This is a genomic window from Pseudomonas sp. R25(2017) (assembly GCF_002112565.1).
Lineage (GTDB): Bacteria > Pseudomonadota > Gammaproteobacteria > Pseudomonadales > Pseudomonadaceae > Aquipseudomonas > Aquipseudomonas ekonensis.
Genome location: NZ_NEHZ01000016.1, coordinates 55,128 through 109,502, shown reverse-complemented (window position 1 = coordinate 109,502; position 54,375 = coordinate 55,128). Strand labels below are relative to the sequence as shown.

The following is a 54,375-nucleotide window of genomic DNA, read 5'->3' as shown; positions in this document are numbered from 1 at the left end:
TCCAAGCAAGTCGCCTCGCGCACCGGCTATTACGCCCGCAACCGCGTCGACGTGTTCTTCGGCACCGGCAGCTTCGCCGACGAGCAGACCATCGAAGTGGTCTGCGCCAACGGCGTGGTCGAGAAGCTGGTGGCCAAGCACATCATCATCGCCACCGGTTCGCGTCCGTACCGTCCGGCGGATATCGACTTCCACCACCCGCGCATCTACGACAGCGACACCATCCTCAGCCTCGGCCACACCCCGCGCAAACTGATCGTCTACGGCGCCGGCGTGATCGGCTGCGAATACGCCTCGATCTTCAGCGGCCTGGGCGTGCTGGTGGAGCTGGTGGACAACCGCGGCCAACTGCTGAGCTTCCTCGACTCGGAAATCTCCCAGGCGCTGAGCTACCACTTCAGCAACAACAACATCACCGTGCGCCACAACGAAGACTACGACCGGGTCGAAGGCGTGGACAACGGCGTGATCCTGCACCTGAAGTCCGGCAAGAAGATCAAGGCCGACGCCTTGCTCTGGTGCAACGGACGCACCGGCAACACCGACCAGTTGGGTCTGGAGAACATCGGGATCAAGGTCAACAGCCGCGGCCAGATCGAAGTCGACGAAAACTACCGCACCTGCGTGCAGAACATCTATGGCGCCGGTGACGTGATCGGCTGGCCGAGCCTGGCCAGTGCCGCCCACGACCAGGGCCGTTCGGCCGCCGGCAGCATCGTCGACAACGGCAGCTGGCGTTTCGTGAATGACGTGCCGACCGGCATCTACACCATTCCGGAGATCAGTTCGATCGGCAAGAACGAGCAGGAGCTGACCCAGGCCAAGGTGCCGTACGAAGTGGGCAAGGCGTTCTTCAAGAGCATGGCGCGGGCGCAGATCGCCGGCGAGCCGCAAGGCATGCTGAAGATCCTGTTCCACCGCGAGACGCTGGAAGTGCTGGGCGTTCACTGCTTCGGCTATCAGGCCTCGGAGATCGTGCACATCGGCCAGGCGATCATGAACCAGCCGGGCGAGCTCAACACCCTGAAGTACTTCGTCAACACCACGTTCAACTACCCGACCATGGCCGAAGCCTATCGGGTAGCGGCGTACGACGGCCTCAACCGGCTTTTTTGAGCGGCTCCGGCCGGTGGCCTGAGCCGGCCGGGGAGACCGATTTCAGCAATTCTCGAGGGTGGCAGTGGCCAAACCGGGAAAGTCTGTAATCAGGCTGTCAACGCCGAAGTCGGCGAGCCTGCGCATCAGCGCGGGCTCGTTGACGGTCCACACCGAGACGTGCAGTCCTTGGCGCTGCGCCTTCTGCAGGCGCTCCGGCGTGCACAGCGTCCAGTTCAGGGCCAGGATCTCGCAACCGTAGTTCTGCGCGACCTTCAGCGGGTCCAGCCAGGCGTACTCGGCCACCAGGCCGCGGGACACGTCCGGCACCAGGTCCTGCGCTGCCTTCAACACTTCCCGTGAGCTCGAGGTGATCGTCACCTTGTCGAGCAGGCCATGCCTGACCGCCATTTCGCGGATCGCCAGCACCGTGGTCGCGGCGCGGGTGCGCGAGGCGCTCTTGACCTCCAGTTGCCAGTGCTCGAAGTCGCATTTCTCGAACAGCTCTTCCAGCGTCGGGATCGGGCAGGGCTTGATCCAGCCCGGGCCGCCCTTGCGCGCATCGTAGGTCACCAGTTCGGCGGCCGTGTGCTCGACGACCTTTCCGCGCCGCTCGGTGGTGCGCTTGAGGGTCGGGTCGTGGATGACCATCAGTTCGCCGTCCTTGGACAGGTGCAGGTCCAGTTCGCAGCGGCGCACGCCGTGCTTGAGGCATTCCTGAAAGCTGGTCAGGGTGTTTTCCGGTGCTTCGCCCTTGGCGCCGCGGTGGCCGTAGATGAGGGTCACGGTTCTTCCTTAATTCAAATGCCTGATTCGTTCTGTTCGCGGGCCAGGCGTCGTTCCTGGGCCTGCTTCTGCAGGATGTAGCGGGCGAGCAATTGGCGCTGGGCATCGGTCAGGTGCTCGAACTCGGTGCCGACGTCATAGCCGTCGCCCTTGCGGTCGCAATGGGTCACGCGGGCGCGCAGCAGCAGGCCGAGGGCCTGGGGCATCAGCACCAGCTTGACCGACAGCCGCGCGCCGACGGTCACGGGCGTCGGGTGCTGGAAGTCGATGCCGCCTTCGGAGATGATCACCGGCTGCGGCTCGCCGATGTGGCCGAGCACGGTCAGGGCGACCACCTGGCTGAGCAGGTCGATGCGTTTGTTCTGGGTCTTCAGGAACGCGGCGATGGCGCGGTCGCGCTCGCTGATCTGGCGCAGCAGGTGCTGCGACTCGAATTCGCTCAGGTGCAGTTCGCTGAGCAGGTTGAAGAGGGGGGAAGCATCCTGCAACACTTCCTCGCCCGCCGCTTCGGGAGCGGACAGGGGCCTAATTTCCAGTGCGATCATGTCCTCGATACGGTAGTATTCGCGGCGATCTTCTTCATCTAATGTCGACATGGCGAACCCATGGTAGCGGCGGTGGTCTGAGTGTAAAGCTGGTTATCGACCCCCGCCACAAGGACGTTCCTTTTCCCTCCGAACAAGCCCCGACATGTTCAGACCTCTCTTCGTATTCATCGGCACGCGTTACACCCGTGCAAAGCGTCGCAATCATTTTGTCTCCTTCATTTCCCTGACTTCGATGATCGGGCTCGCCCTTGGCGTGGTCGTGATGATCGTGGTGCTGTCGGTGATGAACGGCTTCGACCATGAGATGCGCACCCGCGTGCTGGGCATGGTGCCCCACGCCACCGTCGAGTCCGGCGAAGCCATCAGCGACTGGCAGGGCCTGGCCGACAAGGTCAGGCAGAACCCTCAGGTGACGGCCGTCGCGCCGTTCACCCAGATGCAGGGGCTGCTGACCAACAACGGTCAGGTGTCCAAGGTGCTGCTCAACGCCATCGACCCGGCGCTGGAGCGCAACGTGTCGATCATCGACAACTTCATGCGGCAGGGCAAACTCGACGACCTGACCCCGGGCAGCTTCGGCATCGTCATCGGCGACAAGGCCGCGGCCAAGCTCGGCGTGGGCCTGGGCGACAAGATCACGTTCGTGGCGCCGGAGGTCAGCGTGACCCCGGCCGGCATGTTCCCGCGCATGAAACGCTTCACGGTGGTCGGCATCTTCCACGTCGGCGCCGGCGAGATCGACGGCTACCTGGGCGTCACCAACCTGCAGGACCTGGCGAAGCTGCACCGCTGGAAGCCGGATCAGGTGCAGGGTTTGCGCCTGAAGTTCGACGACCTGTTCCAGGCCCCGCGCGAGGCGTGGAACATCGCCCGGCAGCTGGGCGAAGACCGTTACTACGCCCGCGACTGGACCCGCACCCACGGCAACCTGTACCAGGCGATCCGCATGGAGAAAGCCATGATCGGCCTGCTGTTGCTGCTGATCGTCGCCGTGGCGGCCTTCAACATCATTTCCACGCTGGTGATGGTGGTCAACGACAAGAAGGGCGACATCGCGATCCTGCGCACCCTGGGCGCCACGCCCGGGACGATCATGCGCATCTTCATGGTGCAGGGCACTGTGATCGGCGTGGTCGGCACCGCCATCGGCGCGGTGGTCGGGATCTTCGCCGCGCTCAACGTCAGCGCCGCGATCTCGGCCCTCGAAGGCCTGATCGGTCACAAGTTCCTCAACGCGGACGTGTACTTCATCGATTACCTGCCGTCGCAGGTGCAGAGCCAGGATGTGGTGATGGTCTGCTCCGCCGCGTTGGTCCTGAGTTTCCTCGCCACCCTGTATCCCGCCTGGCGTGCCGCACGCACCCAGCCGGCGGAGGCGCTACGTTATGAGTGAGTCGGGCATGAGTCAAAAAGCGATCTTGAGCTGCCGCAGCCTGGGCAAATCCTACGAGGAAGGCCCGGAGTCGGTGGAAGTGTTGGCCAATCTGCAGCTGGAGTTGTTCCCCGGCGAGCGGGTGGCCATCGTCGGTACGTCGGGTTCGGGCAAGAGTACCTTGCTCAACCTGCTGGGCGGCCTCGACACGCCGACCAAGGGCAGCGTCTGGCTCGCCGGCGAAGAGCTCTCGGCACTGAGCGAGAAGGGCCGCGGCCAGCTGCGCAACCGCGCGCTGGGTTTCGTGTACCAGTTCCACCACCTGCTGCCGGAGTTCACCGCGCTGGAGAACGTCTGCATGCCGCTGCTGATCGGCAAGACGCCGATCCCGGAAGCCCGTCAGCGTGCGACGGCGCTGCTGGAGCGGGTCGGCCTGGCCCATCGTCTGGAGCACAAGCCGGCCGAGCTGTCCGGCGGTGAGCGTCAGCGTGTGGCGATCGCCCGCGCGCTGGTGAACAAGCCAGGGCTGGTGATGCTCGACGAGCCGACCGGCAACCTCGACTCCCACACCGCCCAGGGCATTCAGGACCTGATGCTCGAACTCAGCACTTCGATGCGCACGGCGTTCCTGGTGGTGACCCACGACATGAACCTGGCCCGCCAGATGGATCGCGTCCTGCACCTGCAGGAAGGTTGCCTGACCCCCATCTGACGCCCGCAGCCCGATGCCGGTGAAGGCGTCGGGCCTTTTATTCCCAAACGGTGCCCCAGCGAATGTTCAGACCGTTATCGATCTTCATCGGCGCGCGCTACACCCGCGCCAAGCGCCGCAACCGCTTTGTTTCGTTCATCTCGATGACTTCGATGATCGGGCTCGCCCTCGGCGTGCTGGCGATGATCGTGGTGCTGTCGGTGATGAACGGCTTCCAGCGCGAAATGAGCTCGCGCATCCTCGGCATGGTGCCCCATGCGACCATCGTCGGCGTCAACCCCATCGATGACTGGCAACCGGTGGCCGCCGCCGCGCTGAAGAACCCTGAAGTCACCGCCGCCGTGCCGTTCACCGAAATGGAAGGCATGCTCTCCTACAAGGGGATGATGCAGCCGATCCAGATCAGCGGCGTCGACCCGGCCCAGGAAGGCAAGGTGTCGATCGTCGCGCAGCACATCGTGCAGGGCCGGCTCGATGCCTTGAAGCCGGGCGAGTACGGCGTGGTGCTCGGCGAGATCACCGCGCGGCGCTTCCGCCTGAACGTGGGCGACAAGATCACCCTGATCGTGCCGGAGGTCAGCACCGCGCCCGGCGGCATCACCCCAAGGATGCAGCGCCTGAACGTGGTGGGCGTGTTCAAGGTCGGCGCCGAGCTCGACGGCTCCATGGGCCTGATCCATGTGGCCGACGCCGCGCAGATGCAGCACTGGGAACCGAACCAGGTGCAGAGCGTGCGCCTGGCGGTGAAGGACCTGTACGCCGCGCCGAAGGTCTCGTCCGACATCGCGACGGGCCTGGGCGCCGGCTACAAGGCCGACGACTGGACCCACACCCAAGGCAGCCTGTTCAGCGCGATGAAAATGGAAAAGACCATGATTGGCCTGCTGTTGCTGATGATCGTCGCGGTGGCGGCGTTCAACATCATCGCGACCCTGATCATGGTGGTGAACGACAAGGGTGCGGACATCGCGATCCTGCGCACCATCGGCGCCACGCCCCGGCAGATCATGGCGATCTTCATGGTGCAGGGCACGGTGATCGGGATCGTCGGCACGCTGATCGGCGGCGTGCTCGGCGTGATCGCCGCGCTGAACGTCAGCGAGATGGTGGGCTGGATCGAACGGGTCACCGGGCAGCACATCTTCAGTTCGGACGTGTACTTCGTCAGCAACCTGCCGTCGGAGCTGCAAGGCGGCGACGTGCTGCTGATCTGCTCGGCGGGCTTCATCATGAGCTTCCTGGCCACCGTGTACCCGGCGTGGCGGGCGGCGAAGGTCGAGCCGGCGCAGGCCTTGAGATACTCCTGAGCCTCAGGATCGCCATCACCAGCAGGCTGGCTGGTTCCCACAGGGATGGATGACACAGATCCCATGTGGGAGCCAGCCTGCTGGCGATGAGGCCGCAACGGCCGGCCTCAATCCCCCTTCGGCAACTCGATCACAAACCGCGTCCACCCCTGGGCCGATTCGCAATGAATCTGCCCGCCATGGGCGCGGACGATGGATTGGGTGATCGCCAACCCCAGCCCGGCGTGTTCCTGGCTGCCTTCCTGGCGGGCCGGATCGGCCCGGTAGAAACGGTCGAACAGGCGCGGCAGCAGCTGCGCCGAAATCCCCTCGCCGGTGTTTTCCACGCTCACCCTCAATGACGTTGGCTGCTCGGCGATCAGCAAGCGCACCTGGCCCTCGGCCGGGGTGAAGCGCAACGCGTTGTCCAGCAGGTTCGACAAGGCCCGGCGCAGCATGCCGCGGTCGCCGTCCAGGCGCCCGTGGCCTTCGCGGCTGAGCGTCACGCCGGCGTCTTCGGCCAGCGGCGCGAAGAATTCCAGCAGCGTGTCGGTCTCGTCGGCCAGTTCCAGCGGCTCGCGCGTGGGCATCAGCAAACCGTGGTCGGCCTTGGCCAGGTACAGCATGTCGTTGACCAGTTGCGCCATCCATTGCAGCTCTTCGAGGTTGCTGTGCAGGGCTTCGCGGTAGTCCTCCATGGAGCGCGGGCGGGTGAGGGTGACCTGGGTGTGGGTCAGCAGGTTCGACAGCGGCGTGCGCAGTTCATGGGCGATGTCGGCGGAGAACGCCGAGAGCCGCTGAAAGGCGTCGTCCAGGCGGCCGAGCATGGCGTTGAAGCTTTGCGCCAGTTCCGAAAGTTCCGGCGGCATCTGCTCCTGGGGCAGCCGTGCGTTGAGCGATTGCGCCGAGACGCCGCGCGCCACCGCGCTCATGCGCCGCAGCGGACGCAGGCCGCTGCGCGCGGCCCAGGCGCCGAGCAGCGCGGTGGCCAGCGCCGACAGACCGACGGTCAGCCAGATCAGGTGCTGCATGCGTTGCAGGAAGTGTTGGTGATGGGTGATGTCCAGCAGCAAGGTCAGCTGTGGTGAGTCGGCCTTGTCCGGATAGAGTGCCGCGTTCAGCACCCGGTAATCGGTGCCGTCGTCGCTGACCGTGGCCAGGCCGCTCGCCCGGGGCAGCGTTTCGGGCAACCGGTCCGAACTGTCGTACCAACGCTGGCCATCGCTGCCGCTGATGCGCAGCGACAGGTCGGCCTGTCGGCTCAGTTCGTCGGCCAGCCGCGCCTGGCGCTGATGGTCCGGCACGTCCTGCAGGGCCCGGCGCAGGCCGATGAGCTTGCTGTCGAGCAACTGCTGATCCAGTTCAATGAAATGCGCCTCGCTGGCGCGGCTGAACAGCACCCCGGCCACCAGCGACACAGCGGCGGTGCAGGCGGCGAACAGCAAGGCCAGGCGCCCGCTCAAGGAAAGCCTGCGCATCAGTCGGCCCGCTCTTCGAGGACGTAACCCATGCCGCGCACGGTGTGGATCAGCTTGTTGGGGAAATCGTCGTCGATCTTCAGGCGCAGCCGCCGGATCGCCACTTCGATCACGTTGGTGTCGCTGTCGAAGTTCATGTCCCAGACCTGCGAGGCGATCAGGGATTTGGGCAGCACTTCGCCCTGGCGGCGCAGGAGCATTTCCAGCAGGGCGAATTCCTTGGCCGTGAGGTCGATGCGCTGGCCGCTGCGCTCGACCCGGCGGCGGATCAGATCCAGGCGCAGGTCCGCCAGTTGCAGGCTGGTCTCCTGGGGCGTGGCGCTGCCGCGCCGCAGCAGGCTGCGCACCCGGGCCAGCAGTTCGGAGAAGGCGAACGGCTTGACCAGGTAGTCGTCGGCGCCCAGCTCCAGGCCGTGCACCCGGTCTTCCACCGCATCCTTGGCGGTCAGGAACAGCACCGGCGTATCCAGGCCGGCGCCGCGCACGGCCTGCAGGATCTGCCAGCCGTCCCGGCCGGGCAGCATCACGTCGAGGATCAGCAAGGCATAGTCGCCGCTCAGCGCCAGTTGCTGGCCGCTGTTGCCGTCGGCCACAAGTTCGGTGTTGAACCCCGCTTCGGTCAGGCCCTGGCGCAGGTAATGACCGGTTTTCGGTTGGTCTTCGACGATCAGCAGTTTCATGGGCGGCTCGGGTGAGGTTTCGGGGCGTTATACCGTGGACGGTCGCCACGCAGGCCAACCTGACAAAGTTGTAATCTGCCTGTCAGGTTCGCGCCAGCGCAGACGGGCTAGAGTTTCCCACAGGCTGAACCTTTCTTTGTTGGAGTACGACCATGTTTTTGCGCAACCGTCTGACCGTCGCCGCCTGCCTGCTGGCGCTGAGTTCGCCTGTGTGGGCGGCCGGGGCGCACACCTACGATTTCGGCCAGCCGGCCCCGGCGGCCAAGGCCAGCCGCAGCATCGAAGTGGTGATGGGCGACATGTCGTTCGATCCCAAGGCCATCGAGGTCAAGGCCGGTGAGACCGTTCGTTTCGTGCTGGTGAACAAGGGGCAACTGCTGCACGAATTCAACCTGGGCGATGCGGCGATGCATGCCAGCCATCAGCAGGAAATGCTCAAGATGCAGCAAAGCGGCATGCTCACGCCTACGGGCATGAAAGAAATGTCCCACGACATGGCCGGCATGGACCACAGCGCGATGGGCCACGACGCCATGGCGATGGGCGCGATGAAGCAGGGCATGAAGCACGACGACCCCAACAGCGTGCTGGTGGAGCCCGGCAAAACCGCCGAGTTGACCTGGACGTTCAGCAAGGCCGTCAATCTTGAGTTTGCCTGCAACATCCCCGGCCATTATCAGGCCGGCATGGTCGGCAAACTGACGGTCAGTCAGTAAGCACTCAAAGGCGGGGGCAAAGGCTGGTAGAATCCGCTGATTATTCAGTCAGGTTTCCGCCATGCATCCCGCAGCCGAACATTCGCCGCTGGGCAAATCCAGCGAATACATCGCCACCTACACGCCGTCCCTGCTGTTTCCGATCCCGCGTACCGCCAAATGGGCGGAGCTGGGGCTGACCGCAGACACCCTGCCGTACAAGGGCGTGGATTTCTGGAACTGCTTCGAGCTGTCGTGGCTGCTGCCGTCGGGCAAGCCGGTGGTGGCGATCGGCGAGTTCAGCATCCCGGCGGATTCGCCGAACATCATCGAGTCCAAGTCGTTCAAGCTGTACCTGAACTCGCTGAACCAGACGCCGTTCGCCGACACCGCCAGCCTGGAGGCGACGCTGGTCAAGGATCTGTCCTCCGCCGCCGGCAAGCCGGTGGGCGTGCGGATCCGCAGCCTGAAGGACGTCGAGGCCGAAGGCGTCACCGCGCTGCCGGGCGTGTGCATCGACGACCTGGACATCCGTGTCAGCAACTATGAGCATCCGCGCCCCGAACTGCTGCGTTGCGACGATTCGCGAGTGGTGGAGGAGAGCGTGCACAGCCACCTGCTCAAGTCCAACTGCCCGGTGACCAGCCAGCCGGACTGGGGCAGCGTGGTGGTGGAGTACCGCGGCGCGGCGCTGGACCATGCCAGCCTGCTGGAGTACATCGTCAGCTTCCGCCAGCATTCGGACTTCCACGAGCAGTGCGTGGAGCGGATCTTCCTCGACCTGCAACGGTTGCTCAAGCCAGAGAAACTGACCGTCTATGCCCGCTACGTGCGCCGCGGCGGCCTGGACATCAACCCGTACCGCAGCACCGAAAGCGCGCAGTGGCCGAACCTGCGTCTGGTTCGCCAGTAAAGACTTTCGCCACAGGCGGTGTTCGCGCCGGCCTCATCGCCAGCAGGCTGGCTCCCACAGGGTTCTGCGGTGAATCCAGAATCTGTGTTCACCGCCAAACAGGGTGGGAGCCAGCCTGCTGACGAAGGCGCCCGTGAAGGCACCGCACATGAAAAAGCCCTGCCGGCGACGGCAGGGCTTTTTTTGTGCTGGGGCTCAGATGCCCATGCTGACCAGTGAGTTCATGATGTTGCGCAAGGTGCCGGCGATGGCAGGGTGTTCGACCTCGAAGCGTTCGACCGCCAGGTTCACGCCATCGGCAATGTTGGTGTCCTGAGTGGATTTCTCCAGATCGAGCTTGGATTTGATCTGCTCCATGAGCTGGTGCAGATGTTCGCGCTCGGCATCGGACAGCGGCGGATTCTGTTCCAGTTGCTCGCGCAGGGTGTTGAGCTGTTCTTGCAGTTCGCGGGCGGGCATGGCGGTTTCCTTTTGTCGAGAGGCACTGGCATAGACAGCAGCCGGGCGCCAAAGGTCTATGGCTCCCCTTAAGACTAATCCACTCTCGAGGCGCGTGCATGATCCCGGTCAGGGCTTCTCGCCTTTGAGCCTGCGCAGGCTGATGTCGGCCAGGCACGTGTCGAGCTCGCCCAGATGGTCGATCACCGAGTGCACGCCCAAGCCGTACAGCTGCAGCGTCGCCTTGCCGCGCAACTGTTCGCGTTCCTTCTGCTCCAGGGCGTGCCATTGCTCCGGCGACAGGCCGCAGAGCGGGCCGCAGGAGGCCAGCCCGATGGTCCACAGCCCGGCGTTCAGGCCCGATTGCAGCAGGCGCGGTTCGCCGCTGACCAGCACGCAGCCGTCGAGCCGTTCGACGTTCAGGGACATCAGCGCTTGCCAGCAAGCGCCCGGGGCCGGCCATGGATTGATTGTTGCCGAATATTGCGACGGCTGGATCCATGACGGCAACGCGGCGGTCAGGGGGTGGGCGAGGGCGGGCGGCAGTTCGTCGAGCCAGGCGCAGGGAATCCGCTGGCGCTGCAGGCTGTCGAGGCTGTCCAGGGCGCCGGGGGTGGCCTGGGTGTGTTCCTGCAGGACTTCGCCGTGGCGGGCGCGGGCGCCGAAATCCACCAGGCAGCCGCTGAGCCCGAACAGCACGGCGGTCAGGTTGGAGGCGCAGTGGGGCAAGGTTTCGGCGTGCGGCATGAAAACGTCCCTGAAATAGCCAAAGGCTAGGGGAGGCCGGTGACAGTTGGATGACACATTGGTGAAAGCGGCCGTAGGAGATGTCGCACGTTGTCAGCGCGACGGCCTGCCCAAAGCGGCTTTTGCGCTTATACTAGCGCCCATATCGCCGGGGCGGATTCGTCCTGCGCCATCCCCATCCAAGGAGTTTCCTTTTATGCGCTGGAGCAATCCTCTCGCTCAGATCTGTGTATGTGCCGGTGTGTTGCTGGCCCCGTTCGCCGCCCAGGCCGCGACGGAAGAAGACCCTTGGGAAAGCGTCAACCGTCCGATCTTCCAGTTCAACGATTTCGTCGACACCTACGCGCTGAAGCCGCTGGCGCAGGGCTATGAATATGTGACGCCGCAATTCCTCGAAGACGGCATCCACAACATGTTCCGCAACGTCGGCGACGTCACCAACTTCGCCAACAACGTCCTGCAGGCCAAGCCGGCCGCCGCCGGCGTCGATGCGGCGCGCCTGATCTTCAACACCACCTTCGGCCTGCTCGGTTTCTTCGACGTCGGCACCAAGATGGGCCTGCAGCGCAGCGACGAAGACTTCGGCCAGACCCTCGGCTACTGGGGCGTGGGCAGCGGCCCCTACGTGATGCTGCCGCTGCTGGGCCCGAGCACCCTGCGCGATGCGCCGTCGAAGTACGTCGACAGCTACACCGGCCCTTACCGCTACATCAACGACGTGCCGGTGCGTAACTCGATCTTCGGCCTGAACATCGTCGACACCCGCGCCAGCCTGCTCTCCAGCGAGAAGCTGATCAGCGGCGACAAGTACACCTTCATCCGCAACGCCTACCTGCAGAACCGCGAGTTCAAGGTCAAGGACGGCCAGGTCGAAGACGATTTCTGATCGTCTGCGTCGATCGCCGGACATCGAAGGCGGCCGTCAGGCCGCCTTTTTTCATGGCGACGACCTTCCAACGGGTTACGGATGGATGGGTTCTTATAACTCTCTGTGATTTGACAAACAAAGTCGTCAGGTGGCGATCGGCGCATGCTTGAAACGCCCCGCGGATGGGAGTACCGTCTGCGCCTTAGAAGGGCACCTCTGGTGTGATCGCGTTCGGGACCGTTGTCCGAAAGCGCTGCAACAGAGAGGCTAGAAAGCGAATCCAGTAGTCTGCGCCGGGCCTGTCGCCCCGCCTGCTACGCCAACCCCATTCTGGCGCCGTTTGCCCACATGCCAAAAACCAGTGCCACGCTGCTGATAATCGATGATGACGAAGTAGTGCGCGCGAGCCTCGCGGCCTATTTGGAAGACAGTGGTTTCAGCGTCCTGCAGGCCGGCAACGGTCAGCAGGGACTTCAGGTATTCGAGCAAGACAAGCCCGATCTGGTCATCTGCGATCTGCGCATGCCGCAGATGGGCGGTCTCGAACTCATCCGTCAAGTCACCGAACGCTCGCCGCAGACGCCGGTGATCGTGGTATCGGGTGCCGGCGTGATGAACGATGCGGTGGAGGCCCTGCGCCTGGGCGCCGCCGATTACCTGATCAAGCCCCTCGAAGACCTGGCCGTGCTCGAGCACTCCGTGCGCCGGGCCTTGGACCGTGCGCGGCTGCTGCTGGAGAACCAGCGCTACCGCGAGAAGCTCGAAAAGGCCAACCGCGAGCTCGAAGCCAGCCTGAACCTGCTGCAGGAAGACCAGAACGCCGGGCGCCAGGTGCAGATGAACATGCTCCCGGTCAGTCCCTGGAGCGTCGACGAACTGCGCTTCGAACACCAGATCATCCCGTCCCTGTACCTGTCCGGCGATTTCGTCGACTATTTCCGGGTCGATGACCATCGGGTGGCGTTCTACCTGGCGGACGTCTCGGGCCACGGCGCGTCCTCCGCGTTCGTGACCGTGCTGCTGAAGTTCATGACCACGCGGCTGCTGTTCGAGTCCAAGCGCAACGGCACGCTGCCGGAGTTCAAACCGTCGGAAGTCCTTGGCCATATCAACCGGGGACTGATCAGCTGTAAGCTGGGCAAGCATGTCACGATGGTCGGTGGCGTCATCGACGAGGAGACCGGTTTGTTGACCTATAGCATCGGCGGCCATCTGCCGTTGCCTGTGCTGTACACGCCTGACGGCGTGCGCTACCTCGAGGGCCGCGGGCTGCCCGTGGGGCTCTTCAACGAGGCCACCTACGAGGATCACGTGCTGGAGCTGCCGCCGACGTTCAGCCTGACGCTGATGTCTGATGGCATTCTGGATCTTTTGCCAGAGCCCACACTCAAAGAAAAAGAAGCCGCCTTGCCCCAACGGGTCAAGACGGCGGGCGGCAGCCTGGATGGTCTGCGCCAGGTGTTTGGATTGGCCACACTCGGGGAGATGCCGGATGATATCGCCCTGTTGGTGTTGAGCAGGAACCTTCAATGAGTACCGGTAGAATCCAGTTCGCCGAGCAGGACGGCACCTTTGTCCTGAAGTTCGTCGGTGAAGTACGCCTGACCCTGTGTTCGGCGTTGGATGCGACTATTGAGAAAATCTTCACCGCGTTGAACTTCAACGCGATCGTGATCGATTTGACCGAAACCCGCAGTATCGACAGCACCACCCTGGGCCTGTTGGCCAAGCTGTCCATTCTGTCGCGGCAGAAGGTCGGCCTGTTGCCGACCGTCGTCACCACCCACGATGACATCACCCGTCTGCTGCAGTCGATGGGCTTCGAGCAGGTGTTCAACATCGTCAACCACCCTGTGCCGTGTCCGGAGTGTCTCGACGACCTGCCGGATCAGGACCAGTCGGAGGAGGTGGTGCGGATCAAGGTGCTAGAGGCGCACAAGATCCTCATGGGGCTGAACGAGTCCAACCGTGAGGCGTTCCATGACCTGGTGAACGCGCTCGAGCGGCATTGACCGTCCCGGCGGCGGGAGCAAGCTTCCTCGCCACACGAATGAAAAAGGGCGAACCCGTGAGGGTTCGCCCTTTTTGCGTTGGCCGTCAGCCGGTCACAGCTTGGCTTTGAGCAGCGCTTCGAGCTTTTCCTGGTCGCGGGCGAACTGGCGGATGCCTTCGGCCAGTTTCTCGGTGGCCATCGCGTCTTCGTTGGACAGCCAGCGGAACTGCGCTTCGTTCAGCGGCAGACGGGCTTCGCCGGTGTGGCCCGGCGCCAGTTTGCGCTCCAGCTTGCCGGTGTCTGCGGCCAGCTTGTCGATCAGGTCGGGGCTGATGGTCAGGCGGTCGCAGCCGGCCAGCTGTTCGATCTGGCTCAGGTTGCGGAAGCTGGCGCCCATGACCACGGTCTTGTAGCCGTTGGCCTTGTAGTAGTTGTAGATGCGGGTCACCGACTGCACGCCCGGATCGTCGGCACCGGTGTACTCGTTGCCGTTGGCCTTCTTGTACCAGTCGTAGATGCGGCCCACGAACGGCGAGATCAGGAACACGCCGGCATCGGCGCAGGCGGCGGCCTGGGCGAAGGAGAACAGCAGGGTCAGGTTGGTCTGGATGCCTTCTTTCTCCAGGATCTCGGCGGCGCGGATGCCTTCCCAGGTAGAGGCGATCTTGATCAGCACGCGGTCGCGGCCGATGCCGGCCTTGTCGTACAGCTCGATCAGGCGGTGCGCACGCTTGAGCATGGCGTCCTGGTCGAACGACAGGCGCGCATCCACTTCGGTGGAGATGCGCCCGGGGATCACTTTCAGGATTTCCTGGCCCACCGCGACGCCGAAGCGGTCGCTGGCCAGGCCCACGTCGCCCTTGCAGTCGCTGACGCTGGCGTTCAGCAGCTCGGCGTAGGCCGGAATGGCGGCCGCCTTGAGCAGCAGGGAAGGGTTGGTGGTCGCATCGACCGGCTTGACCCGGGCGATGGCTTCGAAGTCGCCGGTGTCGGCAACGACGGTGGTGAATTGTTTCAGTTGTTCCAGCTTGGAAGTCATGAGCGTGCTCTGTCCTAGGGGTCTGATGACATTACCCGAGCGCTGACAGCCGCTCAAGGGCATGAACGCGGATCGGCGGCCCCCGGGGCAACAACCTGAAAACGGCTGTTTGAAAGGCGGGGGCGCGGTGTCGATGGATTCGATGGCGAAACCGCCCGCAGGTTCAAAGCGACAGATGGGTGGAGGGCGGCTATTGCGCGTTCAGTTGCGTGCGGGCCGTCAGTTGCGCCGGTTTCGGCTGGCCGTCGGAGGTCAGCAGGCCGAAGTTGCGTTCCCGGTCGTTGCTGCCCGAATCGCTGTTTTTCCATTCATAGATCGAGGTCAACGGGATGTTGAGCCGTTTAACGTCGCCGATGAACGCCCCGATCTTGCTGGCCTGGCCTTCGGGGCCGCCGTTGGAGCCGAGCGCCGAGATGCCCCATTCGCTGATGACCCCCGGCAGGTGGAAGTTCTGCTGGATGAACGCCTGGGCATTGCCGATCTGCGCGGCGGTCATGCCGTAGGGGTGATAGGACACCGCGTCCAGGCAGTCGGGGTAGGCGCTGACGATGCTGTTCAGCGCAACGGTCGAGGCCGACCCTGCGCTCGGCGGTCGGGCGAAGCCGAAGCCGATCACGGGTGTGGATGTGATTTTGCCTTGCAGCGACTGGCACATGGCTTTCATGAACGGCGCGAACGTCGTGTCGAAGTTGCCGGTCGGCCAGTACGTGGCCAGATCCGGTTCGTTCCAGATCTCGATCGCCACCAATTGCGTGCGGTAGGACGCTTCCAGGCTCGTCACCGCGCCGGCGAACGCGCCGCCCGCCGCTGCGGGCTCTGCGCTCAGGGGGCGGGTGGCGCGCACGGTCATCAGCACTGGCAACCCGGCTGCCCGGGCGACGGCGAAGGCGTCGCCGATCTGCCGCTGATAGGCCGGATCACCCAGGCTGTCGCTCCAGACGCCCAAGCGCACGAAGCTGAAGCCCGCCGCCTTGATCTGGGCGGCGTCGGCGGAAGAGAAGTTCTGGATCTTGACCTGAACGCCGATGGTGCGGGTGCCGGTCAGGGCCGGAAACAGTTCGCTGGCGTGGGCCTGGGCGCTGGCGCCGAGCAGCAAGAAGGCGAGGGCGCCGAGCCGTTTGAGATGTGCTGAATACATGTCTGCTCTCCTGATGAGAAATGACACTAGCAATCGTTGTTTGCGTTATCTGATTCGATAGGCGCAAGTGCGCGAAGTGCACGAATGTTATTTTTTGTCAGGAATCAACTTGTGAAAATCACAGTTATTTTTGGTCCGGCAATTCTGGTTGGGGGACTTTCCGGCGGCATGGTACTTAATGCACTCAATTAACAGGGCGAATCTATTTCTGAACGCAGAAATGTCTCGTGGGTTCATTAAGACCGCGAGCGGTATTGGCAGAATGATATTACACAGGAAAGTAAACCTTGTTCAAAAAGATCCTTGTCGTCTGCGTGGGCAACATCTGCCGAAGTCCGACAGCCGAACTGTTGTTGCGTGATGCACTGGCGCCGGCCGGCGTCACGGTCGCGTCCGCCGGGCTGTCCGCCCGGGTCGGCGAAGCCATGGAAGCGTCCGCGCGCCAGGTGGTGGAAGAACACGGCCACAGCGCCGAAGGTTTCCGGGCGCGGCAGATCACGTCGGACATCGTCAATGACGCCGACTTGGTCCTGGTCATGGAAAAAGAACATGTAAAACAAGTATTGAAGATCGCGTCCCACGCCAGGGGCAAAGTGTTTCTGCTCGGCAAGTGGCAAAGCGAGCGGGAAATACCGGATCCGTACCGTCAGGGAAAGGCCGCTTTTATTCATGCGCATGCATTGATTGAAGATGCTGTTTGCTCTTGGGCGCAACGCCTCGGGCGTTGATGAATATTCTTCAGTTCAGTGAATGGTAAGAACAGACTTATGCAGTTACCGTCAGTAGTCGGCACCCGGGACAATGATCAAGACAGCATTGATATCCTCGGCATCTTTGGTTCGTTGATCGACCGCAAATGGTTGATCGGCGCCTTCACGGGCGCCTTCATGATGACCGGCGTGGCCTACGCCGTGCTGTCGACGCCGGTGTACCTGGCGAACGCGCTGGTCCAGGTCGAACCGAAAAAGAACGACATGCTCGGGTTCTCCGACCTGAGCAGCATGCTGGGCGGGCAGTCGCCGTCGGTGACCGAGATCGGCATCATCAAGTCCCGGGCAGTGATCGGCCGCACCGTCGACGACCTGCGCCTGGACATCGACGTCACGCCCAACACCTTCCCGGTGATCGGCGGCTTCCTGGCCCGGCGCTATCGGGGCGACAGCGAAGACAGCGTCTCGCGCCCGCGCTTCGGCCTCAACAGCTACGCCTGGGGCGGCGAGCGCCTGGACATCGAGCGCCTTGACCTGCCCAAGGAACTGCTGGGCAAGAAACTCACCCTGATCGCGGGCGAGCAGCACCGCTTCCAGCTGTTGGACGACAACGACAACCTGCTGGCCGAAGGCGTGGCCGGCAGCGCCTTCGACCAGGACGGCGTCGCCGGGCTGATCGGACGGCTGCAAGCCAACCCCGGCACCCGTTTCGAGGTGGTGCGCAACCCACGCATCGTCACGATCCAGAGCTACCAGGACGCCTTGGACATCGCCGAGCAAGGCAAGGAATCGGGGATCATCCGCCTGGCCCTGGCCAGCAGCGATGCGCCCGAGGCGGTGCGGATCCTCAACAAGATCTCGGCGCTGTACGTGCAGCAGAACGTGCAGCGCACCTCGGCCGAAGCGGCGCAGAGCCTGAACTTCCTCCAGGGCCAACTGCCCCAGGTCAAGCGCGACCTGGCCAAGGCCAGCGAAGCGCTCAACGCCTACCAGACCCGCGGCAAGACCGTGAACATCTCCCTGGAGACCCAGTCGGTGCTGGGCCAGGCCGTCGGCCTGGACACCAAGCTCTCCGAGCTGAAGATGCAGCAGGCGGAGATGGACCGCAAGTTCACCAAGCAGCACCCGGCCTACCGCGCCCTGATGACCCAGATCGGTGAGCTGACCCAGCAGCAGCGCTCGCTGGAGAGCAAGGTGCAGGACCTGCCGGCCACCCAGCAGGAACTGCTGAACCTGACCCGCGACGTGGAAGTGGCCTCGCAGATCTACACCCAATTGCTGAACAAGGCCCAGGAGCTGGACATCGTCCGCGCCGGTGCCGTGGGCAACGTGCGGCTGGTGGATCCGGCGGATGTGGACATGACCAACCCGATCAAGCCGCGCAAGGCCCTGATCGTGCTGATCGCGACGTTCTTCGGTGCCTTCGTCGGCGTGGCGCTGGTGCTGGTGCGCAAGTCCATGAGCCGGGGGCTGGAAGGCCCGGAGGCCATTGAACAGCTCGGCCTGCCGGTGTACGCGTCGATTCCCTACAGCGCCCTGCAGAAGGAAGAAGACAGCAAGAAAGTCCGGGCCAAGCAGGCCGAGACCCAGCCCGCTTACCTGCTGGCCCTGCGCAACCCGACGGACCTGTCCATCGAGTCGATCCGCAGCCTGCGCACCTGCCTGCACTTCGCCGGGCTGGACTCGACCAACAACCGGATCATGATCTCCGGCCCCAGCCCGCAGGTCGGCAAGACGTTCGTGTCTTCGAACCTGGCGGCGGTCATGGCGCAAAGCGGCCAGCGGGTGGTGCTGATCGACGCGGACATGCGCAAGGGGCATCTGCACAAGACGCTCAACACGCCCATCGCCAACGGCCTGTCGGACCTGCTGGTCAAGCGCTGCAGCCTTGAGCAGGCGATCCACAAGGTCGAGGTCGACAACCTGCACTTCATCAGCCGCGGGCAGGTGCCGCCCAATCCGTCGGAACTGCTGATGCACGCCAACTTCCGCGATCTTCTGGCCGAGCTCAGCGAGCGCTACGACGTGGTGATCATCGATACGCCGCCGCTGCTGGCCGTGACGGACGCGGCCATCGTCGGCCGCGAAGCGGGGATCAGCCTGATCGTCACCCGGTTCGCGGTGAACCCCGCCAAGGAAATCGAACTGACGATCCGCCGGTTCGCCCAGAACGGCATCGAACTCAAAGGCGCGGTGTTCAACGGCGTCGAGAAGCGCGCGGCCAGTTACTACGGCAACGGCGGCTACGGTTACTACAGCTACGAATACGCGTCCGACAAGTCCTGAGTCGGGCGACGGTTCCATTTGGCAAGGAAGTGGGTGGGTTGTGAAAAAAATTCTGCACGTGGCTGAAACGATAAAAGGCGGCGTCGCGACGGTGATCCGCACGATATCGGCGTCGCCCGACGACGAAACCTCGAACTACGAACTGATCTATCTGGTGCCCAAGGATCAGAAACAGGAGCTGCATGGCATCGACGGAGGGCAGATCCGCACCTTCGAAAGGAGCGGGCGCAATGCGCTGTCGATGCTGCGCTTCGCCTGGCGGCTGATGCAGGTGATGCTCAAGGAAAAGCCCGATGTGGTGCACCTGCACAGTACTTTTTCCGGGGTGATCGGTCGTTGCGTGTGCCTGCTTCTGCGGCCCTGGCGGTCGCCGAAGATCGTCTATTGCCCCCATGCCTTTTCGTTCCTGATGGAAGGCTCGCCGGCCAAGCGCAAGCTCTATTCGCTGATCGAGCGGCTGCTGCAGAACGTCACCGACAAAATCATCTGCGTCAGCCGCTACGAGCTGGACAAGGCCGCCGCGTTCGGCATCGACCGCAAACGCATGACCCTGATCTACAACGGCATACCGCCCAAGGACGAGGTGCCCAAGGCCGCCGGCGCGGAGCCGATCCGCCTGTTGTTCGTGGGCCGTCTCGACTACCAGAAGGGCTTCGATGTGCTGCTCAAGGCCTTTGCCGAAGTGCGCCGCACCGACCTCAAGCTCACGGTGGTGGGCAGCGCGGTTAACGAAGACGCGGTCGCGCCCCCGCCGATGGACGGGGTCGAGTACCTGCCGTGGGTGACCCCGGCCGAAGTCCACGCCTTGTACCGCCAGGCCGATGCGCTGATCGTGCCCAGCCGCTGGGAAGGGTTCGCGATGGTGCCGCTGGAGGGCATGTCCATGGGCGTGCCGGTGATCGCCAGCGACTGCACGTCCCTGCCGGAACTGGTCACCCACGGGGTGTCCGGCTACATCTTCCCCGCCGGCGACCACCAGGCGCTGGCCGACCGCCTGATGCGGATCCACAAGCCGGGGCTGACCGCCCTGGGCCTTGAAAGCCGCCGGATCGTGCGCGAGCGCTTCAGCGCCGAGCTGATGATCCGCCAGACCTATGACGTGTATTGCGCCCCCACTTGTTAAGTAGAAATCAGCTTATGAACGTAACGATCTTGCATGGCTACAGTGCGTCCAACTCCGGTGACGGCCTCTTGGTGGACCTGGCCATCGCCCTGGTGCAGCGAAACTTCGGCGCCGACACGTCGATCAACGTTGTGGCGTCCGACCCGCAGTCCTTCAGCTACCTGCCGCACAAACGCTTCGATGCGCCGGTGATGGCGGCCAAGGGCCTGGGGCGGGTCAAGGAGGCGGTGTTCCTCAACCGCTCCTACGCCGCGCTGGCGGACCTTTTGAAGAACACGGACCTGATCGTCGGCGTCGGCGGCGGCTACATGCGCTCCAAGAGCGCCTTCGAACACATCAAGCTGAAGCTGGGGCACGCCAAGCAACTGGAAACGGCGATCCTCAGCAAGGTGCCGTCGGTGTACCTGCCGCAGAGCATCGGGCCGTTCCACGGCGAAAGCAGCAAGATCGTCGAGCACTACGCCAGCGCCGATGCGGTGTTCGTGCGCGACAACCGCTCTTCGGCGATGTTCGAAGCCTGCGAGAACGTCTACCGGGCACCGGACCTGGCGGTGCAGGCCCTGGCCGGCAAGATCCTCATGCAGCCCAAGTTCACCCGCTGCGCGTCGACGCCGGCCACGGTGTGCGTGGTGCTGCGCAAGCCGCCGGCGTGGAGCCCAGAAAAGAAGGCCGCCTACGTCGCCAACCTCAAGGTGCTGCTGCAACGCCTGAAGGACAAGAGCAAGGTGGTGTGCGCGGTGCAGAGCGCCGTGCGCGGCAACGACGACGGTGCGTTCTACCGCGATCTGGGCATCACCGAAGACCTGCTGCCGCTGAAGGCGACCCTGGCCAAGCACCAGCCGGACCTGGTGATCTCCGTGCGTTTGCACGGCGCCATCGAGTCGCTGCTGTCGGGCGTTCCGGCCTACCACATCAGCTACGAGCGCAAGGGCTTCGGCGCCTACCAGGACATGGGCGTGGAGGACTGGGTGATCAACGGCGGCGACATCGACGTCGACACCATCATCGACACGGTCTACGCGCCGGACGCCCTGAGCCGCTTCGGCAAGCGCCTGACCGACACCTGCCGCGAGATCGAAGCCAAGACGGTGATGATGGACGAGATCATCAAAGGCGTCGTTCGATGATCTTCAGGCTCCTGCTGCGGGGCGGATCGCTGGGCGCCAAGTTCCTGCTGGTGCTGGCCGTCACCCATTACCTGGGCTATGAAGCCTTGGGCTTCTACGGGGTGGTGGTCGCGGCGTCGCTGATTGCGTCGAAGTTCTACAGCGCGGGCTTCAGCTCCGAGATCAACCGGCTGATCAGCGTCGGCGGCAGTTCGCGCCGGGTCATCGACAAGGTGCTGTGGCTGTACCTGGCCGTGGGCCTGGTGCTGTCGCTGGCGACGGTGGCGGTCTACTCGCTGTTCCAGTCGATGCCGGCGACGCCCGCGCTGATCGCCTGCGTGACCCTGGTGCTGCTCACCGAACACCTGTCCTTCGAGATCAACTCTTTTGTGTTTTCCGCCCAGAAGGCCACGTTGGGGGCGCTGCTGTTCTTCATCAAGACTGGCCTCTGGGCGCTGCTGGCGGTGGCCGGTCTGATGCTCGGCCAGGTCGCGGACATCACGAGCGTCCTGTGGCTGTGGGTGGTGGCCAACGTCGTGGTGATCGTCGCCGGGTACGCCATCGTGGCCAAGGTGCACCGGGGGCGGACGGAAGGGACGCTGGCGGCCGCGACCGTGTGGAAGGCCGGTTTGCCGTTCTATCTGGGCACCGGGCTGATCGCGTTGAGTCAGTACGCCGAGCGCTTTCTGATCGCCGACCTTGAGCCCTACGCCAACCTGGGCGTTTACGTGTACGCCTGGTCGGCGGCCAACACCTTGCAGGCGCTGTCCTACGCGGTGGTGGCGGTGGTGGGCATTCCGGTGCTGGCCAAGCGGTTTCAGGCCGACGGGCAGCCGTTCACGGTCGGGCAACTGTTCGTGAACAAATGGGTGATGCGTTCGCTGGCGGTGTCGGCCGTGGTGGCGGTGCTGATCTACCTGTTCTTCAACGTCGTGCTCGACTATGTCGGCGCGCCGGTGCCGCGTCCGGACAACGGGATCCTCGGCGTGCTGATCGTGTCCTTTGCCTTGCGCGGAGTCGGCGACATCGTCTGGGGCGGGTTGATCGCCTCGAAAAACAGTCGGGCGTCGCTCGCCGGAGCGGCCATCTGCCTGCTGGTGTCGGTGCCGGTCAGCTACGGCCTGATCAAGCACTATTCGATCGAGGGCGCCGCCTGGGGCAACGTCTTCGCCATTGTCGTGCAGTTGGGCGCGATTGCGCTGCTGACCCGCGCGGGTCAGGCGAAAAGGGCGCTGGCATGGGGCTGAAGTTGCCATGCATCGAGTTTCGCGGGGTGAAGCTCGATTCGTCGATGTCGTTCCTGATCCTGTTCAGCGGCCTGTTCCTGTCGGTGGCCATGCCGCTGCTGGTGCCCCGGGCGCCGGGGCCGGACGCCATGACCCTGTGGATGTCCTACGCCCGGGCCGACAACTGCAACTTCTGGAACCCGTTCTCGCCGGACCGCTCTTCCTACGAGTGCTCGGCATTCCTGCTGCGGCCCACCGGCATCAACCTGACCAATGCCTGGGCCTACGGCATGTTCTGCAATTTCTTCCTGACGGCGATCCCGGTGGTCGTCTTCCGGCGCATGCCGCTGGCGATCTTCGGCACCCTGTGCCTGTGGGGCATCGTCCGTTCGTTTTTCCTGGAGAACCTGACCAAGGAAATCATCGTGTCGGTGGCGGTGCTGAGCATTCTCCTGAGCTCGCTGACGCGCAAGTACCGCGGCGGATTCTTCCTGTCGGCGGTGATCTACGGCGTGCTGATCCGGCCCTACTGGATTCTGTTTTCGCTGTCGTGGGTCGGCGTCTGCGTGATGAAGAAGTATGTGTCGCGCGTCACGTTCTTCCTGATGCTGTTCCTGTTCTACCTGGCGGTCGCCATGGCGATCCAGGTGGCGCTCGGTTTTCCGGTGTCGTCGATCCGCGCCAGCAACAACGAGCTGCGCACGGCGGGCGAGGAGGGCTCCAAGTCGCTGATCGTGTCGTGGCTCAGCGGCAGCGACTTCGTCTCCCAGGCGCTGGACTCGATGATCATCTTCTTCCGGCTGTCGTTTCCCGCCGAGCTGATCCTGCTGTCCGGGCCGGGGCAGGTGATCTTCGTGGCGTTGATGATCATGACCGCGCTGCTGCTGTTCAAGGTCATCACGTCCAAGGACTACAAGGGCATCCCCATTCAGACCAAGGCTAAGGAACTGATCGCGATCCCCCTCGCGTTCCTGCTGGTCCAGGGGCTGTTCGAGCCGGACTTCGGCTCCTTCGCCCGGCACTTCTCCATGGTGGTGCCGGTGCTGTTCGTCGGGCTGGGGCTGATGCTGCAAGGCAAGAAGCCCGTGCGGGCCGAATCAACCAATCGCGAGATGAGGCGGGTGCCGTAATGTCGAGCAAGAGAAAGTCGCTGGAGATCGAGACCCTGCGCGGTCTGGCCTGCCTGCTGTTGGTGCTGTATCACGTCATCGGCCCGCTGGGCGGCGGCCTGAAGATCGACCTGGGCTCGCCGTTCCGGGTCATCGCCGATTCCATGGTGTACGTGCGCATGCCGCTGTTCACCTTCATTTCGGGCTACATCTATTCGCTCTACAAGATCCGCGGCAACGACTTCGGGGCGTTCTTTCGCGGCAAGGTGCGGCGGCTGATCGTGCCGCTGTTCTGCGTCGGCGTGCCGTTCTCCGTGCTGCAGGCGGTGGGGCCCGGGGTGAACAAGGACGTGGGCGTGCTTGATGCGCTGCTGTCGTTCTACATTCCGGTGAACCACTTCTGGTTCCTGCAGGCGGTGTTCATCATTTTCATGTTCGTCGGCCTGCTGGAATGGCGCGGCCTGCTGCGCACGGCGACGCGCCTGTACCTGCTGCTGGCGTTCGCGGCGGCGGTGTTCCTGCTGCCGACCTTCAAGGTCGATGCGTTCGGCATCAACGGCGCGACCTACCTGCTGCCGTTCTTCGTGGCGGGGATGATCGGCCAGGAAAAGGTCGACACCTTCCGGCATTTCTTCAAGGTCATCGGGCCTTGGGTGTTCGTGATGATTTCGCTGGCGCTGCTGTATGTGGCCGCGACGGACCGAGAGCTGATCGTCGACCGTCGCAGCCTGATCGGGCTGACGGTGGGCTGCGTGTCGTGCTTCGCGCTGCTGTCGAGCGAGATGCGCTCGAAGTGGCTGACCTGGCTGGGCGGCTATTCCTACGCGATCTTCCTGTTCCATGTGCTGTTCGCCGCCACGTCGCGGGCGTTGCTGGGGCGTCTGGGCGTGAAGGACGAAAGCGTGCTGGTGGTCTGCGGCCTGACCCTCGGCCTGTTCGGGCCGGTGCTGCTGTCGACGGTGTTCAGCCGCTTCAACTTCACCTCCGTGCTGTTCCTGGGGGAGCGGGCCACGGTCAAGAAGCCTGTCGCGCAGGCGGCCTCGGTGCCGCAAACCTGATGGTTGCGCACAAGGAAAAGCGCCATGTTCGCAGTCGATGACGTCAGCCCGGTCGCGGCCTCGGTGGTTCAGGTCGGCGACGCCCGTGAGCGATTCGGCCAGTGGCGCGAAGGGAAGGCGGGGCCGGTGCTGTCTATCTCGGTGATCGGCGACAGCTACAGCGCCGGGCAGGATTTCTATCTGAACCGCTTGGTGCAGCGGCTGGCGTCGGAAGCGGGGTTCGCAGGCCCCGGCTACATTGGCTTCAACCACGGCGCGGCCTTCGGCGGCACGCATTTCAAGTACACCCGCAGCAGCGAAAAACACTTCGGTGGCGGTTGGCAGGTGTCCGGCCTCGGCCAGGCCAGCCCCGACAGCCGCACCGTCACCGGGCGCCCGGGCGCATGGCTGCAGATCGATGCCCATCCTTCGGCGACCATCGACACGACGGTCACGGAGGCGAAACTGCTTTACCTCGGCACCGGCGAACCCAGCGACGTGCGTTACCGCTGGGCGCCTTCTCAGGCCTGGCGCCCGTTGAGGCTTGACGGCGAAGGCGTCCGCGAAGCGCCGTTGGCGGATCCGCCGCCGGTGCCGGACTGGGCGTTGCGGCTGGAGGTGGCGAGCGGTACGCCGACGCTGTTCGGCGTGTGGATGAGCAATGGCCAACGTGGCGTGCGGGTGTCGAAGCTGGCGGCGTCCGGCGCGGCCTCGGCGGACTTCTACCATGACGATGCCGGTTGGCAGGCGCAGTGGAAAGCGGCGGTGGCGAAGATTCCGGCGGACATTTACCTGATCATGCTCGGCGGCAACGATCAGGGCTTCGGGGTCAAGCCCGCGCAGTACCTGAAGAACATCCAAGGCCTGGTGGCGATGCTGCGCGAGATCCAGCCGACGGCGAGCATCAACCTGATCCTGCGCCAGGACACCTCGCGCTCCAGCGCCTACCCGATGTCGGCGTATGCGCAGGTGCTGCAGCCCTGGGCCCGAGAGGCCCACCTGGGCTACGCCGACATGCAGTGCGCATTCGGCGCCGACGTCAGGCGCTATGCGGCCGGCGGGCCGATGCCGATGATCGGGCCGGACAGGATTCATCCGGATCCGGCCACGGGAGGGAAGGTGATCGCCGGGTTTTTCCATCGTCTGATGGTCGGCGGCCGTGAAGCGGTGTCGCCCCAGGATCGCTGCGGCGACGTCCAGCGCTAGGCGTTCAGCCTGGGGCGCGTTCGAAGGCGTCCAGATGACCGAGCAGCTCGGCGGTCCGGCGCGGCATCCCGTGCGTGTCGCAGCGGGTTTCCACCGTGACGATGACCGCCGGCTCGTTGCAGCACAGGCGCACCCGGAACCGCCAGTCGCTGAAGATCACCTTCAGGCCGTCGCGGTCGTCGATTTCCAGTGCCTGTTCGGCATACAGCCGTTTCAGGTGGGCCAGCAGGGGATAGGGATCGGCCAGCGGCCGGCGGATGTCGCCGGACGAAGGAAACATGCCGATGCGCTCCACCAGCAAGATTGTGCCCAGCCAAGACTCGTTGGCGCTGGGCAGCGGCTGATGGCGGGACAACCAACTCATTACGCCGAGATTGTCCACCGACCGTTCAAGGTCCGCCGCGTGATGTGCAATGTTCATAGGGGTTTGCCTGAATGAGGGGTGGACGTTACGGGTGCGTCGGTGCGGGGCTCAGCGCCCCTTCAGGTAGACGTTCTCGTAGCAGAAGTTGGTCGCCTGGAGGTAGCCCTCGGCGTCGCCGCAGTCGAAGCGCAGGCCCTTGAACTTGTAGGCCAGCACGCAGCCGTTCTGCGCCTGTTTCATCAGCGCGTCGGTGATCTGGATTTCCCCGCCCTTGCCCGGTTGGGTGTCGGCGATCAGGTCGAAGATGTCCGGGGTCAGGATGTAGCGGCCGATGATCGCCAGGTTGGACGGGGCGTCCTGCGGGGCGGGTTTCTCCACCATGTTGTCGACCCGGTAGAGGCCGTCGCTGATCGGCTCGCCGGCGATCACGCCGTACTTGTGGGTCTGGTCGCGGGGCACTTCCTGGATGGCCACGATGGAGCAGCGGAAGCGCTTGTACAGCTGGATCATCTGGGCGAGTACGCCGTCGCCTTCCAGGTTCAGGCACAGGTCGTCGGCCAGCACCACGGCGAAGGGTTCGTCGCCGATCAGCGGACGGCCGCTGAGGATCGCGTGGCCCAGGCCCTTCATCTCCACCTGACGGGTGTAGGAGAAGGTGCAGGTGTCGATCAGCTCGCGGGTGCCGGCCAGGAACTTCTCCTTGTCGGTGCCGCGGATCTGGTGTTCGAGCTCGTAGCTGATGTCGAAGTGGTCTTCCAGCGCGCGCTTGCCCCGTCCGGTGACGATCGCCATGTGTTGCAGGCCGGCGTCCCGGGCTTCTTCGACGGCGTATTCGATCAACGGTTTGTTGACGATCGGCAGCATTTCCTTGGGCATGGCTTTGGTGGCCGGCAAGAAACGCGTGCCATAGCCGGCCGCGGGGAACAAGCATTTACGAATCATAGAAATATCCTGGACATTCATGGCGCACAGCCAATGGCGTGCAATAACGAAAGGTTGCAAGTTTCAATGTTGATTGAACGCTTACTTTAATACCCGAGTCAGGTAATTGATGGCAAATGGCAATGTGCGCGGAAGGCGACAATGTTATTAGATGTCGGCCTTATTGTTGTTGGTTATTTTTAGTCGGTATCTGCCGATAGTGGCAAGAGTGCGGTGATGTTAATAAGTAGCAGGCAATACAGTTTGGGCTGGAAAAATATTTTTCGCCAGTCGTTGAACTTGTTTTGTTTAAGGTTGTTGTCGGCCTAGTTTGTGTGAATTGCGACACATATTCAACAGGCCAGGCTTGACGCGCTACTGGGAAGTTTCCCGACTAAGGACCGCGCTATGAAGATTCTGGTAACCGGTGGCGCCGGCTATATCGGCTCGCACACCACACTTGCGCTGCTTGAGGCAGGCTATGAAGTTGTTGTCCTGGACAATCTCTGCAACAGCAGCGATGCGGCCCTGCACGCGGTGGAGGCCATCTGCGGCAGAAGTGCGCAGATGATCCGCGGCGATGTCTGCGACAGGGCGCTGCTGGACCGGATCTTCCGGGAACACGCGATCGACGCGGTGCTGCACTTCGCCGGGCTCAAGGCCGTGGGCGAGAGCGTGCGCAAGCCGCTGGAATACTACGAGAACAACGTCGGCGGCAGCGTGACGCTGTGCCAGGCGATGGCGGCGGCCGGGGTGTTCCGCCTGGTGTTCAGCTCCTCGGCCACGGTGTACGGCGCGCCGGAGCGGATGCCGATCCGCGAGGACTTCCCCACCGGCCAGCCCACCAGCCCCTACGGCCAGTCCAAGCTGATCGTGGAGAACGTGCTGCGTGACCTGTGCCAAGCCGAGCCGCGCTGGAGCATCGCCCTGCTGCGCTACTTCAACCCCATCGGCGCGCACCACAGCGGCCGGATGGGCGAAGACCCCAACGGCATCCCCAACAACCTGGTGCCGTACATCAGCCAGGTGGCCGTCGGCAGCCTTCAGGAATTGTCTATCTTCGGCAACGACTACCCCACGGCCGACGGCACTGGCGTGCGCGACTACATCCACGTCGTGGATCTGGCCGACGGGCACCTGAAGGCCCTGGAAACCATCGCCGGCCGCACCGGCATCCACACCTGGAACCTGGGCACCGGCGACGGCTACAGCGTGTTGCAGGTGCTCCAGGCCTTCGAGCAGGCCTGCGGCCAGCCGGTGCCGTACAAGGTCATGCCGCGCCGCTCCGGAGACGTGGCCGAGAGCTGGGCCGACCCCTCCAAGGCCGCGGCGGAACTGGGCTGGAAAGCCACACGCAGCCTGCAGGACATGGTGACCGACACCTGGCGCTGGCAATCGAGCCACCCGCAGGGCTACCGCGGATGATGTCAATTTGGACCGATGTTAGTTTCGGTCAGGCTGTTAGATAACGTCGGGAAATTACGCTGGAATTGCCCGGTTCAAGTCCGTAGATATAAACGTGCCGTTCGACATTTATAAGTCGGGATTGATTGTGAATGAACGACGGCTCATGTTCGCGCAGTTTGCGACGTGATCCCTAACATCCAGCGGACGGCCTGATGTTATTAAAGTCGAATGCCGGAAAGGAGTGGGTATGAAAAAAGTGATGGCGATCGCCTTGTTGTCGTTGTTCGGCAACTTGGCCATTGCAGCCGAAGCGCCGCTCACGGCGGTGACCAATGTGTCGGGCAACGTGGCGGCTTCCCAAGCGCCCGCCGCCAGTACCGCAATGGTTGCCAGTGCCGTAGCGGCATCCAACAGCGGAGGAAGTGCGAACGGCGGTACAACCGGTACCACAGGTACGACGGGTACAACCGGCACGCACAACTAACGGTAACAACTGTTGGTGCAGTACAAGGTCGCCCGACGCAAGTCGGGTGACTTTGTTTTTGGATTCGCCCTTGAATAGCGTAGTGCCATTATGACTCGTAGTGTTTATCTTTTAATGTTGGCAAGTCTCGCTCTGCAAGGTTGCATGTTTTCCCCCGGCCAGCACCTGAACACCTTCGGCATCACCCGCCAGGGCGCCAGCGAAAGCAGCCGGGTCGAACTGATCCCGATCACCCCCAAGCTGATCTCCATGAACCGGGCCACCCAGAAGCGCGAAACGCTGCCGCCCGAGTTGCTGGAGGCGCCGGCCGAGTACCGCATCGGCCGCAACGACGTGCTCTACATCACCGTCTGGGATCACCCCGAACTGACGGCCCCGTCCGGCGCGCAGCAACAGATCGACGCCAACGGCCGACTGGTGCGCTCCGACGGCACGCTCTATTACCCGTTCATCAAGGAAGTGCAGGCGGCCGGCCGCACCATCCAGCAACTGCGCTCGGACATCGAGCAGCGCCTGTCGGCCTTCATCGCCGAGCCCCAGGTGGATGTCGCCGTGCTGCGTTTCGCCAGCCAAAAGGTCGTGGTGTCCGGCGCCGTCGCCAAGGCCGGTCCGCAAGCCATTTCCACCAACCCGCTGAGCGTGGTCGAAGCCCTGGGCTCGGCCGGCATCGACACCAACAACGCGGACTTGTCCGGCCTGCTGCTGACGCGCAACGGGCGGGTGTACCCGCTGAATCTCGACAGCCTCAACCAGCAGGACTCCGAGCTGCAGAACGTTTACCTGCGGGGCGGCGATCAGCTGTACCTGCCGTACAACGACAACAAGCGCATCTACGTCATGGGCGAGGTCAACCAGCCCCGTGCGCTGAGCTTCAAGACCGCCACCATGAACCTCTCCGACGTGCTCGGCTCGGTCGGCGGACTGAGCCAGACCACCGCCAACGGCAACGCCGTGTACGTCATCCGCGGGGTCGAGAACCTCGATGTCGAGCCGGCGAAGATCTACCAGCTCGAAGCCGAATCGCCCACCGCCATGGTGCTGGCCACGCACTTCGAGGTGCGTCCCCAGGATGTCGTCTATGTCGGGCCTGCCAACGTGACTCGCTGGAACCGTCTCATCAGTCAATTGGTGCCATCGGCGTCGATTGTCGGTACGGGCGCTTCCGCTGCGAAGAACTGGAGCGAATACAGCAACAACAGCAAATAAGGCCGGGCCCGACAGTGAATACGTTGAAAGCAGGCATTGGCCTGAGCGCGGTCCTGTGGCTGTGCGGCTGCAACCCGTTGATGGTCGCTTCGTTGACCAACCTCAAGTCGGCGGCCATCGGCCCGGATGAGCTGGACGTGACGGCGGCCCAGGTGGCCGAGGTGCGCTATCCGCAACTCAAGCTGACCACGCCTTCCGGCTCCGGTGTGCTGGCGCTGGTGCGTGAGCGCGGCGACCTGCAGTTCTGGGTCGCTTCCGGCAAGCAGGTGCTGCTGATGCGCGACGGCCTGGCGGTGCGCAGCATCGGCCTGGGCCTGGAAGGCGATCTGGACGGCACGCGGCTGTCAGACGCCGCGCCTTTTAAACAAGGCCTTCAGCACGTCGCCGACGGCTACACCAGCCAACGCTGGATCGACCTCTACAAGGGCCAGGAAGTCGGGCTGCAGGTCAACAGCCGCTTCGCACGCAAATCCATGGAAACCCTCGACATCCTCGACAAGGCATACGCCGTGCTGCGCATCGACGAGCGGATCGACGTCCCGGCCATCGGCCTGCGCGCGACCAACCGCTATTGGGTCGATCCGAAGGACGGCTTCATCGTGCAGAGCGAGCAGCAACTGACCTCTCAGTTGCGGGTGAAGATCGTGCACCTGACCCCTGACCGCAGGCATGTGCCATGAAGCGGCTGAGGATGTTGTCCGCCGGCCTGCTGCTGGCGGCCGGGGCAGGGCAGGCGGCGGTGCTGGTATCCGGCGATGTGGCCAACCCGGGGCCGGTGGAGTTGCCGGCGGGCGGGCGTTTGACCGACGTGATCAGCGTCGCGGTGCCCAACGCCGAAGGCTACTGGCTGGCGGGGGTGCTGCTGCGTCAGTCCTTGCTGGAGCAACAGACCCGACTCAAGGCCGGGGTGCTGTTCGACCTGGACGTGCTGCGGCGCATGGCCGTGCTGTTCGACCGCCCGAGCCGCGAAGCCTTGGCGCTGCGCACGGCCGAAGAAGTGCGGCAGATGCCGGTCACCGGGCGTCAGGTCGCGAACCTGGATCCGGTGGCGCTGGAAGTCGGCTTCGCCCTCAACCTGCGGCTGGACGACGGCGACCGGCTGATCTACCCGGCGCGGGTCGATGAGGTCGAGGTGCTGGGCGCCGTCGCCGAGCCGTGCCGCTTGCCCTATCAGCCGTTGCAGGAGGCCAGTGACTACCTGCAAGGCTGCGCGCTGCTCGAAGACGACGCGGACGCCGATTACCTGTGGCTGATCCAGCCGGACGGCGCGGTGCGGCGGATCGGCATCGCGCACTGGAACCGCGAGAGCGGGCACTTGCCGGTGGCGGGCAGCCGGATCCTGGTGCCGTTGAAGAATGACGACCTGGATCCGCCCATTCCTGAACTGAATCAGCAGTTGGCCGAGTTCATTGCCACGCAGTTGGCTGAGGTGGTTCGTTGAAGTTACGTTTTGCAGCCGTGTTGCTATTGCCGTGCGGGTTGGCCCAGGCCGAGCCGCGCATCACCCAGAACGATTTCGGCGGCGCGGGCCTGTTGCAGACCCCGACCGCTCGCATGTCGCCCGCCGGCGAATTGAGCGTGAACGCCAACCGCACCAGCCCCTACAGCCGCTACAGCGTGTCGCTGCAGCCGCTGGACTGGCTGGAAGGCTCGTTCCGCTACACCGCCATCACCAACCGGCCCTACGGCCCGTCGTCGATGAGCGGTGACCAGAGTTACAAGGACAAGGCGGTCGACGTGAAGGCCCGCCTGTGGGAGGAAACCCACTGGGCGCCCGAAGTGGCCCTGGGCTTCCGGGACGTCGGCGGTACGGGCCTGTTCGCCAGTGAATTCGTGGTGGCCAACAAGCGTTTCGACAACTTCGATTTCAGCGCCGGCCTCGCCTGGGGCTACATCGGCAACCGCGGCGACATCGACAACCCGTTCAGCGTGCTGGGCGACCGGTTCAAGACCCGGCCGGCCATGGAAGGCACCGGTGACGTCAACGCCGGCTCGTACTTTCGCGGCAGCCCTTCGTTCTTCGGCGGCGTCAGCTACCAGACGCCCTGGGACCGGCTCAGCCTGAAGCTCGAATACGAAGGCAACGACTACAAGCACGAACCCAAGGACAACGTGATCAAGCAGGATTCGCCGATTAACCTCGGCGCGGTGTTCAAGGTCACGGACTCGGTCGACGTCAGCGCGGCGTGGGAGCGGGGCAACACGGCGATGTTCGGCATCACCTTCCACACCAACTTCGTCAGCCGCAAGGCCCCGGCCAAGACCTTCGACCCGCCGGCCGAGCCGCTGCCGGCCAAGGCGCCGGTCAAGCCGATGGAGCAGGTCGACTGGGCCGACGTGTCCCAGCGCCTGCAACAGAACGCCGGCTACAAGGTCGAGCGCATCAGCCAGCGCGGCTCCGAACTGCTGGTCTACGGCGAGCAGCAGCGGTACTTCCACTCGGCCAAGGCGGTCGGGCGGGCGAGCCGGATCCTGGACAACAGCGTCAACGACGAGATCGACTGGTTCACCGTGGTCAACAAGCGCTACGACTTGGCGCTGGAAGAGACCAGCGTGCCCCGGCAGACCTTCCGCGAAGTGATCAACAACGAAGAGCCGCTGCAGTCGCTGCACCGCACCACCGAGGTCAACCCGGCGATGCCGCACAACGAGAAGACCCTCTACACCCAGCCGCTGCAGCGCTTCAGCTACGGCATGGGCCTGGGCTTCAAGCAGAACGTCGGCGGCCCGGACGGCTTGCTCTACCAATTCAGCGCGGACGCGGACGCCGAGTTCCGCTTCACCCGCAACACCTGGTGGAGCGGCATGCTCAGCCAAAACCTGGTGAACAACTTCGACAAGTTCACCTACGACGCGCCCAGCGGCCTGCCGCGCGTGCGCACGGACCTGCGCCAGTACCTGACCACCTCCGACACCACCATGCCGCTGTTCCAGCTCAGCCACGCCGAGCAGTTGGACAAGGATCTGTACGGCATGGTCTACGGCGGCTATCTGGAATCGATGTTCGCCGGGGTCGGGGCCGAGGTGCTGTTCCGCCCGACCGGCGAGCGCTGGTCGGTCGGCGCGGACCTGAACTACGTGCGTCAGCGCGAGTTCGACCAGGGCTTCGGCCTGCGCGACTATTCGGTGCTGACCGGCCATATCACCGGCTACACCGACTTGCCCTACGAAACCCTCGCTGCCATCAGCGTCGGCCGCTACCTGGCCGGCGATTGGGGCGTGACCTTCGACATCTCGCGGGAGTTCTCCAACGGCGTACGCTTCGGCGGTTGGGCGACGATGACCACCGCCAGCGGGGCGGAGTACGGCGAGGGTAGCTTCGACAAGGGCATCTACCTGTCCATCCCATTCGACGAGATGATGAGCATGTCGACCATGCGCCGCGCCAACCTCGTCTGGGCCCCCCTGACCCGCGACGGCGGCGCACGGCTCAACCGCAGCTTCCAGCTGCACTCGATGACCGACAGCCGCGACGACGACATGTTCTACCGCAACTTCGAGAAGATCACCGAGTGACCTGAAGGCCTGTGGGAGCTCGCCCGCAAGCGATGAGGCCGGCATTGCCGGCATCTCTGTTGCCTGACCCACAGTCATCGCCAGCAGGCTGGCTCCCACAGGTATCTCTGGTGCCCGCAGGATTCATGTGCACCACAAAACCTGTAGGAGCTTGCCTGCAAGCGATGAGGCCGGCACTGCCGACATCTTTGTTGACTGACCCACCGCCATCGCCAGCAGGCTGGCTCCCACAGGTATCTCCGGTGCCCGCAGAATCCATGCGCACCACAAAACCCTGTGGGAGCTTGCCTGCAAGCGATGAGGCCGGCACAGCCAACATCTCTATTGCCTGACCCACCGCCATCGCTGGCAAGCCAGCTCCCACAGGTATCTCCGGTGCCCGCAGAATCGATGTGCACCACAAAACCTGTAGGAGCTTGCCTGCAAGCGATGAGGCCGGCGCTGCCGGCATCTCTGTTGCCTGACCCACCGCCATCGCCAGCAGGCTGGCTCCTACCAGGGATCTCGGCTGTCCGCGACATCCCGGCACACCACAGAACCCTGTGGGAGCTGCGGTGCGACGACTCGACCTGCCAGCGATGGCGCCCTTGCAGGCACCGCAGCTAAAAGCACCCTCCACACAAAAACACCACCCACAAAAAAGGGGACTTTCGTCCCCTTGCGCCTTCTACTGCCCGGCCCTCAATAGATGTCCTTCGACAACAACGTGAACGGCGTCTTCACCAGGATCTTCACATCCAGCCACAACGACCAGTTGTTGATGTACTGAAGGTCGATCTCCACGCGCTTCTGCATCTTGTCGAGGGTGTCGGTCTCGCCCCGGCAGCCGCTGATCTGCGCAAGCCCGGTGATGCCCGGTTTGATTCGGTGGCGCGCCATGTACGCGAGAATCTTGCCCGAGTAGTAGTTGTTGTGCGCCACGGCATGCGGACGCGGGCCCACCAGCGCCATGTGCCCTTGCAGCACGTTGAACAGCTGCGGCAACTCATCCAGCGAGGTGCGGCGGATGAAGCGGCCGACCGCCGTGATGCGCGAATCGTTGCGGCTGGCCTGCTTGACCTCACGGTCGTCGTGCACGCGCATCGAGCGGAATTTCCACACCTGGATCACCTTGCCGTTCCAGCCGTGGCGGTCCTGCTTGAAGAACACCGGACCCGGCGAGCTGAGCTTCACGGCCAGCGCGATCAGCAGCAGCACCGGGCTCAGCAGGAGGATGGCCACCAGCGCCACGGCCTTCTCCACCAGGCTTTTGCTCAGCGCCGCGGTCGGTCGGCTGGTCAGCGGGCTTTCGTTCAGGTAGATCGCCGGCAGGCCGTCCACGACTTTCACCGAGTGGTTGAGCAGCGTCAGGCTGTTCAGGTCCGGCACCCACACCACGTCGACGTTGGCATCCAGCAGATCGACGTACATGGCTTCGATCTTCGCCGCTTCGCTCAGGGGCAGGGTGATGTACAGGCGACGGATGCCATGGCGGCGGATCAGCTCCAGCAGTTCCTCCTGGGCGCCGACGACGCGCGGTGCGCCGGCCTCCAGCGCGGGAACGGTGCCGTTGCTCACCAGCCCCACCAGCGGCAGGTTTTCGCTCTGGTTCAGCTTTTTCGCCAGGCCCAGGGCCAGTTCGCCGGTGCCGACGATCAGGGTCTTGTGCTCGCTCTTGCGGGTGCGCTGGTAGTACTTGGAGAACGCATGCAGCGGCGCGTACAGCAACGCCTGGCCGAGGAAACCGTATACGGCCCAGTCGAGGATCACCGGCGGCGAGAACAGCTCATCGGCCTTGCACACGAACGCAATGAACGCCAGGGCGCCCATGGTCATGGACCAGCCCGCCAGCAGGCGACCGAGCCCGGTCAGGTAATTGTCCCGCTTTCGGTAAGCGCCGCTGAACGTGTAGGCCGGCACCGAGGCCAGCACCGCCAGCATGGTGCACATCCGGTAATAGAACTCGACCTTGCCGGTGTGCTGCTCGGCCAATATGAACAGCAGTGAAACAATAAAGCACTGCGCCAATGCCCATTGGCCCCAGAAGGTAAGTCCCTTGAGGCCGGTGTTTCTGTTGATACGAAGAGTAAGATCCATACGATATCCCCAAAAGACGTCCATTCAGGTTTCGACAGTTGAAAACCGAGTTGTTAAATAGACTTGTTGTTTTTGTTGGAGCCAGTGTCCTGAGGTAACAGCGTCGATATGCCGAACTGTCGTCATTGAATAGACTAAGTTATTGCCGGGGATGGTGTCTGACGAGTTCTAACAAGATGGCACAGTGCCAACTATTGAGTGGCAAGAAGTTCCGAACGTTAGAAAAGGTCAAAAGCGGAGGGGTGAATAAATGATGTTGTGTTTGATACTGTAGGAGGCGTGGGAGGCGGGATCGTTCGGAAAAGGGAGGAGGTCAAACAGGAGTGCTTTTTTATTTTTGTTTTTGCACTGTTTCCGTTTGTTTTACATATTCAAAGCCGTGGTTACGCGACGACTTCCTGAATCAGGCAGTAGCCTCGGTTGCGCACGGCACGAAACAGTCGCTCACCGTTGCTGGCGCTCTTGAACTTGTCCTGCAGGCGGCTCAGGCACATCTCCAGTCCGCGGTAGTGCTCAGGCTCCCGGCCGATGCTGAGGATCAATTCGTCACGGCTGACGACGCGCTCCTCATGGTGCAGCATCTTGCGTACCAGGGCCGTCTCAAGGCCGGTGAGGCTGATCTCCACACCCTGCTTGACCAATACGCCATGATCGTCGTCCAGGTGCCAGGCCTCGGAGCCGCCGGCGTCGACGTCGATCGTTCGGGCAATGCCGCCGGTGTCCGCCGTCGCGGGCGGATGACTGTGGAACGGGTTGGCCGATTGGGCCGCCAGCCACTCGGATTCGAGGGTGGCCAATATCTTTTGCGTGTCGTGTTCGATACTGCGCGCGACATTCTTCCTTGTGACGCTCGGGTAGGTGAACTCCATCAGCATGGGGGCGGAAGAGGGCGACGCAACACCTTCGATGAACATTTGTGCCTGGGACGTGCCGAACGAGTTGAACCGCTCACTGGACAGGATCGATTCAAGTTCACGTTGCGACGAAGTGCTGTGTGTCACGACGACAAAATATTTTCGGTGGAGGGTGGTACTGGTTTCCATGTCTCTCTCCTAAAACTGCACGCCAAAATTTGGCTAAAAGATATTCGGCAGGCGAGTAATAACCACCTTGGCAATAACCATAAGGCAGGGTCTGGGCTCGAAAGTGGCCCTCGAATAGACTTCACTCGATCTGCTGCGTGAAACAGGGCTTTATTGTTATGGTTCGGTGTTGCCACCGCGCTCATGCAATCGACAACTTATTATTGAATTTGAAACATGAATGAAACGACGAGATCCAGGATCTTTATATGGTTGCATCAGACGCTCCTTCGTATGCATGCAAAAAAACGGCTTATCCTTGGTTCAGGCGGTTGAGATCAACCCCCTCATCAGACGGTATCCGTATCCACGGATACTCTGAATGGCGTTTGTACCATACATGTCTTTGATTTTTCCACGTAGACGGCTGATCGACTTCTCCAGCGCCCGGGGGTCGTAGAAATTGGTGTTGAGCCCCATGATGTTGGCGATTTCATCATGGCTGAGTATGTGATTGCCGGTCTGCGCAAACGCTTCCAGGATCTTCATTTCAGCGAAGGAGATGTCCAGCTTCTTGCTGGTGTCGGACAGGCAGATGCGCGTGGGATCGAGCACCAGGTCGATATCCCGTTGCCATTCTTCGCTGTTGAAGAACTCGGCCAGCAGTTCTGCGCCTTCGTCGGCGAGGGTATTGAGCTTGATGCAGAAGTCGGCGCCGGCCAGGTAGTACTTGATCTTGTTGAAGGCGCCGCGGCCTGTGAGCACGGCGCAAATGATCGGCTTGAGATTGTCGCTGCGCAGCGCTTCCACCAGCGCCAGGCTTTCTTCGAGCGCCTGGGGGCTGTCGATCACGATGAAGATGGCCCGATACGAGCCGCAATGTTCATGTTGCTTAAATGAACGGCCGTACGAGTTGGCCTCGATCTCCATGTCGGCCCGCACGTGCCTGGCGACCAGCGCACTGAAATGTTCAGCCACGCCACGGGTGCGGGCCAGGGTGAGGACACCTGGCTCGTCGTTTGTCCGGCGTTGGCTTCTAGTGGTCGCCAAGTTCCCTGTAAGCATCATGCATTGACTCGAAAAAGTGCTGACATCGGGATGTTAAAGCACAGTTTCTCATCTGTGACTGACAATTGGTAACATTTGCGCGGATTTTAGACGTGGCTCCCGAGTTTTCTAACAATAACTAAGCTTTTCAAGCTTTTAGTTGATTTTCTCGGAGGGGTGAACTAGTGGAAGAGGGGGCGTTAGATGATGGCGATGTGGAATTGTGCCATCATTTTGTATCTGTGGCGATTTGTTTTTTATGCCCTTTTGCCACTATCTGCCTGCGCATCGATCATTGTTCAAGTGAATGGATAATGTGAGGCGGGTCACATTTTATTGGGCCAAAGCCGATTTTTCCACCCGGGCCCTAAATTTATTTCGATGAATTCGTATCCGGACGATTAATAACATGGCTTGAGTGCGTCTTTTGATAAGGCCTATTCTCCGTCGCCGAGTAGAACAGTCGGGTATGGATACACGAACTGTTTAACATCATAGACGCAATTTCTGAATGCAATGGACGAAGTGCTCTTCAAGAGCGATCTGACGGAGGATTAATGGATTTCTGGACCTTATTCCAGGTGTTGATACTAGGGGCTGTAGAAGGTCTGACCGAGTTCTTGCCCATTTCCAGCACAGGCCACCAGATCATTGTCGCGGATCTGTTGGAGTTCGGCGGCGAACGCGCCATGGCGTTCAACATCATCATTCAACTCGGCGCGATCCTGGCCGTGGTCTGGGCGTTCCGGCCCAAGATCTTCGAAGTCGTCAAAGGCCTGCCGACCCAGCGCAATGCCCAGCGTTTCACCGCGAACCTGCTGATCGCCTTTCTGCCGGCCGTGGTGTTGGGCGTGCTGTTTGCTGACCAAATCCATCATTACTTGTTTAACCCGATTACCGTCGCCGTCGCGTTGGTGGTGGGCGGGGTGGTGATGCTGTGGGCGGAACGGCGGGAACACGTGGTGAGCGTCGACCATGTCGACGACATGCGTTGGTCGGACGCGCTGAAGGTGGGTTTCGTACAGTGCCTGGCGATGATTCCGGGCACTTCCCGCTCCGGGTCGACCATCATCGGCGGCTTGCTGTTCGGCCTGTCGCGCAAGGCTGCCACCGAGTTCTCGTTCTTTCTGGCGATGCCCACCATGGTCGGCGCGGCGGTGTACTCGGGCTACAAGTACCGTGAGCTGTTCCAGGCCGGCGACCTGCCGGTGTTCGCCCTGGGCTTCGTGATCGCCTTCATCTTCGCGATGATCGCCGTGCGCGGGCTGCTGAAGTTCATTGCGAACCACAGCTACGCGGCGTTCGCTTGGTATCGGATCGCCTTCGGTCTGCTGATCCTGGCGACCTGGCTGTTCGGCTGGGTGAACTGGACCGCTGCGGCGGCCTGACGCCTATTCGGCCAGGCGGAGCGATCCGCCTGGCCAAACAGTTTTCAACGTCCTTCGAGCAGCCCGGCGGCCTGATCCAGCAGCGCCAGCGGATCCTTGGCCTTGTGGATGTCCACCGACAGCAACTGACGAAACTTGCGCGCCCCCGGAAACCCGGTGCCCAGCCCCAGCACATGGCGGGTGATGTGGTGCATCGCGCCGCCGGCCAGCAGATGCTCGGCGATGTACGGCCGCAGTTGCGCCAGCGCCTCGGCCCGGCTGATCACCGGCGCCTGGCTGCCGAACAGTTGTTGGTCCACCTCGGCCAGCAGGTAAGGGTTGTGGTACGCCTCACGGCCCAGCATCACACCGTCGAAGGTCTGCAGATGCTCGTGGCAGGCCTCCATCGTCTTGATCCCGCCGTTGAGGATGATCTCCAGCTCCGGAAAATCCGCCTTCAACCGCGCCCCCACGTCATAGCGCAGCGGGGGAATGTCCCGGTTCTCCTTCGGCGACAGCCCCTCCAGAATCGCGATCCGCGCATGCACCGTGAAACTGGTGCAGCCGGCGTCGCGCACCGTGCCGACGAACTCGCACAGCTCTTCATAACTGTCCCGCCCGTTGATCCCGATCCGGTGCTTCACCGTCACCGGAATCGACACTGCATCACGCATCGCCTTCACGCAATCGGCCACCAACTGCGGATGCCCCATCAGGCACGCGCCGATCATGTTGTTCTGCACCCGGTCGCTCGGGCAACCGACGTTCAGGTTCACCTCGTCATACCCATGCGCCTGCGCCATGCGCGCACACGCCGCCAGATCCAGCGGCACACTGCCGCCCAACTGCAACGCCAACGGATGCTCCGCCTCGTTGTGCCGCAGGAACCGCTCGTGATCGCCGTTGAGCAACGCACCGGTGGTGACCATTTCGGTGTAGAGCAGGGCATTCTTCGACAGCAAGCGTAGGAAGAACCGGCAGTGACGGTCGGTCCAGTCCATCATCGGCGCAACGCTGAACCGGCGGGACGGCTCCGAACGGGATTGGCTAGTGTTTACGGGCGCTTCAGAGTTTTCGGATTTCATTGATACTGATCTTTTATACAGCGGTTTTTGCCCATTTTTCCTTGTTTTCCAAGGTCGGTTGCTACAATGTAGCAACCGAATTGGGCAATGTAGCAACCGGAAATGGGCACGATCACATCACGCAAGCGCAAGGACAACTCTACGGCCTACACGGCGCAGATACGGATCAATCGGGACGGGCGCACAGTCTATCAGGAAAGCCAAACCTTCGACCGCAAGCAGGTCGCCCAGGCCTGGATCAAGCGACGTGAGTCGGAGCTGGCCCTGCCCGGCGCCATCGAGCGCGCCAACCGCAAGGGCGTGACGATCAGGAAGATGATCGAGCAGTACCTGGTCGAGTACGAGAAGATCCGGCCGCTGGGCAAGACCAAGAACTCGACGCTAAACGCGATCAAGGAAACCTGGCTGGGCGATCTCGACGACTCGGCGCTGACCAGCCAGAAGCTAGTGGAGTTCGCACAGTGGCGGATGAGTAAAGAGGGTGGCGGTGTTCAGGCGCAGACGGTCGGTAATGATCTGTCGCACCTGGGTGCGGTTCTGTCCGTGGCGCGACCGGCCTGGGGCTACGAGGTAGATCCGCTGGCCATGCCCGACGCACGCAAGGTGCTACGAAAGCTGGGCATGGTGAGCAGGAGCAAGGAGCGCAACCGCCGGCCGACGCTCGACGAGTTAGACAAGCTGATGGCGCACTTTTTCGAGATCCTGGTGCGACGTCCCGACTCCATCCCCATGCCGAAGATGGTCGCGTTCGCGATCTTCTCGACGCGCCGGCAGGAGGAGATCACGCGGATTCGCTGGGAGGATCTCGACGAGGCCCGGCAGGCGGTCCTCGTGCGGGACATGAAGAATCCCGGGCAGAAGATCGGCAACGATGTGTGGTGCCATTTGCCGAATGAGGCTTGGGCGATCCTGCAGAGCATGCCCAGGACCGAGCAGGAGATCTTTCCGTATAACTCCAGGTCAGTATCTGCATCGTTCACTCGGGCATGCCCGCTGCTGGGAATTGAGGACTTGCATTTTCATGACCTCCGGCATGAAGGCGTGAGCCGGCTGTTTGAGATGGAATGGGACATCCCTAGGGTATCGAGCGTATCAGGCCATAGAGATTGGAACTCGCTACGACGATATACGCACATGAAGGGGCGTGGCGATCGGTACAGGTTATGGAAGTGGTTGCCTCGTTTGTTTTAGCTTTATGCAGGGAGGGATTAGCTTCAACGAAAATTAGTTGTCGTGATTGCAAAGTGACGTCTTGAACCATACTCTGTCTCCAGGCTCAAGGAAGGTATAGGTGATGGCAAGAGTACAGAAGTTCCTGCACGACGATAATCTCATTAAATTATTGAAGTCGGCAGAGTTGTGTGAGGATGACAACGTCTTTACGGTTATAGTCGGAAAAAATGGAGAAGGAAAAAGTAGGCTGTTAGCTGACATTGCTAAAGATTATACTATTGAGTATACGTATAAAGTTAACCCTGCTGATAGGTACTTAATCCAACCTTATTATTTGGAATACGATGATGGTTCAAAGGTTGTGGCTGTTTCTACGAGCCCATTTGACAAATTTCCTAACGCCAAAAATGTATTCCATAACTCCGGTTATACGAATTATCGATACGTCGGCATGCGTGGGGAAGGAATGTATCAAGCTTCCTCAGCAGTTTCGCTAATTGGTTCTGCCGCGAAGGGGCTGATTGACAAACTCCTCGCAAGAGAGAGCAATCATAATCTTCTTGCTGTGTTTGATTCGCTAAATTTTACTCCTGTTGTCGATTTTGTATTTAAGCCTGGTTATATCAGATCGTCTAAGGATGGTGGTAAATACAATCCTTATGATATTGGTAATACTGATTTAAGCGTTGAGCTGGATCGTCTGTATCGAGACTTTGGCGTTCTAGTCGATGAGCGTTATTATCCTGTTTTGTTATCGCTAAATCCCGTAAAGTTGAGGGAGGTTTTTAACGCGATGGTGCAGGTTCAGAGCCTTCTCACGAAAAGGAAGGCTGTTGAGCTGAGAGTGAATTTTACAGGTGGATCTGCATCCTTAGATGGTGAAGTTGCCAACGATTCTTATATTCAAGCTATGCTTGTTTTGGTAAATGTTGGATTGATGCGCTTGATTGATCTCAAGCTAGATAAAATAAACTATGGAGAAATGTCCCTAAGGCGTGCAAGTTCTGGAGAGCAATGTTTACTTGTGTTGATGCTTGGAGTTGCTGGTCACATCACTGATGGCTCCATAATTTTGATTGATGAGCCTGAAATAAGTCTGCATCCTCGCTGGCAAGAGCAGTTTATGATGCTTTTGACTACTTCTTTTTCTGCGTATAAGGGATGTCATTTTATTGTTGCTACGCATTCGCCTCAGATTATTGCCAGGCTTAGAGATAAGGCGTGCTTTATAACTTCGCTCTCTAAACAGAAAGTTTATCATGCTGAGGAATTTTATAATAGATCGGCAGATTATCAACTCGCTGAGTTGTTCGACGCTCCCGGTATTATGAATGAATACATATCGCGTCTCGCTTTCAATTTGCTTGCAAAAGTCAAGGCTAGCAGGCAGGTTGATGGCGAATCACTGAGGGAGTTAAAAAGGCTGAAGGAGTTGGATCTGCAGGTTGAACAGTCGGATCCAGTGAAAGAATTAATAAGCTCAGTCGTAGCTGTGTGTGATCAGTATGCCAATAATTAATGATCCTGTTGTTTTGTGTCAAAACTCTCTGGCAATAATTCAGGCAAAACTACAAGAGCCGGGGTTTGATCATACAAAATGGAGTGATGCCGATCTCGAGTCAGTGAGATGTGAAATTCGTGATCATTATCGTGAGGTGCAACGATTGGTGTGCGTCTATTGCCAAGGGCCGGTGGCGATGCGCTCGGCGTTTGGTGCGCCAGTTGAACATATTGTTCCTAAGTCCCAACACCTAGGATTTATGTTTGAGCCAAAAAATCTATGTGTTATCTGTCCTGACTGTAATGAATACAAAGGGAAGCGAGAGGTTTTGGTTGAGCCAGTGCTGGTAGCTAACCGAGTTAACTATCCCACAGATAAAATGGCATTCAGGATCATGCATCCTCATTATGATGAATATGATGATAATATTATGAGGCATAATAAGGTTTATGTTGAGTGCTCTGATAAGGGTGGTTATACTATTTATATTTGTAATTTGAATAGGTTCTTTCGAAAGTTTGGTCGCTGTGATGAATTCGTAAATGATGCTGATCTTGTGCAAAAATCTGAGCGTTTTTACGATCAGGGTAGAGTGGATTTGTAGTTCAAAGCCCGACCTTTGGTTGGGCTTTGAATTTTTTTAATATCGCCCGAGTAGTTTGTTTTGTTCGATTACAGCCTTTTGTCGCTGGCGATCTATGTAATCTGCAAGGTCGTTCAGGTGTATTCCGAGCCCGGCTTTCTGACTTTTGGCGCCAAGGCGAACTACTGGTATGTCGATCTCTCCAGCCATTTGTTTCTGTTTAAATTTTTCTACGGTTAAATTCATGTAGTCTGCGCAAACGCGACTTAGAGGGATAACGGCCTGGCCTTCATATTGGGCCATTAGTAGGAAAATCGTATTCATGAAACCTCCATTCCTTTCTCGTTCAATGCGGTTCCTGAATTTCTTTTACCTTGACGGGGCGTATACCCCTGAGCAGGCTGCGCGGGCGGGCGATTCTGAGCGGTTAGCGCTGCATTGGGGGTGGCTGCCTCGCGCAGCTTTTCGTGGGGTACAAAGCCCTCGGTGGTGCTGCTGGAGGGAGCAATGATGCGTGCTGCTGCGCAGCAGCTGTTGTTTACGGGCGTGGCGCTCCCGCTGGCGTTGCGAAGCAAAGCAGTCTCGGCCTGGGTGGTATTCTGTGCGTGCGTCATGCCGCTTTCCTCCGGTGCTCGATAGCGAGTTGGTCCATCAGGCGCTGGTGGTAGGTGTGCCGGGCTTCGGCGGGCGACCAGGGGCGAATGTGTTCTGGCGATGGTTCTATGCCGGCCAGACGATCCCAGATAGCCGGATCGGTTGGCATGAGGTCGCGGCGCTCGGTGGCCAGCGCTATCAGATCTGCCTGTCGCACGGATGCAGGGAGTTCGGTGTCGAGATCGAACCGGCTGCAGATACGCGCCCAGATCCAGTCCTCGACGTCCTGGTAGGTAGGCATCCACTGCTTGAGGGGGTGCACCATGTCGCCGACGTAGGCCTCTGTGGCGTCGTGCAGTAGGGCAGCCAGCTTGTCCTCGTCTGGCACGAGATCGGCCACCAGGCAGCTGTGCTGTGCCACGCTGTAGAACTCGCGGGTGTGACCACTGAACCGGCACAGGTTGGCCAGCGAGTGAGTGATGTCACGCGGGTCGATGAGGGCGGCATCGGGTTCGTGCAGGTCGAAGTACTTGCCGCTGAAGGTGAGGATCTCGCTCATGCTGCGTCCTCCTGCTTGGCCGGCTCCAGCAGGGCGGCCATGGCGAGGGCCTGGTCGTGTAGAGCTCGGGTTTCGCGTTCGAGTTTTTTGCCGGTGCGGAAGGCGCTGAAGGTCTCTGCGGCTATTCGCAGTTTCTCTGCGATGTCGAGGAGGGTGGCGCGTGCCGTTTCGCCCAGCTTCGAGGCGGCCAGAGCGCGCTCGTAGCGGGCGTACAGTTGTTTGCGGTGGACGTGAGCCTGCTCCAGCGTAAGCTCCAGGTTGCGGAGCTCTTCCGTGCGGTCAGATCGCTTGACGGCGACGCCGTCGGCATATCCATGGCAGCCGCTGATATCGTAGCCCTCTTTGTAACCTACGGTATGACCTTCGTTGTGTCCCTCCTTGAAGCCGTTCCGGTATCCGAGCCAGTAGACGAAGCAGATCATGAGGATGATTGCGATCAGGGCGCTAACTTGAATCTCAGTCATGTGGTGTTTTCCTTGCGGTGTCGGCTGGTGGTGGCAGCCGGTGGGTTAAAGGTCTTGCTCGGTGGTGTCGTCCTGCAGGCGCTGCATATCTTCGTCCGCCTTGTAGGCGCGGATGTCGATCAGCGAGGCGACATGCCGGATGTGGGCGTACTTCGGTGCCTTGCGACTTGAGTCCAGCGTGGTGATGGGGAGCTGGATGCGGCCGCTGTTGATCTCCTCCACGAAGGACCGCTCGTTGAGGTTGCGGAAGTACTGCTCGCGTACCTTGTCCAGCGGGATCAGGACGTCGCCGAAGGTGCGGTAAAGCAGTTCGACGGTGACGGGCTCCGGTGCCGGACGTAGGCGCAGCGGGGTTTGGGCTGTGTTACTCATGGCTTGGTTGGGCCTCCTTGCGTTGTTTTCTGGCTGGATGGTTCCAGGCGTTCAGACAGTGGCGTTTGGTTAGCTCGCGCAGATGTTCAGGGACTTCGAGGAGCGCGGCGTTGCGCTCCTCGCGTGTCCTCATGGCGATGATCTGGCGGGCGTATTCCCTAGGCCACGTCACGGTTGTTTGCCGGGACGGCCGGGAGGTCGATTGCCAGTTGCTGGGCCAGCCAGCCGATTCCGGCTTGTTTCACCCTGGTTGACTGGCTGTACTGCATGCCGAGCTGGTCGTGATACCACTGGCCGTCTCTGACCCGCAGGTATTCGCGGTCGCGCTGCGGGTAGGCCGGTAGGTTGCGGTCGTTGAGCAAGCCTTTTTCACGCATGAGGGCGATGAGTTTGGGCCGGGTCAGGCCGAGTTGGGCGGCGGCTTGGGCGAGGGTGCGTTCCATGGTGTCCTCCTTCATGCCACGTGCGCAGCAGGGGTTGCCGCTGCGGCGAGGTGGAGGATGGATTCGCTGACCTTGCCGAAGATCTCGGCATCATTGCCGCACACGGTGAAGCAGCGGGTGTGCGGCGTGCTGTCGCCGATGCTCAGGATGACGGTGGCGCCTGCGCGGGTGTGGGTGCGGTGGAGGGCGACCTGCAGCGGTGCGTCGAATCCCATGTCGAGGCTGAGCATCCCGCCCGTATGGGTCAGCTCGAACACGCGCTGCTTGTCCTGCACCTCGAAGCGGCCGTATTCGCGTTCTGCGTGCGGTCGGTGCACCAGGTCGCTGGTGTTGCTCGCGTCGAACGGGCCGTTGGCGATCTCCTCGATGAAATCGGCCAGTTTGAGGTGCATTTTCTTGTCGTTCTGCAGGGTCAGCGTGTGGCGTTCGCTGCCCAGTTCGACGGTGAAGGTGCTTTGCGTTGTGCCGCGTTCAGTCTTGAGTCGGAACGCCAGGCATTCTCGCTTGGGCGCCGTCCTGAGGACGTGATTGAAGGTCTCGGTCAGGCTCACCTGAGCGTTGAGCAACTGCAGGGTTCGGTTGTCGATCTGGTACTTGATCATGCCGCATGCCCTCCGCCGTTCGGATCGAATGGGGTGGGGGCAGGGCGAGGTTGCTGCTTCGGTTTGGTGGTGACAAACAAGCAGCCGCTCTCGCGTGCCAGGCGGCGAATCTCGAAGGTTCGGAAGGGATCAGCAGCGGCCGGGTGGACGTGCAGGGTTGCAGTGGTGTGCATGGTGTTGACTCGCTCTGTGGTGGAAGAGTGAGTCAAAATTAACCCATAAGGTTAATAAGTCAAGATTTTATTTACCTTGAAGGTGATTCTGGCTTTTTGACAGGATTCGAAGTCGGATCAGGTAGAATTGGGAAAAACAAACCCAAGTGATGAGTATCTAAAGGGACTTATGAACATAAAAGAATTGTTGACGAAGGACAGTATTATTGTGGCCATACTGCCGATTTTTGGCTATGTAGTAGCAATTGCATATGAGTATGGCTATGCAGCTCATTTTAGCTACCCCGTATCCTTGATCGTGGTAGATCTCAGAATGACTCTGACCTCAATGGTATTGGGTGGAGCTTATGTGTATGCGTTGCTGAGGGTGTTTGATTTCATTAATGCGATGTCAGATGCTGACGGGTATGTTTCGAAGTTTTTTAGGGGGTTGGCATCTAAGTACATGGTCGTAATGATGCTGATGTTTATGTCTGGGTTTGGTGGCCCTGTATTTATTTTGGCTTTGTCATTGTTTGTGATGTATACGGCGTTGCAAATTGTGTTCTTTGTGTTTGGTGCCAAAAAAAATGGCGCTGTGGCGGCCTTGGATGAACTCATAGAGGAAAGTAAGGTCAAGGAAATACCTGCTCCCCGTACTAATTACTTTGCTGGCAGGATATTGAAATGGTGCCACGAATATGGGTTGCTTGTATTAATGATGCTAGGGCTGGTTTTTGGAGCGGGTAGGCTAGTGGCGACTACAAAGCAGCAATATTCATATTTTGAATTGGAAGGCAGTAAATACATCATTGCCGCGATCTACGGCGATAGTGTTGTGGGTGTAAAGCTAAAAGGAGGCGTTGCGCTAGAGGATTTTGCAGTGGTTTCGAAGAGTAACGATGTCATGAGTAAACTGGGAGTTCTATATCTAGATAAATATAGTAGTGAAACGCCGGTCTTGCCGGTTCCTTTGCCATATTAGTGGGGAGGAGTAGGGCTTACTCTGGTTTACATGTTATAAATCGGAAATTTTCCATCTTGCTCTTCCGCATATTGTCCACTCTTCTGTCATGCGTATAATTCGGTCTGGCCAGTCTGGATTTAGGGCGAAAAGATACTGTTCTCCGCCCTCTTGTTTGAGTTGCTTTAGTGTTGCAGCTTGGTCGCTGGTTCTTTTGGCGGCCACAAAATGACCAGGTAGAGCCTCCAGTGAGGGATCAACTACAATCTTATCGCCCTCTAGGAATTTTGGCTCCATACTTATTCCTTCCACTCTTAGGATAAATGCTTTAGGCCCAACCGGACCTGGAGCGTCAATCCATTCCTCCGCGTCAGTTGGATCGAAGTTTCCATGGAATTCGCACCAAGCTCCAGCTGCAATCGCCCCCATCACTGGCAGTTTTCTCCCCGTGTGGCTAAGCAAGGTGGCATTGTTGAATTCCCCTAGCCCAAAGGGCATGTCGAGATAACCACTGTGAAGGTGTAGAGCTTTCTCGATCTCGCGGGCTATCTGATCACCAATCCCTTTTGTTGGATTTTTACCGCCGAACGCACTCACCTGTGCAGGGGCCTTGCCTAGCAGCTCGGCTACGTCGGTCAGACGGAGCTTTTGCTCCGCCATCACTCTGCGGAAATTCTGTAAACGGGTATCTGAAATTTTCATCCATAGATTCTGGCGGGATTAACCTTCAGGGTGAATGTCATTGTGGGTATTGCATAAATTAACCCTTTAGGTTAATTTTTGATCTGGAGGTACAACCCATGAAGCTGCGTCAATACATACATAAACTGGATTCTGAAGCCCAGACGGCTTACGCCGAGCGTTGCCGGATCGCAGTGAGTTACCTACGCCTTCACGTGAAATACGGGAGTAAGGATCCTAGCGTCGCTTTGATAAAGGCTTTGGCTCGTGAAAGTGAAGGTAATGTTTCGATAGCTGAGGTTTTGGAGCATTTTGGTGTTATCGATTCGGTTCCACTCGAGAAAGTAGCTTAGAAAAAAGGCGACCCAAGGCCGCCCAGTTCCTCCCGACACGCACCACCACAGCGCTGTCGGGTCGCGATAAAGATAGGTGGGCACACCACATGCAAAACCACCTCTCTTTATCGCGCTTTTCCAAGGCTCGGAAGCCTTGGTGTTGCTGCCTTTTCCACCACAGATTGGGCAGCTGTTGCGCCAGGGGTGAGCAATGGATTGCTCGCCTCGGCACGGTGCCGGTGTCGATCCCGAAGATCTCGCCGGCGTTTGGGCCTCTTCAAGCCACGCGGCCAATGTATCACCACTGCATGCCGCGCGGCACTGGCAACATTCAAGGATTAATGCCATGAGCCGAATCGCTCTGAGTTCTCTTGACCGGGCGCAGCGGGAAATCCTGCCGCTCGATCTCGCGCTTTACCATGCCGCACGGGACTACCCCGGCGGCGCCGCTGCCATCGCCGCCACCACCGGCCGGAATGCGACCACGCTGCAGCACAAGCTTTCCCCGACCCACCCTAGCCACACGGTGAACATTCAGGAGTTCGGCGAGATCCTGGAACTGACCAAGGATCGCCGCATCCTGGACGCGGTGCATGCGCTGGTGGGGGACACGACCTGGCAGGAACTGGCCGAGGCCTACACCAACGACATGCCCGAGACGTTGACCACCGGGATCGCCGAGTACTTCCGTCAGGTGGCGACGTTGGCGGAGACCTGGGCCAAGAGCATCGGCGACGGTGTGGTCACCGATGAAGAGCTGGCCGCGATCCGCTTGCAGGTGTTCCGGGGCATTCAGGGCTTGCTCGGGATGTTCAACCGCGCCTCCTACGTCAACCAGACGACGCGGGGTGTTGACCGTGGCTGACATCGCAGATTTCGCCAATGACCTGGTGCAGAAGCGCGTCGACCAAGCGCTGGCTGCACGCTTGCTCGCCGCCAAGCCAGCCCTGGCGGCGCATTCGTTCTTGTTCTGCGAGGAGTGCGAAGAGCCCATCCCTGAGGCCCGGCGTTTGGCGCAGCCAGGCTGTACGCAGTGTGTGGAATGCCTCGCCAGCGCAGAGCTGAAGGGGGCGCGGTATGCTCGATGAGGTGTTGGACCAATTCGCGGATTTTGGTCTTGAGCCCGCGCAGCCGCTGACCTACGGCAAGCTGACCCGGTGCAAGACATCGCTGGACAAGAAGAGGGAAAAGAACGGCTGGTACATCGTTCACGAGTACATCACTGAGAAGGGCGACACGCTGATTTTCGGGGCCTTCGGTGACTGGCGTTCGGGCGAGTCGCAGAAGATCAAGGTCAAGGGCGGGCGGATGTCACCGGAAGAGCGTGAGGTCATGCGCGCCCGGCAGGAACAAGCCAAGCGTCGTGCCGCGGAGGTTGCAGCCAACGCGGCGGGCCGGGCGGCGAAGCGTGCGGCCGGGCTGTTCAAGCGCATGCCTGAGAAAGGGCGCAGCGACTACCTGGACCGCAAGCAGATCGTCGGGATGGGTGTCCGGTATGCGCCGCGCAGCGGGGCGTTCCTGGTGCCGATGTGCAACGTGCGCGACGAAATGGTCGGCCTGCAGGTGGTGTACCCCACCATTCAGGAGGACACCGGCCGGGACAAGTCCTACTGGCCCTACGGGATGTCGAAGGAGGGCGCGTTCCATCTGATCGGCCCGCATCCGGATCCGGGGGAGCCTGTGCTGGTATGCGAGGGTTACGCAACCGGCGTCAGCCTGCACATGGCGACCTCATTGACGGTGGCGATTGCGTTTGACGCCGGCAACCTGCTGGTGGTGTGCAAGGCGATGCGTGAGCGCTTCGCCGGCTGCCCGCTGATCATCTGCCGGGACGATGACTGGAAGACCAAGAAGCCGAACGGCGACCCTTGGAACCCTGGTGAGGAGAAGGCCAACAACGCGGCGCTGATCGTCGGTGCCCAGGTGGTCGCCCCGGTCTTTTCCAGCGAGCGCGAGGTGAAGTGGACCGACTTCAATGACCTGCATGTGGCCGAAGGCCTCGAGGCGGTGCGCCGCCAGGTGCTGGCGGTGGTCAAGCCGCCGGCCGCAGGCGGTTGGAAGGATTTGCTGGCCCGTGGCGACAGCGGCGCGTTGATTGCGCACATGCAGAACGTCGAGTTGATCCTGGCCAACGACGAGCGTTGGGCCGGGGTGATCAGTTTCAGCGCCTTTAGTTCGAAGATCGTCAAGCTGCGGGCCGCGCCGTATGGCGGCGGCACGGGCGATTGGGCGGACATCGACGACATGCGGGTGATGAAGTGGCTCGCGCAGCAGTACAACCTGCGGGTGAAGGCATCCCATGTGATCGAGGCGGTCAGCGTTGTCGCACATGACCATGCGTTCCATCCGGTGCGGCAGTACCTGCGAAAGCTGGAATGGGATCGCGTGCCGCGCTTGGAACGCTGGCTGACGGACGTCATGGGCGTGAAGGCCACGGACTACTCGGCCAAGGTCGGCAAGCGCTGGATGCTGTCGGCGGTGGCGCGGGTGATGAAGCCGGGCTGCAAGGCCGACTCGGTGATGATCCTGGAGGGCGCGCAGGGCGCCGGCAAGTCGACTGCGATGAGCGTCATCGGCGGCGAGTGGTTCATGGACACACCGTTTGCGCTGGGCGACAAGGACGGCTTTCAGGCGATCCGGGGTAAGTGGATTGTCGAGTTGGGGGAGCTGGACAGCTTCAACAAGGCGGAAAGCACCAAGGCCAAGCAGTTCTTTTCGGCCTCCACCGACACTTACCGCGAGAGCTACGGACGCCGGACCATGGACGTGCCGCGTCAGTGCGTGTTCGTCGGGACGACGAACCAGGACGAATACCTGAAGGATGCGACCGGGAACCGGCGCTACTGGCCGGTGGCGTGCACCAAGGTCGACCTGGAGCTGTTGCGCTCGATCCGCGACCAGCTGTGGGCCGAGGCGGTGTTCTGCTACGACGCGGGCGACCTTTGGTGGGTGGCGCGGGAAGAGGCGGCGATGTTCGGCGAGGAGCAGGACGAACGCTTCGTGGTGGACGAGTGGGAAGGACCGATCCTGGCTTGGCTGGAGGAGTCGCACATCGGCGAAACCGCCACCGGCAGCGATGTGCTGAACGCTGCCTTGAAGCTGGACTACGGGCACTGGGGCAAGCCTGAGCAGATGCGGGTCGGGGCGATCATGCATCGGCTGGGGTGGCGTCGGGTGCGGTTGCCGGCGTTGGCGAAGAGCAAGCAGCGGCCCTGGGCTTACAAGAAGCCGGATGGGTGGGGCGGCACCTCGGCGCTGCAGCAGGTCGCCTTCGAGGAGCCTTGCTTCGATGATTAAGGAGATCGATTCGCTGCTGAGGCTGTGGGCCCAGGAGCTGCATTCCGAGCTGTCCAAGGGCGGCCTCGCCGGCGGCAACATGGTCGCGATGATGATGGAGAGCAACGGCCAGTTGATCCGTGGCCGGCGCGCCAGCCGTGCGCCGCTGGAAAGCTCCCTGGACATTGAGCTAATCGTCAACAAGCACCTCGACCCCGAGCTGGTCGAGGTCGTGCGGGAGCACTACTGCAACTTCGACTGTGACATGACGATTCGCTACGCGAACTGCGGCTGCGGCCGTGACACCTACTATCAGCGCCTTCATGACGCGCACCTGGTCATCTGGGGCATGTTGTTGGGGGTGGCTGCTTGACCCCAGGCATGCGTCCGGCTGTTGCTGTCCCACTGGCCCGGCTTGTCCCGCTGCGTTTTGATGCAGCGGGACAGGTGCGGGCCTTGTCGTTGTTGGGTTGTCCCACCGTCCCGCTTTCCAACCACACCCGCCCGCCTATGCGTAGCGGCAACAGCACGCGCGTTTCACGCGCACGCGTGTTCTTTAAATTCTTCCTTTACACGAGAAAGAGGAAAGATAAGTGGGACAGTGGGGCGAAGCCCCGAATCTAGGCGCTCTCAGGTGTCCCACTCCGATCCCGAGAGGTGGGGCGAATGGGACACCACCGAAACAGCAGAATGCCGGGGTGAGATATTCGCCGACATTCGCGGGGCGTTCATGCGGTGTTCACTACATATTCACCGGGTGGCAGTGAAACAGGGTTGCTGCCACCGGAATCGACCTGTAAAAAGTAGTCATCTTCGATAGGTGCGACCGCAGAACGCGGCAGGCACCACACCACCAAACCCGGCCATTGCGCCGGGTTTTTGCGTTTAGGGGTAGTGCAATCTGACGAAGGAGTATCAAGTGAACGTATTCATAACGAACAGGAAGGGCCAACTGATCTGGTCGAGAAACGAAGTAGGCGGATTCACATCTTCCGCCTATCGAGGAGATTCAACATTGAAAAAAATTGAAGCGGCACTTGAAAGTGCACTGAGCCAGTGCAAGGGCGAATTAGATTTGGCGGATGATTCTAATGGAGTGCTTGATCATGGCGCTGCGGTTCCCTAGGTCGATGGTGATGTTCCAGTAGCCAGTCCTAGGAGCAGTAATCTGGGCTGGCAACATTTTGTAGAACCCACCCAGATAACTGTAGCTAAGACCTTCTTTGTACCTTGCAAAGTCGGCGTCTGACGTGAGTTGGATATTGCATTGGTGTGAGCAGTCAACCTCAACGATGTCACCTTCCGTTAAGTGTTCGCGCTTATGAAGAAAGTCCATGAGGCCTCCTGGCCTTTATCTAGTGGCCATTTGACGTTAGCAGTGAAATGTCTAAAAACCATCCCGTTCATCGGGACTATTGGAGTGAACGATGACTAACGAGCAACAAGCGCTGGCAGAAATGCCGATCTGGTTAGTGATCGTCCTGGCACTGGTCGGCGGCGTGTCGGGGGAGATGTGGCGGGCGGACAAGGATGGGGCGCGGGGCTGGGCGTTGTTGCGCAGGCTCGCGCTTCGGTCCGGTGCCTGCATCGTCTGCGGGGTGTCGGCGATGATGCTGATGATCGCCGCCGGCATGACGATCTGGACGGCGGGCGCCCTCGGGTGCCTGACCGCGATGGCCGGCGCCGATGTGGCCATCGGGTTGTACGAGCGCTGGGCCGCCAAGCGGCTGGGCGTTTCCGAAGCCCCACCGGCCGGGGGCGATCAGGGGTGATGCACCGTTTGGGGCGGCGGCGGGGGGCCGATTTTTCTAGGTTCTCCCCGTGGGCCGCCCCCTATACGGGTTAGCGAACTCGCGGATTCTCTCTAGCTGAGATTTCAGCAGGGATGTCCGTCTTTTCAAAGGGTTAGATATGGGCAGGACAGTCAATAAGGCCGACTTGAGCGAGATCGTCGGCCGTGATGAACGCACCCTGACCCGATGGCAGAACGACGGCATGCCGGTGATCGAGTTCGGCCTCGGGCGGGGCAACGAAAACCGCTACGACACCGAGGCCGTGATCCAGTGGCTGATGCACCAGGCTTCGCTCAACGGCAAGAAGGAATCCTCCCGCGACCGGCTCGACCGGATCCGCGCCGACCGCGAGGAACTGGCGATGGCGAAGGACTTGGGCGAGGTGGTCATCGCTGACGACCTGGTCGAACGCTTCGAGGCCATGATCACCGCCGCCAAGGTGGAATTACTCAACTCGTTTCCAGACGCATTGGCCGCCGAGCTTTCGGCGCGCTACGGCGTGGAGGTGGACGATCAACTGATACGGGATCCCATTGAAGCCATCCTGAGGAGGCTCTCTGACTATGACAAGGATGATGCCCCGTCAGATGGAGATTCTGACGAACCGGACGATCCGGAGGGCTTTGAGGAAGACGGCGACTAAAGCGCTGCGCGACGCCTGCCGCAAGTGGGCGCCGCCGCCGCGCATGAGCATCATCGCGTGGGCGGACAAGTACCGCTGGCTTGCGCCGGAGGAAGCGGCACGACCCGGCAAGTACCGCTTTGACGTGACGCCTCACCTGACCTGGCCAGGCGGC

Annotated in this window: 59 protein-coding genes (2 of these 59 running past the window's edge); 37 read left to right on the top strand and 22 right to left on the bottom strand. The window is 61.3% G+C overall.

All coding sequences use genetic code 11. The annotated features are described in order from the left end of the window. A protein-coding gene (gene sthA / locus CAG31_RS20485; protein ID WP_085584537.1) for a Si-specific NAD(P)(+) transhydrogenase crosses the window boundary here: on the top strand, window positions 1–1,116 show its 3' portion. It extends 279 nt beyond the left edge of the window; the window shows 1,116 of its 1,395 coding nt (coding positions 280–1,395); the start codon falls outside the window, past its left edge; its stop codon occupies window positions 1,114–1,116. Window positions 1,117–1,158: 42 nt separating this feature from the next. Here the strand turns inward: sthA and CAG31_RS20480 are convergent, their stop codons facing one another. Further along, a complete protein-coding gene (locus tag CAG31_RS20480; protein WP_085584535.1) occupies window positions 1,159–1,881 on the bottom strand; it encodes a glycerophosphodiester phosphodiesterase in 723 nt (240 codons plus the stop codon). 14 nt (window positions 1,882–1,895) lie between these two features. Further along, window positions 1,896–2,477, bottom strand: a complete 582-nt coding sequence (locus CAG31_RS20475; RefSeq protein ID WP_085584533.1) for a PilZ domain-containing protein — start codon at window positions 2,475–2,477, stop codon at window positions 1,896–1,898. 94 nt (window positions 2,478–2,571) lie between these two features. On the opposite strand from CAG31_RS20475, the gene CAG31_RS20470 reads away from it, so the two are divergent. The 3 genes from CAG31_RS20470 to CAG31_RS20460 all read left to right on the top strand — a co-directional run bounded on the left by CAG31_RS20470 (window position 2,572) and on the right by CAG31_RS20460 (window position 5,820). Next, window positions 2,572–3,822 carry a lipoprotein-releasing ABC transporter permease subunit gene (locus CAG31_RS20470; protein ID WP_085584531.1) on the top strand — a complete coding sequence of 417 codons (1,251 nt, stop codon included), beginning with the start codon at window positions 2,572–2,574 and terminating at the stop codon, window positions 3,820–3,822. 7 nt (window positions 3,823–3,829) lie between these two features. Further along, complete coding sequence (gene lolD, locus CAG31_RS20465; protein ID WP_170930074.1) at window positions 3,830–4,513, top strand: lipoprotein-releasing ABC transporter ATP-binding protein LolD; 684 nt, start codon at window positions 3,830–3,832, stop codon at window positions 4,511–4,513. 62 nt (window positions 4,514–4,575) lie between these two features. Beyond that, window positions 4,576–5,820 (top strand): lipoprotein-releasing ABC transporter permease subunit, encoded by a 1,245-nt coding sequence (locus tag CAG31_RS20460; protein WP_085584527.1) that lies wholly within the window; start codon window positions 4,576–4,578, stop codon window positions 5,818–5,820. A gap of 107 nt (window positions 5,821–5,927) precedes the next feature. On the opposite strand, the gene CAG31_RS20455 is transcribed toward CAG31_RS20460, so the two are convergent. Both CAG31_RS20455 and CAG31_RS20450 read right to left on the bottom strand, forming a co-directional pair. After that, window positions 5,928–7,277: a heavy metal sensor histidine kinase gene (locus CAG31_RS20455; protein ID WP_085584525.1), complete on the bottom strand. Its 1,350-nt coding sequence runs from the start codon at window positions 7,275–7,277 to the stop codon at window positions 5,928–5,930. Then, window positions 7,277–7,957, bottom strand: a complete 681-nt coding sequence (locus CAG31_RS20450) for a heavy metal response regulator transcription factor (protein ID WP_085584523.1) — start codon at window positions 7,955–7,957, stop codon at window positions 7,277–7,279. Before CAG31_RS20450 ends, CAG31_RS20455 begins: the two co-directional genes overlap by 1 nt. Window positions 7,958–8,109: 152 nt before the next feature. On the opposite strand from CAG31_RS20450, the gene CAG31_RS20445 reads away from it, so the two are divergent. Beyond that, window positions 8,110–8,673: a plastocyanin/azurin family copper-binding protein gene (locus tag CAG31_RS20445; RefSeq protein WP_085584521.1), complete on the top strand. Its 564-nt coding sequence runs from the start codon at window positions 8,110–8,112 to the stop codon at window positions 8,671–8,673. A 61-nt stretch (window positions 8,674–8,734) separates the two neighbouring features. After that, complete coding sequence (gene queF, locus CAG31_RS20440) at window positions 8,735–9,565, top strand: NADPH-dependent 7-cyano-7-deazaguanine reductase QueF (RefSeq protein ID WP_085584519.1); 831 nt, start codon at window positions 8,735–8,737, stop codon at window positions 9,563–9,565. A gap of 195 nt (window positions 9,566–9,760) precedes the next feature. On the opposite strand, the gene CAG31_RS20435 is transcribed toward queF, so the two are convergent. Continuing rightward, window positions 9,761–10,024 carry a DUF4404 family protein gene (locus CAG31_RS20435; RefSeq protein WP_085584517.1) on the bottom strand — a complete coding sequence of 88 codons (264 nt, stop codon included), beginning with the start codon at window positions 10,022–10,024 and terminating at the stop codon, window positions 9,761–9,763. Window positions 10,025–10,132: 108 nt separating this feature from the next. Continuing rightward, a complete protein-coding gene (locus tag CAG31_RS20430) occupies window positions 10,133–10,750 on the bottom strand; it encodes a phosphatase (protein WP_085584515.1) in 618 nt (205 codons plus the stop codon). A gap of 196 nt (window positions 10,751–10,946) precedes the next feature. On the opposite strand from CAG31_RS20430, the gene CAG31_RS20425 reads away from it, so the two are divergent. The 3 genes from CAG31_RS20425 (at window position 10,947) to rssC (ending at window position 13,630) form a co-directional block, all read left to right on the top strand. After that, complete coding sequence (locus tag CAG31_RS20425) at window positions 10,947–11,636, top strand: VacJ family lipoprotein (RefSeq protein ID WP_085584512.1); 690 nt, start codon at window positions 10,947–10,949, stop codon at window positions 11,634–11,636. A 330-nt stretch (window positions 11,637–11,966) separates the two neighbouring features. After that, window positions 11,967–13,151 carry a two-component system response regulator RssB gene (gene rssB / locus CAG31_RS20420; RefSeq protein ID WP_085584510.1) on the top strand — a complete coding sequence of 395 codons (1,185 nt, stop codon included), beginning with the start codon at window positions 11,967–11,969 and terminating at the stop codon, window positions 13,149–13,151. Next, window positions 13,148–13,630: an anti-sigma factor antagonist RssC gene (gene rssC / locus CAG31_RS20415; protein WP_085584507.1), complete on the top strand. Its 483-nt coding sequence runs from the start codon at window positions 13,148–13,150 to the stop codon at window positions 13,628–13,630. The genes rssB and rssC overlap by 4 nt, the downstream gene beginning before the upstream one ends. Before the next feature lie 93 nt (window positions 13,631–13,723). Here rssC and tal read toward each other — a convergent pair whose 3' ends face one another. Together tal and CAG31_RS20405 are read right to left on the bottom strand one after the other, a co-directional pair. Continuing rightward, window positions 13,724–14,650 (bottom strand): transaldolase, encoded by a 927-nt coding sequence (tal, locus tag CAG31_RS20410; protein ID WP_085584505.1) that lies wholly within the window; start codon window positions 14,648–14,650, stop codon window positions 13,724–13,726. A gap of 190 nt (window positions 14,651–14,840) precedes the next feature. Continuing rightward, on the bottom strand, window positions 14,841–15,788 hold the full coding sequence (locus tag CAG31_RS20405; RefSeq protein WP_085584503.1) for a glycosyl hydrolase family 5: 948 nt from the start codon (window positions 15,786–15,788) through the stop codon (window positions 14,841–14,843). Window positions 15,789–16,075: 287 nt separating this feature from the next. Between CAG31_RS20405 and CAG31_RS20400 the strand changes: the two genes are divergently transcribed. From CAG31_RS20400 to CAG31_RS20365, 8 genes are read left to right on the top strand one after another with little or no spacing between them, the layout of a single operon-like run. Continuing rightward, window positions 16,076–16,516 carry a low molecular weight protein-tyrosine-phosphatase gene (locus CAG31_RS20400; protein WP_085584501.1) on the top strand — a complete coding sequence of 147 codons (441 nt, stop codon included), beginning with the start codon at window positions 16,076–16,078 and terminating at the stop codon, window positions 16,514–16,516. A 39-nt stretch (window positions 16,517–16,555) separates the two neighbouring features. Continuing rightward, window positions 16,556–18,784 (top strand): polysaccharide biosynthesis tyrosine autokinase, encoded by a 2,229-nt coding sequence (locus CAG31_RS20395; protein WP_085584499.1) that lies wholly within the window; start codon window positions 16,556–16,558, stop codon window positions 18,782–18,784. A 40-nt stretch (window positions 18,785–18,824) separates the two neighbouring features. Then, window positions 18,825–19,907 carry a glycosyltransferase gene (locus CAG31_RS20390; RefSeq protein ID WP_085584497.1) on the top strand — a complete coding sequence of 361 codons (1,083 nt, stop codon included), beginning with the start codon at window positions 18,825–18,827 and terminating at the stop codon, window positions 19,905–19,907. A gap of 14 nt (window positions 19,908–19,921) precedes the next feature. Next, a complete protein-coding gene (locus CAG31_RS20385) occupies window positions 19,922–21,034 on the top strand; it encodes a polysaccharide pyruvyl transferase family protein (RefSeq protein WP_085584495.1) in 1,113 nt (370 codons plus the stop codon). After that, complete coding sequence (locus CAG31_RS20380; protein ID WP_085584493.1) at window positions 21,031–22,260, top strand: phosphoribosylaminoimidazole carboxylase; 1,230 nt, start codon at window positions 21,031–21,033, stop codon at window positions 22,258–22,260. Before CAG31_RS20385 ends, CAG31_RS20380 begins: the two co-directional genes overlap by 4 nt. Continuing rightward, window positions 22,251–23,369, top strand: coding sequence for a hypothetical protein (locus CAG31_RS20375; RefSeq protein WP_085584491.1), 1,119 nt, complete (start codon window positions 22,251–22,253; stop codon window positions 23,367–23,369). The genes CAG31_RS20380 and CAG31_RS20375 overlap by 10 nt, the downstream gene beginning before the upstream one ends. After that, window positions 23,369–24,406, top strand: a complete 1,038-nt coding sequence (locus tag CAG31_RS20370; RefSeq protein WP_085584489.1) for an acyltransferase family protein — start codon at window positions 23,369–23,371, stop codon at window positions 24,404–24,406. The genes CAG31_RS20375 and CAG31_RS20370 overlap by 1 nt, the downstream gene beginning before the upstream one ends. 24 nt (window positions 24,407–24,430) lie before the next feature. Beyond that, a complete protein-coding gene (locus tag CAG31_RS20365) occupies window positions 24,431–25,591 on the top strand; it encodes an SGNH/GDSL hydrolase family protein (RefSeq protein ID WP_085584487.1) in 1,161 nt (386 codons plus the stop codon). A gap of 4 nt (window positions 25,592–25,595) precedes the next feature. Here CAG31_RS20365 and CAG31_RS20360 read toward each other — a convergent pair whose 3' ends face one another. Together CAG31_RS20360 and galU are read right to left on the bottom strand one after the other, a co-directional pair. Next, a complete protein-coding gene (locus CAG31_RS20360; RefSeq protein WP_085584485.1) occupies window positions 25,596–26,012 on the bottom strand; it encodes a mannose-1-phosphate guanylyltransferase in 417 nt (138 codons plus the stop codon). A gap of 51 nt (window positions 26,013–26,063) precedes the next feature. Beyond that, window positions 26,064–26,897: a UTP--glucose-1-phosphate uridylyltransferase GalU gene (galU, locus tag CAG31_RS20355; protein WP_085584483.1), complete on the bottom strand. Its 834-nt coding sequence runs from the start codon at window positions 26,895–26,897 to the stop codon at window positions 26,064–26,066. A gap of 387 nt (window positions 26,898–27,284) precedes the next feature. On the opposite strand from galU, the gene galE reads away from it, so the two are divergent. The 6 genes from galE to CAG31_RS20325 all read left to right on the top strand — a co-directional run bounded on the left by galE (window position 27,285) and on the right by CAG31_RS20325 (window position 33,489). Further along, window positions 27,285–28,301 (top strand): UDP-glucose 4-epimerase GalE, encoded by a 1,017-nt coding sequence (gene galE, locus CAG31_RS20350; protein ID WP_085584480.1) that lies wholly within the window; start codon window positions 27,285–27,287, stop codon window positions 28,299–28,301. A 229-nt stretch (window positions 28,302–28,530) separates the two neighbouring features. Further along, window positions 28,531–28,767 carry a hypothetical protein gene (locus tag CAG31_RS20345; RefSeq protein ID WP_085584478.1) on the top strand — a complete coding sequence of 79 codons (237 nt, stop codon included), beginning with the start codon at window positions 28,531–28,533 and terminating at the stop codon, window positions 28,765–28,767. 144 nt (window positions 28,768–28,911) lie between these two features. After that, window positions 28,912–29,973 carry a polysaccharide biosynthesis/export family protein gene (locus tag CAG31_RS20340; RefSeq protein WP_085584476.1) on the top strand — a complete coding sequence of 354 codons (1,062 nt, stop codon included), beginning with the start codon at window positions 28,912–28,914 and terminating at the stop codon, window positions 29,971–29,973. A 14-nt stretch (window positions 29,974–29,987) separates the two neighbouring features. Then, the gene (locus tag CAG31_RS20335) at window positions 29,988–30,653 is read left to right on the top strand and encodes a YjbF family lipoprotein (RefSeq protein ID WP_085584474.1); all 666 of its coding nucleotides are present in this window, start codon (window positions 29,988–29,990) and stop codon (window positions 30,651–30,653) included. Beyond that, a complete protein-coding gene (locus tag CAG31_RS20330) occupies window positions 30,650–31,414 on the top strand; it encodes a capsule biosynthesis GfcC family protein (protein WP_085584472.1) in 765 nt (254 codons plus the stop codon). Before CAG31_RS20335 ends, CAG31_RS20330 begins: the two co-directional genes overlap by 4 nt. After that, on the top strand, window positions 31,411–33,489 hold the full coding sequence (locus CAG31_RS20325) for a YjbH domain-containing protein (RefSeq protein ID WP_085584469.1): 2,079 nt from the start codon (window positions 31,411–31,413) through the stop codon (window positions 33,487–33,489). The genes CAG31_RS20330 and CAG31_RS20325 overlap by 4 nt, the downstream gene beginning before the upstream one ends. Window positions 33,490–34,170: 681 nt before the next feature. Here CAG31_RS20325 and CAG31_RS20320 read toward each other — a convergent pair. From CAG31_RS20320 to CAG31_RS20310, 3 genes are all read right to left on the bottom strand, one after another. After that, window positions 34,171–35,565, bottom strand: coding sequence for an undecaprenyl-phosphate glucose phosphotransferase (locus tag CAG31_RS20320; protein ID WP_085584467.1), 1,395 nt, complete (start codon window positions 35,563–35,565; stop codon window positions 34,171–34,173). A 383-nt stretch (window positions 35,566–35,948) separates the two neighbouring features. Then, a complete protein-coding gene (locus CAG31_RS20315) occupies window positions 35,949–36,608 on the bottom strand; it encodes a helix-turn-helix domain-containing protein (protein ID WP_085584465.1) in 660 nt (219 codons plus the stop codon). Window positions 36,609–36,911: 303 nt separating this feature from the next. Then, window positions 36,912–37,655, bottom strand: coding sequence for a winged helix-turn-helix domain-containing protein (locus CAG31_RS20310; protein WP_085584463.1), 744 nt, complete (start codon window positions 37,653–37,655; stop codon window positions 36,912–36,914). Window positions 37,656–38,191: 536 nt separating this feature from the next. Here CAG31_RS20310 and CAG31_RS20305 point away from each other — a divergent pair. Continuing rightward, entirely contained in the window at window positions 38,192–39,022 is an 831-nt protein-coding gene (locus tag CAG31_RS20305) for an undecaprenyl-diphosphate phosphatase (protein ID WP_085584461.1), read from the top strand. 44 nt (window positions 39,023–39,066) lie between these two features. On the opposite strand, the gene dusA is transcribed toward CAG31_RS20305, so the two are convergent. Then, window positions 39,067–40,086, bottom strand: a complete 1,020-nt coding sequence (dusA, locus tag CAG31_RS20300) for a tRNA dihydrouridine(20/20a) synthase DusA (RefSeq protein ID WP_085584459.1) — start codon at window positions 40,084–40,086, stop codon at window positions 39,067–39,069. Between the two features lie 102 nt (window positions 40,087–40,188). Between dusA and CAG31_RS20295 the strand changes: the two genes are divergently transcribed. From CAG31_RS20295 to CAG31_RS20285, 3 genes are all read left to right on the top strand, one after another. Next, the gene (locus CAG31_RS20295) at window positions 40,189–41,277 is read left to right on the top strand and encodes a site-specific integrase (protein WP_085584457.1); all 1,089 of its coding nucleotides are present in this window, start codon (window positions 40,189–40,191) and stop codon (window positions 41,275–41,277) included. A gap of 103 nt (window positions 41,278–41,380) precedes the next feature. Then, on the top strand, window positions 41,381–42,778 hold the full coding sequence (locus CAG31_RS28745; RefSeq protein ID WP_256575470.1) for an AAA family ATPase: 1,398 nt from the start codon (window positions 41,381–41,383) through the stop codon (window positions 42,776–42,778). Beyond that, window positions 42,765–43,364, top strand: a complete 600-nt coding sequence (locus tag CAG31_RS20285) for an HNH endonuclease (RefSeq protein WP_085584453.1) — start codon at window positions 42,765–42,767, stop codon at window positions 43,362–43,364. Before CAG31_RS28745 ends, CAG31_RS20285 begins: the two co-directional genes overlap by 14 nt. Before the next feature lie 36 nt (window positions 43,365–43,400). Here CAG31_RS20285 and CAG31_RS20280 read toward each other — a convergent pair whose 3' ends face one another. The 6 genes from CAG31_RS20280 to CAG31_RS20245 all read right to left on the bottom strand — a co-directional run bounded on the left by CAG31_RS20280 (window position 43,401) and on the right by CAG31_RS20245 (window position 46,377). Then, the gene (locus CAG31_RS20280; protein WP_085584452.1) at window positions 43,401–43,667 is read right to left on the bottom strand and encodes a pyocin activator PrtN family protein; all 267 of its coding nucleotides are present in this window, start codon (window positions 43,665–43,667) and stop codon (window positions 43,401–43,403) included. Window positions 43,668–43,953: 286 nt separating this feature from the next. After that, the gene (locus CAG31_RS20270) at window positions 43,954–44,496 is read right to left on the bottom strand and encodes a phosphohydrolase (RefSeq protein WP_085584448.1); all 543 of its coding nucleotides are present in this window, start codon (window positions 44,494–44,496) and stop codon (window positions 43,954–43,956) included. After that, window positions 44,493–44,960 (bottom strand): hypothetical protein, encoded by a 468-nt coding sequence (locus tag CAG31_RS20265; protein WP_085584446.1) that lies wholly within the window; start codon window positions 44,958–44,960, stop codon window positions 44,493–44,495. The genes CAG31_RS20270 and CAG31_RS20265 overlap by 4 nt, the downstream gene beginning before the upstream one ends. 45 nt (window positions 44,961–45,005) lie before the next feature. After that, a complete protein-coding gene (locus CAG31_RS20260; RefSeq protein WP_085584444.1) occupies window positions 45,006–45,332 on the bottom strand; it encodes a pyocin activator PrtN family protein in 327 nt (108 codons plus the stop codon). Window positions 45,333–45,490: 158 nt separating this feature from the next. Beyond that, entirely contained in the window at window positions 45,491–45,775 is a 285-nt protein-coding gene (locus CAG31_RS20250) for a phage antirepressor KilAC domain-containing protein (RefSeq protein WP_085584440.1), read from the bottom strand. Between the two features lie 11 nt (window positions 45,776–45,786). Next, on the bottom strand, window positions 45,787–46,377 hold the full coding sequence (locus CAG31_RS20245) for a hypothetical protein (protein WP_085584438.1): 591 nt from the start codon (window positions 46,375–46,377) through the stop codon (window positions 45,787–45,789). A gap of 342 nt (window positions 46,378–46,719) precedes the next feature. On the opposite strand from CAG31_RS20245, the gene CAG31_RS20240 reads away from it, so the two are divergent. Next, window positions 46,720–47,514: a hypothetical protein gene (locus tag CAG31_RS20240; protein WP_085584436.1), complete on the top strand. Its 795-nt coding sequence runs from the start codon at window positions 46,720–46,722 to the stop codon at window positions 47,512–47,514. A 33-nt stretch (window positions 47,515–47,547) separates the two neighbouring features. Here the strand turns inward: CAG31_RS20240 and CAG31_RS20235 are convergent, their stop codons facing one another. Next, entirely contained in the window at window positions 47,548–48,195 is a 648-nt protein-coding gene (locus CAG31_RS20235) for a LexA family transcriptional regulator (RefSeq protein ID WP_085584434.1), read from the bottom strand. A 98-nt stretch (window positions 48,196–48,293) separates the two neighbouring features. On the opposite strand from CAG31_RS20235, the gene CAG31_RS20230 reads away from it, so the two are divergent. The 6 genes from CAG31_RS20230 to CAG31_RS28490 all read left to right on the top strand — a co-directional run bounded on the left by CAG31_RS20230 (window position 48,294) and on the right by CAG31_RS28490 (window position 52,911). After that, window positions 48,294–48,527 (top strand): hypothetical protein, encoded by a 234-nt coding sequence (locus CAG31_RS20230; RefSeq protein WP_085584432.1) that lies wholly within the window; start codon window positions 48,294–48,296, stop codon window positions 48,525–48,527. A 328-nt stretch (window positions 48,528–48,855) separates the two neighbouring features. Continuing rightward, window positions 48,856–49,374 carry a phage regulatory CII family protein gene (locus CAG31_RS20225; RefSeq protein WP_085584430.1) on the top strand — a complete coding sequence of 173 codons (519 nt, stop codon included), beginning with the start codon at window positions 48,856–48,858 and terminating at the stop codon, window positions 49,372–49,374. After that, complete coding sequence (locus tag CAG31_RS20220; RefSeq protein ID WP_085584642.1) at window positions 49,367–49,597, top strand: TraR/DksA C4-type zinc finger protein; 231 nt, start codon at window positions 49,367–49,369, stop codon at window positions 49,595–49,597. The genes CAG31_RS20225 and CAG31_RS20220 overlap by 8 nt, the downstream gene beginning before the upstream one ends. Further along, window positions 49,587–51,806 (top strand): VapE domain-containing protein, encoded by a 2,220-nt coding sequence (locus CAG31_RS20215; protein WP_085584428.1) that lies wholly within the window; start codon window positions 49,587–49,589, stop codon window positions 51,804–51,806. The genes CAG31_RS20220 and CAG31_RS20215 overlap by 11 nt, the downstream gene beginning before the upstream one ends. Further along, window positions 51,799–52,158 carry a hypothetical protein gene (locus CAG31_RS20210; protein WP_085584426.1) on the top strand — a complete coding sequence of 120 codons (360 nt, stop codon included), beginning with the start codon at window positions 51,799–51,801 and terminating at the stop codon, window positions 52,156–52,158. Before CAG31_RS20215 ends, CAG31_RS20210 begins: the two co-directional genes overlap by 8 nt. Window positions 52,159–52,704: 546 nt before the next feature. Next, a complete protein-coding gene (locus CAG31_RS28490; RefSeq protein ID WP_176243872.1) occupies window positions 52,705–52,911 on the top strand; it encodes a hypothetical protein in 207 nt (68 codons plus the stop codon). Here the strand turns inward: CAG31_RS28490 and CAG31_RS20205 are convergent. Then, complete coding sequence (locus CAG31_RS20205; protein WP_085584424.1) at window positions 52,855–53,121, bottom strand: DUF1883 domain-containing protein; 267 nt, start codon at window positions 53,119–53,121, stop codon at window positions 52,855–52,857. The two genes, CAG31_RS28490 and CAG31_RS20205, sit on opposite strands and share 57 nt — an antisense overlap. Before the next feature lie 91 nt (window positions 53,122–53,212). On the opposite strand from CAG31_RS20205, the gene CAG31_RS20200 reads away from it, so the two are divergent. The 3 genes from CAG31_RS20200 to CAG31_RS20190 form a co-directional block, all read left to right on the top strand. Then, window positions 53,213–53,557: a phage holin family protein gene (locus tag CAG31_RS20200; protein ID WP_085584422.1), complete on the top strand. Its 345-nt coding sequence runs from the start codon at window positions 53,213–53,215 to the stop codon at window positions 53,555–53,557. A 139-nt stretch (window positions 53,558–53,696) separates the two neighbouring features. After that, entirely contained in the window at window positions 53,697–54,221 is a 525-nt protein-coding gene (locus CAG31_RS20195; protein ID WP_085584420.1) for a terminase small subunit, read from the top strand. Between the two features lie 43 nt (window positions 54,222–54,264). Beyond that, window positions 54,265–54,375, top strand: partial view of a phage terminase large subunit family protein gene (locus CAG31_RS20190; protein WP_085584640.1) — the 5' portion only. It continues 1,779 nt past the right edge of the window; the window shows 111 of its 1,890 coding nt (coding positions 1–111); it begins with the start codon at window positions 54,265–54,267; its stop codon lies beyond the right edge, outside the window.

Excerpts from the sequence above, each read along its gene's own strand:
- CAG31_RS20360 (WP_085584485.1), bottom strand. The coding sequence starts at position 26,012 with ATGAACATTGCACATCACGCGGCGGACCTTGAACGGTCGGTGGACAAT.
- CAG31_RS20245 (WP_085584438.1), bottom strand. The coding sequence starts at position 46,377 with ATGATCAAGTACCAGATCGACAACCGAACCCTGCAGTTGCTCAACGCT.
- tal (WP_085584505.1), bottom strand. The coding sequence starts at position 14,650 with ATGACTTCCAAGCTGGAACAACTGAAACAATTCACCACCGTCGTTGCC.
- CAG31_RS20285 (WP_085584453.1), top strand. The coding sequence starts at position 42,765 with ATGCCAATAATTAATGATCCTGTTGTTTTGTGTCAAAACTCTCTGGCA.
- CAG31_RS20380 (WP_085584493.1), top strand. The coding sequence starts at position 21,031 with ATGATCTTCAGGCTCCTGCTGCGGGGCGGATCGCTGGGCGCCAAGTTC.
- CAG31_RS20375 (WP_085584491.1), top strand. The coding sequence starts at position 22,251 with ATGGGGCTGAAGTTGCCATGCATCGAGTTTCGCGGGGTGAAGCTCGAT.
- CAG31_RS20230 (WP_085584432.1), top strand. The coding sequence starts at position 48,294 with ATGAAGCTGCGTCAATACATACATAAACTGGATTCTGAAGCCCAGACG.
- CAG31_RS20455 (WP_085584525.1), bottom strand. The coding sequence starts at position 7,277 with ATGCGCAGGCTTTCCTTGAGCGGGCGCCTGGCCTTGCTGTTCGCCGCC.
- CAG31_RS20260 (WP_085584444.1), bottom strand. The coding sequence starts at position 45,332 with ATGAGTAACACAGCCCAAACCCCGCTGCGCCTACGTCCGGCACCGGAG.
- CAG31_RS20295 (WP_085584457.1), top strand. The coding sequence starts at position 40,189 with ATGGGCACGATCACATCACGCAAGCGCAAGGACAACTCTACGGCCTAC.
- CAG31_RS20460 (WP_085584527.1), top strand. The coding sequence starts at position 4,576 with ATGTTCAGACCGTTATCGATCTTCATCGGCGCGCGCTACACCCGCGCC.
- CAG31_RS20200 (WP_085584422.1), top strand. The coding sequence starts at position 53,213 with ATGACTAACGAGCAACAAGCGCTGGCAGAAATGCCGATCTGGTTAGTG.
- CAG31_RS20270 (WP_085584448.1), bottom strand. The coding sequence starts at position 44,496 with ATGAGCGAGATCCTCACCTTCAGCGGCAAGTACTTCGACCTGCACGAA.
- CAG31_RS20210 (WP_085584426.1), top strand. The coding sequence starts at position 51,799 with ATGATTAAGGAGATCGATTCGCTGCTGAGGCTGTGGGCCCAGGAGCTG.
- CAG31_RS20470 (WP_085584531.1), top strand. The coding sequence starts at position 2,572 with ATGTTCAGACCTCTCTTCGTATTCATCGGCACGCGTTACACCCGTGCA.
- CAG31_RS20445 (WP_085584521.1), top strand. The coding sequence starts at position 8,110 with ATGTTTTTGCGCAACCGTCTGACCGTCGCCGCCTGCCTGCTGGCGCTG.
- galE (WP_085584480.1), top strand. The coding sequence starts at position 27,285 with ATGAAGATTCTGGTAACCGGTGGCGCCGGCTATATCGGCTCGCACACC.
- CAG31_RS20475 (WP_085584533.1), bottom strand. The coding sequence starts at position 2,477 with ATGTCGACATTAGATGAAGAAGATCGCCGCGAATACTACCGTATCGAG.
- CAG31_RS20395 (WP_085584499.1), top strand. The coding sequence starts at position 16,556 with ATGCAGTTACCGTCAGTAGTCGGCACCCGGGACAATGATCAAGACAGC.
- CAG31_RS20430 (WP_085584515.1), bottom strand. The coding sequence starts at position 10,750 with ATGCCGCACGCCGAAACCTTGCCCCACTGCGCCTCCAACCTGACCGCC.
- CAG31_RS20450 (WP_085584523.1), bottom strand. The coding sequence starts at position 7,957 with ATGAAACTGCTGATCGTCGAAGACCAACCGAAAACCGGTCATTACCTG.
- CAG31_RS20370 (WP_085584489.1), top strand. The coding sequence starts at position 23,369 with ATGTCGAGCAAGAGAAAGTCGCTGGAGATCGAGACCCTGCGCGGTCTG.
- CAG31_RS20250 (WP_085584440.1), bottom strand. The coding sequence starts at position 45,775 with ATGGAACGCACCCTCGCCCAAGCCGCCGCCCAACTCGGCCTGACCCGG.
- rssC (WP_085584507.1), top strand. The coding sequence starts at position 13,148 with ATGAGTACCGGTAGAATCCAGTTCGCCGAGCAGGACGGCACCTTTGTC.
- CAG31_RS20205 (WP_085584424.1), bottom strand. The coding sequence starts at position 53,121 with ATGGACTTTCTTCATAAGCGCGAACACTTAACGGAAGGTGACATCGTT.
- CAG31_RS20240 (WP_085584436.1), top strand. The coding sequence starts at position 46,720 with ATGAACATAAAAGAATTGTTGACGAAGGACAGTATTATTGTGGCCATA.
- CAG31_RS20225 (WP_085584430.1), top strand. The coding sequence starts at position 48,856 with ATGAGCCGAATCGCTCTGAGTTCTCTTGACCGGGCGCAGCGGGAAATC.
- CAG31_RS20195 (WP_085584420.1), top strand. The coding sequence starts at position 53,697 with ATGGGCAGGACAGTCAATAAGGCCGACTTGAGCGAGATCGTCGGCCGT.
- galU (WP_085584483.1), bottom strand. The coding sequence starts at position 26,897 with ATGATTCGTAAATGCTTGTTCCCCGCGGCCGGCTATGGCACGCGTTTC.
- queF (WP_085584519.1), top strand. The coding sequence starts at position 8,735 with ATGCATCCCGCAGCCGAACATTCGCCGCTGGGCAAATCCAGCGAATAC.
- CAG31_RS20310 (WP_085584463.1), bottom strand. The coding sequence starts at position 37,655 with ATGATGCTTACAGGGAACTTGGCGACCACTAGAAGCCAACGCCGGACA.
- CAG31_RS20280 (WP_085584452.1), bottom strand. The coding sequence starts at position 43,667 with ATGAATACGATTTTCCTACTAATGGCCCAATATGAAGGCCAGGCCGTT.
- CAG31_RS20425 (WP_085584512.1), top strand. The coding sequence starts at position 10,947 with ATGCGCTGGAGCAATCCTCTCGCTCAGATCTGTGTATGTGCCGGTGTG.
- CAG31_RS20315 (WP_085584465.1), bottom strand. The coding sequence starts at position 36,608 with ATGGAAACCAGTACCACCCTCCACCGAAAATATTTTGTCGTCGTGACA.
- rssB (WP_085584510.1), top strand. The coding sequence starts at position 11,967 with ATGCCAAAAACCAGTGCCACGCTGCTGATAATCGATGATGACGAAGTA.
- CAG31_RS20435 (WP_085584517.1), bottom strand. The coding sequence starts at position 10,024 with ATGCCCGCCCGCGAACTGCAAGAACAGCTCAACACCCTGCGCGAGCAA.
- CAG31_RS20345 (WP_085584478.1), top strand. The coding sequence starts at position 28,531 with ATGAAAAAAGTGATGGCGATCGCCTTGTTGTCGTTGTTCGGCAACTTG.
- CAG31_RS20235 (WP_085584434.1), bottom strand. The coding sequence starts at position 48,195 with ATGAAAATTTCAGATACCCGTTTACAGAATTTCCGCAGAGTGATGGCG.
- lolD (WP_170930074.1), top strand. The coding sequence starts at position 3,830 with ATGAGTCAAAAAGCGATCTTGAGCTGCCGCAGCCTGGGCAAATCCTAC.
- CAG31_RS20330 (WP_085584472.1), top strand. The coding sequence starts at position 30,650 with ATGAAGCGGCTGAGGATGTTGTCCGCCGGCCTGCTGCTGGCGGCCGGG.
- CAG31_RS20265 (WP_085584446.1), bottom strand. The coding sequence starts at position 44,960 with ATGACTGAGATTCAAGTTAGCGCCCTGATCGCAATCATCCTCATGATC.
- CAG31_RS20320 (WP_085584467.1), bottom strand. The coding sequence starts at position 35,565 with ATGGATCTTACTCTTCGTATCAACAGAAACACCGGCCTCAAGGGACTT.
- dusA (WP_085584459.1), bottom strand. The coding sequence starts at position 40,086 with ATGAAATCCGAAAACTCTGAAGCGCCCGTAAACACTAGCCAATCCCGT.
- CAG31_RS20365 (WP_085584487.1), top strand. The coding sequence starts at position 24,431 with ATGTTCGCAGTCGATGACGTCAGCCCGGTCGCGGCCTCGGTGGTTCAG.
- CAG31_RS28745 (WP_256575470.1), top strand. The coding sequence starts at position 41,381 with ATGGCAAGAGTACAGAAGTTCCTGCACGACGATAATCTCATTAAATTA.
- CAG31_RS20385 (WP_085584495.1), top strand. The coding sequence starts at position 19,922 with ATGAACGTAACGATCTTGCATGGCTACAGTGCGTCCAACTCCGGTGAC.
- CAG31_RS20405 (WP_085584503.1), bottom strand. The coding sequence starts at position 15,788 with ATGTATTCAGCACATCTCAAACGGCTCGGCGCCCTCGCCTTCTTGCTG.
- CAG31_RS20215 (WP_085584428.1), top strand. The coding sequence starts at position 49,587 with ATGCTCGATGAGGTGTTGGACCAATTCGCGGATTTTGGTCTTGAGCCC.
- CAG31_RS20305 (WP_085584461.1), top strand. The coding sequence starts at position 38,192 with ATGGATTTCTGGACCTTATTCCAGGTGTTGATACTAGGGGCTGTAGAA.
- CAG31_RS20340 (WP_085584476.1), top strand. The coding sequence starts at position 28,912 with ATGTTTTCCCCCGGCCAGCACCTGAACACCTTCGGCATCACCCGCCAG.